Origin of the sequence: Rhodococcus sp. ARC_M12, from assembly GCF_022810385.1 — a bacterium.
GTDB lineage: Bacteria > Actinomycetota > Actinomycetes > Mycobacteriales > Mycobacteriaceae > Rhodococcoides > Rhodococcoides navarretei.
On the sequence record NZ_JALGQI010000001.1, the window covers coordinates 173,015 to 230,685 of the forward strand.

At 65.7% G+C, this 57,671-nt stretch carries 52 protein-coding genes and 4 tRNA genes (2 of these 56 running past the window's edge); 15 read left to right on the top strand and 41 right to left on the bottom strand.

From position 1 onward, the window contains the following. Nucleotides 1–1,023: the 5' portion of a Xaa-Pro peptidase family protein gene (locus MTX35_RS00765; RefSeq protein WP_243593134.1), read on the bottom strand. It extends 81 nt beyond the left edge of the window; the window shows 1,023 of its 1,104 coding nt (coding positions 1–1,023); it begins with the start codon at nucleotides 1,021–1,023; the stop codon falls past the left edge of the window. A gap of 105 nt (nucleotides 1,024–1,128) precedes the next feature. Between MTX35_RS00765 and MTX35_RS00770 the strand changes: the two genes are divergently transcribed. Continuing rightward, the gene (locus MTX35_RS00770; protein WP_243593135.1) at nucleotides 1,129–1,800 is read left to right on the top strand and encodes a B-4DMT family transporter; all 672 of its coding nucleotides are present in this window, start codon (nucleotides 1,129–1,131) and stop codon (nucleotides 1,798–1,800) included. Nucleotides 1,801–1,891: 91 nt separating this feature from the next. Here MTX35_RS00770 and aroB read toward each other — a convergent pair whose 3' ends face one another. The 13 genes from aroB to MTX35_RS00835 all read right to left on the bottom strand — a co-directional run bounded on the left by aroB (nucleotide 1,892) and on the right by MTX35_RS00835 (nucleotide 20,794). Beyond that, entirely contained in the window at nucleotides 1,892–3,004 is a 1,113-nt protein-coding gene (gene aroB, locus MTX35_RS00775; protein WP_243593136.1) for a 3-dehydroquinate synthase, read from the bottom strand. A gap of 10 nt (nucleotides 3,005–3,014) precedes the next feature. Beyond that, nucleotides 3,015–3,569 carry a shikimate kinase gene (locus tag MTX35_RS00780; RefSeq protein ID WP_243593137.1) on the bottom strand — a complete coding sequence of 185 codons (555 nt, stop codon included), beginning with the start codon at nucleotides 3,567–3,569 and terminating at the stop codon, nucleotides 3,015–3,017. Next, a complete protein-coding gene (aroC, locus tag MTX35_RS00785; protein ID WP_243593138.1) occupies nucleotides 3,566–4,753 on the bottom strand; it encodes a chorismate synthase in 1,188 nt (395 codons plus the stop codon). The genes MTX35_RS00780 and aroC overlap by 4 nt, the downstream gene beginning before the upstream one ends. Nucleotides 4,754–4,765: 12 nt before the next feature. Continuing rightward, entirely contained in the window at nucleotides 4,766–5,338 is a 573-nt protein-coding gene (locus MTX35_RS00790) for an A24 family peptidase (protein ID WP_243593139.1), read from the bottom strand. A gap of 121 nt (nucleotides 5,339–5,459) precedes the next feature. Then, nucleotides 5,460–6,272, bottom strand: coding sequence for a shikimate dehydrogenase (locus MTX35_RS00795; protein ID WP_243593140.1), 813 nt, complete (start codon nucleotides 6,270–6,272; stop codon nucleotides 5,460–5,462). A 1-nt stretch (nucleotide 6,273) separates the two neighbouring features. Then, entirely contained in the window at nucleotides 6,274–7,686 is a 1,413-nt protein-coding gene (mltG, locus tag MTX35_RS00800; RefSeq protein ID WP_243593141.1) for an endolytic transglycosylase MltG, read from the bottom strand. Beyond that, nucleotides 7,683–8,213, bottom strand: a complete 531-nt coding sequence (gene ruvX, locus MTX35_RS00805; protein ID WP_374230208.1) for a Holliday junction resolvase RuvX — start codon at nucleotides 8,211–8,213, stop codon at nucleotides 7,683–7,685. The genes mltG and ruvX overlap by 4 nt, the downstream gene beginning before the upstream one ends. A 5-nt stretch (nucleotides 8,214–8,218) precedes the next feature. Beyond that, nucleotides 8,219–10,888: an alanine--tRNA ligase gene (gene alaS / locus MTX35_RS00810; RefSeq protein ID WP_243593142.1), complete on the bottom strand. Its 2,670-nt coding sequence runs from the start codon at nucleotides 10,886–10,888 to the stop codon at nucleotides 8,219–8,221. A 42-nt stretch (nucleotides 10,889–10,930) separates the two neighbouring features. Further along, complete coding sequence (locus MTX35_RS00815; RefSeq protein ID WP_243593143.1) at nucleotides 10,931–12,340, bottom strand: replication-associated recombination protein A; 1,410 nt, start codon at nucleotides 12,338–12,340, stop codon at nucleotides 10,931–10,933. 49 nt (nucleotides 12,341–12,389) lie between these two features. After that, the gene (locus MTX35_RS00820; protein ID WP_243593144.1) at nucleotides 12,390–13,559 is read right to left on the bottom strand and encodes a kinase; all 1,170 of its coding nucleotides are present in this window, start codon (nucleotides 13,557–13,559) and stop codon (nucleotides 12,390–12,392) included. A 155-nt stretch (nucleotides 13,560–13,714) separates the two neighbouring features. Next, complete coding sequence (locus MTX35_RS00825; protein ID WP_243593145.1) at nucleotides 13,715–14,614, bottom strand: transglutaminase family protein; 900 nt, start codon at nucleotides 14,612–14,614, stop codon at nucleotides 13,715–13,717. After that, nucleotides 14,614–17,277, bottom strand: a complete 2,664-nt coding sequence (locus tag MTX35_RS00830; RefSeq protein ID WP_243593146.1) for a circularly permuted type 2 ATP-grasp protein — start codon at nucleotides 17,275–17,277, stop codon at nucleotides 14,614–14,616. The genes MTX35_RS00825 and MTX35_RS00830 overlap by 1 nt, the downstream gene beginning before the upstream one ends. Nucleotides 17,278–17,404: 127 nt before the next feature. Further along, nucleotides 17,405–20,794 (bottom strand): DUF2126 domain-containing protein, encoded by a 3,390-nt coding sequence (locus tag MTX35_RS00835; protein ID WP_243593147.1) that lies wholly within the window; start codon nucleotides 20,792–20,794, stop codon nucleotides 17,405–17,407. Nucleotides 20,795–21,000: 206 nt separating this feature from the next. Here MTX35_RS00835 and MTX35_RS00840 point away from each other — a divergent pair, with 206 nt between their 5' ends. Together MTX35_RS00840 and MTX35_RS00845 are read left to right on the top strand one after the other, a co-directional pair. Further along, on the top strand, nucleotides 21,001–21,621 hold the full coding sequence (locus MTX35_RS00840) for an RDD family protein (protein ID WP_243593148.1): 621 nt from the start codon (nucleotides 21,001–21,003) through the stop codon (nucleotides 21,619–21,621). Between the two features lie 125 nt (nucleotides 21,622–21,746). Beyond that, nucleotides 21,747–22,856, top strand: coding sequence for a hypothetical protein (locus MTX35_RS00845; protein WP_243593149.1), 1,110 nt, complete (start codon nucleotides 21,747–21,749; stop codon nucleotides 22,854–22,856). Between the two features lie 67 nt (nucleotides 22,857–22,923). Here the strand turns inward: MTX35_RS00845 and aspS are convergent, their stop codons facing one another. Next, a complete protein-coding gene (gene aspS, locus MTX35_RS00850) occupies nucleotides 22,924–24,708 on the bottom strand; it encodes an aspartate--tRNA ligase (protein ID WP_243593150.1) in 1,785 nt (594 codons plus the stop codon). Nucleotides 24,709–24,877: 169 nt separating this feature from the next. Here aspS and MTX35_RS00855 point away from each other — a divergent pair, with 169 nt between their 5' ends. Beyond that, complete coding sequence (locus MTX35_RS00855) at nucleotides 24,878–25,801, top strand: neutral zinc metallopeptidase (protein ID WP_243593151.1); 924 nt, start codon at nucleotides 24,878–24,880, stop codon at nucleotides 25,799–25,801. An 11-nt stretch (nucleotides 25,802–25,812) separates the two neighbouring features. Here the strand turns inward: MTX35_RS00855 and MTX35_RS00860 are convergent, their stop codons facing one another. Continuing rightward, entirely contained in the window at nucleotides 25,813–26,841 is a 1,029-nt protein-coding gene (locus MTX35_RS00860; RefSeq protein WP_243593152.1) for an Rv2578c family radical SAM protein, read from the bottom strand. 124 nt (nucleotides 26,842–26,965) lie between these two features. Between MTX35_RS00860 and MTX35_RS00865 the strand changes: the two genes are divergently transcribed. Beyond that, the gene (locus MTX35_RS00865; protein ID WP_243593153.1) at nucleotides 26,966–27,436 is read left to right on the top strand and encodes a DUF3237 domain-containing protein; all 471 of its coding nucleotides are present in this window, start codon (nucleotides 26,966–26,968) and stop codon (nucleotides 27,434–27,436) included. Between the two features lie 7 nt (nucleotides 27,437–27,443). Here the strand turns inward: MTX35_RS00865 and MTX35_RS00870 are convergent, their stop codons facing one another. Genes MTX35_RS00870 through MTX35_RS00880 form a run of 3 tightly spaced genes read right to left on the bottom strand, consistent with a single transcriptional unit; the run spans nucleotide 27,444 to nucleotide 30,053 of the window. Continuing rightward, on the bottom strand, nucleotides 27,444–28,097 hold the full coding sequence (locus tag MTX35_RS00870; protein ID WP_243593154.1) for a hypothetical protein: 654 nt from the start codon (nucleotides 28,095–28,097) through the stop codon (nucleotides 27,444–27,446). Beyond that, nucleotides 28,087–29,358: a histidine--tRNA ligase gene (hisS, locus tag MTX35_RS00875; protein ID WP_243593155.1), complete on the bottom strand. Its 1,272-nt coding sequence runs from the start codon at nucleotides 29,356–29,358 to the stop codon at nucleotides 28,087–28,089. The genes MTX35_RS00870 and hisS overlap by 11 nt, the downstream gene beginning before the upstream one ends. Nucleotides 29,359–29,360: 2 nt before the next feature. After that, entirely contained in the window at nucleotides 29,361–30,053 is a 693-nt protein-coding gene (locus MTX35_RS00880; RefSeq protein WP_243593156.1) for an MBL fold metallo-hydrolase, read from the bottom strand. Between the two features lie 191 nt (nucleotides 30,054–30,244). On the opposite strand from MTX35_RS00880, the gene MTX35_RS00885 reads away from it, so the two are divergent. Beyond that, nucleotides 30,245–31,108, top strand: coding sequence for a peptidylprolyl isomerase (locus tag MTX35_RS00885; protein WP_243593157.1), 864 nt, complete (start codon nucleotides 30,245–30,247; stop codon nucleotides 31,106–31,108). Further along, nucleotides 31,105–31,899: a peptidylprolyl isomerase gene (locus MTX35_RS00890; protein ID WP_243593158.1), complete on the top strand. Its 795-nt coding sequence runs from the start codon at nucleotides 31,105–31,107 to the stop codon at nucleotides 31,897–31,899. Before MTX35_RS00885 ends, MTX35_RS00890 begins: the two co-directional genes overlap by 4 nt. Before the next feature lie 67 nt (nucleotides 31,900–31,966). Here MTX35_RS00890 and MTX35_RS00895 read toward each other — a convergent pair whose 3' ends face one another. From MTX35_RS00895 to MTX35_RS00950, 12 genes are all read right to left on the bottom strand, one after another. Then, nucleotides 31,967–34,441 (bottom strand): bifunctional (p)ppGpp synthetase/guanosine-3',5'-bis(diphosphate) 3'-pyrophosphohydrolase, encoded by a 2,475-nt coding sequence (locus tag MTX35_RS00895; protein WP_243593159.1) that lies wholly within the window; start codon nucleotides 34,439–34,441, stop codon nucleotides 31,967–31,969. A gap of 72 nt (nucleotides 34,442–34,513) precedes the next feature. Next, nucleotides 34,514–35,053 (bottom strand): adenine phosphoribosyltransferase, encoded by a 540-nt coding sequence (locus tag MTX35_RS00900; RefSeq protein ID WP_243593160.1) that lies wholly within the window; start codon nucleotides 35,051–35,053, stop codon nucleotides 34,514–34,516. Beyond that, nucleotides 35,050–36,753, bottom strand: a complete 1,704-nt coding sequence (locus MTX35_RS00905; protein WP_243593161.1) for an ABC transporter substrate-binding protein — start codon at nucleotides 36,751–36,753, stop codon at nucleotides 35,050–35,052. Before MTX35_RS00905 ends, MTX35_RS00900 begins: the two co-directional genes overlap by 4 nt. Nucleotides 36,754–36,777: 24 nt before the next feature. Beyond that, nucleotides 36,778–37,959, bottom strand: a complete 1,182-nt coding sequence (gene secF / locus MTX35_RS00910; protein WP_243593162.1) for a protein translocase subunit SecF — start codon at nucleotides 37,957–37,959, stop codon at nucleotides 36,778–36,780. A 1-nt stretch (nucleotide 37,960) separates the two neighbouring features. Then, entirely contained in the window at nucleotides 37,961–39,751 is a 1,791-nt protein-coding gene (gene secD / locus MTX35_RS00915) for a protein translocase subunit SecD (protein WP_243593163.1), read from the bottom strand. Nucleotides 39,752–39,913: 162 nt separating this feature from the next. Then, nucleotides 39,914–40,324 carry a preprotein translocase subunit YajC gene (gene yajC / locus MTX35_RS00920; protein WP_243593164.1) on the bottom strand — a complete coding sequence of 137 codons (411 nt, stop codon included), beginning with the start codon at nucleotides 40,322–40,324 and terminating at the stop codon, nucleotides 39,914–39,916. Nucleotides 40,325–40,462: 138 nt separating this feature from the next. Beyond that, nucleotides 40,463–41,491, bottom strand: coding sequence for a Holliday junction branch migration DNA helicase RuvB (gene ruvB / locus MTX35_RS00925; protein ID WP_243593599.1), 1,029 nt, complete (start codon nucleotides 41,489–41,491; stop codon nucleotides 40,463–40,465). A 54-nt stretch (nucleotides 41,492–41,545) separates the two neighbouring features. Then, nucleotides 41,546–42,151 (bottom strand): Holliday junction branch migration protein RuvA, encoded by a 606-nt coding sequence (gene ruvA, locus MTX35_RS00930; RefSeq protein ID WP_243593165.1) that lies wholly within the window; start codon nucleotides 42,149–42,151, stop codon nucleotides 41,546–41,548. Further along, complete coding sequence (ruvC, locus tag MTX35_RS00935) at nucleotides 42,148–42,765, bottom strand: crossover junction endodeoxyribonuclease RuvC (RefSeq protein WP_243593166.1); 618 nt, start codon at nucleotides 42,763–42,765, stop codon at nucleotides 42,148–42,150. The genes ruvA and ruvC overlap by 4 nt, the downstream gene beginning before the upstream one ends. Nucleotides 42,766–42,871: 106 nt before the next feature. Next, nucleotides 42,872–43,630: a YebC/PmpR family DNA-binding transcriptional regulator gene (locus MTX35_RS00940; RefSeq protein WP_094615221.1), complete on the bottom strand. Its 759-nt coding sequence runs from the start codon at nucleotides 43,628–43,630 to the stop codon at nucleotides 42,872–42,874. A gap of 87 nt (nucleotides 43,631–43,717) precedes the next feature. Continuing rightward, nucleotides 43,718–44,320 (bottom strand): pyridoxal 5'-phosphate synthase glutaminase subunit PdxT, encoded by a 603-nt coding sequence (gene pdxT, locus MTX35_RS00945; RefSeq protein ID WP_243593167.1) that lies wholly within the window; start codon nucleotides 44,318–44,320, stop codon nucleotides 43,718–43,720. After that, nucleotides 44,317–45,168, bottom strand: coding sequence for an acyl-CoA thioesterase II (locus MTX35_RS00950; RefSeq protein WP_243593168.1), 852 nt, complete (start codon nucleotides 45,166–45,168; stop codon nucleotides 44,317–44,319). Before MTX35_RS00950 ends, pdxT begins: the two co-directional genes overlap by 4 nt. Before the next feature lie 41 nt (nucleotides 45,169–45,209). On the opposite strand from MTX35_RS00950, the gene MTX35_RS00955 reads away from it, so the two are divergent. After that, nucleotides 45,210–45,869, top strand: a complete 660-nt coding sequence (locus tag MTX35_RS00955) for a hypothetical protein (RefSeq protein ID WP_243593169.1) — start codon at nucleotides 45,210–45,212, stop codon at nucleotides 45,867–45,869. A 10-nt stretch (nucleotides 45,870–45,879) separates the two neighbouring features. Here the strand turns inward: MTX35_RS00955 and pdxS are convergent, their stop codons facing one another. The 9 genes from pdxS to MTX35_RS01000 form a co-directional block, all read right to left on the bottom strand. Continuing rightward, complete coding sequence (gene pdxS / locus MTX35_RS00960) at nucleotides 45,880–46,821, bottom strand: pyridoxal 5'-phosphate synthase lyase subunit PdxS (RefSeq protein ID WP_279393149.1); 942 nt, start codon at nucleotides 46,819–46,821, stop codon at nucleotides 45,880–45,882. A gap of 156 nt (nucleotides 46,822–46,977) precedes the next feature. After that, nucleotides 46,978–48,003 (bottom strand): NUDIX domain-containing protein, encoded by a 1,026-nt coding sequence (locus MTX35_RS00965; RefSeq protein WP_243593170.1) that lies wholly within the window; start codon nucleotides 48,001–48,003, stop codon nucleotides 46,978–46,980. After that, complete coding sequence (locus MTX35_RS00970; protein ID WP_243593171.1) at nucleotides 48,003–49,127, bottom strand: glycosyltransferase family 4 protein; 1,125 nt, start codon at nucleotides 49,125–49,127, stop codon at nucleotides 48,003–48,005. The genes MTX35_RS00965 and MTX35_RS00970 overlap by 1 nt, the downstream gene beginning before the upstream one ends. Beyond that, nucleotides 49,124–50,029, bottom strand: coding sequence for a phosphatidylinositol mannoside acyltransferase (locus tag MTX35_RS00975; protein WP_243593172.1), 906 nt, complete (start codon nucleotides 50,027–50,029; stop codon nucleotides 49,124–49,126). Before MTX35_RS00975 ends, MTX35_RS00970 begins: the two co-directional genes overlap by 4 nt. Then, nucleotides 50,026–50,709: a phosphatidylinositol phosphate synthase gene (gene pgsA / locus MTX35_RS00980; protein WP_243593173.1), complete on the bottom strand. Its 684-nt coding sequence runs from the start codon at nucleotides 50,707–50,709 to the stop codon at nucleotides 50,026–50,028. Before pgsA ends, MTX35_RS00975 begins: the two co-directional genes overlap by 4 nt. A 25-nt stretch (nucleotides 50,710–50,734) precedes the next feature. Continuing rightward, nucleotides 50,735–51,277 carry an HIT domain-containing protein gene (locus tag MTX35_RS00985; RefSeq protein WP_243593174.1) on the bottom strand — a complete coding sequence of 181 codons (543 nt, stop codon included), beginning with the start codon at nucleotides 51,275–51,277 and terminating at the stop codon, nucleotides 50,735–50,737. Between the two features lie 2 nt (nucleotides 51,278–51,279). Further along, a complete protein-coding gene (thrS, locus tag MTX35_RS00990) occupies nucleotides 51,280–53,340 on the bottom strand; it encodes a threonine--tRNA ligase (protein ID WP_243593600.1) in 2,061 nt (686 codons plus the stop codon). Between the two features lie 101 nt (nucleotides 53,341–53,441). Beyond that, nucleotides 53,442–53,843 (bottom strand): TIGR02611 family protein, encoded by a 402-nt coding sequence (locus tag MTX35_RS00995; RefSeq protein WP_243593601.1) that lies wholly within the window; start codon nucleotides 53,841–53,843, stop codon nucleotides 53,442–53,444. A gap of 117 nt (nucleotides 53,844–53,960) precedes the next feature. After that, nucleotides 53,961–54,032 (bottom strand) — tRNA-Val (locus MTX35_RS01000). A gap of 243 nt (nucleotides 54,033–54,275) precedes the next feature. Between MTX35_RS01000 and MTX35_RS01005 the strand changes: the two genes are divergently transcribed. The 3 genes from MTX35_RS01005 (at nucleotide 54,276) to MTX35_RS01015 (ending at nucleotide 54,547) form a co-directional block, all read left to right on the top strand. Then, a tRNA-Gly gene (locus MTX35_RS01005) sits at nucleotides 54,276–54,347 on the top strand. Between the two features lie 17 nt (nucleotides 54,348–54,364). Next, a tRNA-Cys gene (locus MTX35_RS01010) sits at nucleotides 54,365–54,435 on the top strand. Between the two features lie 37 nt (nucleotides 54,436–54,472). Next, a tRNA-Val gene (locus tag MTX35_RS01015) sits at nucleotides 54,473–54,547 on the top strand. 81 nt (nucleotides 54,548–54,628) lie between these two features. Here the strand turns inward: MTX35_RS01015 and MTX35_RS01020 are convergent. Then, entirely contained in the window at nucleotides 54,629–55,498 is an 870-nt protein-coding gene (locus MTX35_RS01020; RefSeq protein WP_243593175.1) for a bile acid:sodium symporter family protein, read from the bottom strand. 224 nt (nucleotides 55,499–55,722) lie between these two features. On the opposite strand from MTX35_RS01020, the gene MTX35_RS01025 reads away from it, so the two are divergent. The 4 genes in view from MTX35_RS01025 to MTX35_RS01040 are tightly spaced (at most 16 nt apart) and all read left to right on the top strand, a layout consistent with a single transcriptional unit that may run on beyond the window. Next, on the top strand, nucleotides 55,723–56,007 hold the full coding sequence (locus MTX35_RS01025; protein ID WP_243593176.1) for a hypothetical protein: 285 nt from the start codon (nucleotides 55,723–55,725) through the stop codon (nucleotides 56,005–56,007). Further along, entirely contained in the window at nucleotides 56,000–56,707 is a 708-nt protein-coding gene (locus MTX35_RS01030; RefSeq protein WP_243593177.1) for an alpha/beta fold hydrolase, read from the top strand. Before MTX35_RS01025 ends, MTX35_RS01030 begins: the two co-directional genes overlap by 8 nt. A 16-nt stretch (nucleotides 56,708–56,723) precedes the next feature. Then, on the top strand, nucleotides 56,724–57,176 hold the full coding sequence (locus MTX35_RS01035; protein ID WP_243593178.1) for a hypothetical protein: 453 nt from the start codon (nucleotides 56,724–56,726) through the stop codon (nucleotides 57,174–57,176). Then, nucleotides 57,173–57,671, top strand: partial view of an N-acetyltransferase family protein gene (locus MTX35_RS01040; RefSeq protein ID WP_374230209.1) — the 5' portion only. The gene runs 29 nt beyond the window's last position; only the first 499 of its 528 coding nucleotides appear in the window; the start codon lies at nucleotides 57,173–57,175; its stop codon lies beyond the right edge, outside the window. The genes MTX35_RS01035 and MTX35_RS01040 overlap by 4 nt, the downstream gene beginning before the upstream one ends.

A 57,671-nucleotide genomic window follows, 5' to 3' on the forward strand; every position in this document is an offset into this window, starting at 1 on the left:
AACGCCGCCGCGACCGGAGAAGTAGACACCCGGCTCGACGGTGACCGCTGCACCGCTCAGCAGTGTACCGGTGCTCGTCTTCGCGATTCCCGGCGCTTCGTGGATTTCCAGGCCCACCCCATGGCCGAGCCCGTGGAGGAAGTACTCCCCGTACCCTGCATCCTCGATCACCGAGCGCGACGCGGCGTCGACCGAGGCAGTGGTCACACCGGGTGCCAGAGCCTCTCGACCGGCCGTCTGCGACCTTTGCACCAGCTCGTACAGATCGCGCTGCCACTGCGCGGGAGTCCCGATGACGAAGGTCCGAGTCATGTCCGAGTGATACCCGCCGACGAGTGCACCGAAGTCGAGCTTGACGAAGTCGCCGTCGGCCAGCACCGCATCGGTGGGCCGGTGATGCGGGACCGCCGAATTGGCCCCGGCAGCGACGATGGTCTCGAACGAGATGGCATCGGCACCGTGATCGAGCATCGACGACTCCAGCTCGCGGGCGACCTCACGCTCGGTCCGGCCGGCACGGATGCCGCCCCCACCGATCAAGTGGGCCAGGGCGTCGTCGGCGGCGCGGCAGGCGTCCCTGAGCAACCCCACCTCGAACTCGTCCTTGACCATGCGCAACGACTCCACCACGCCCGGTGCGCGCACCAACTCCACAGCGCCGCCCAGCTCGGACCACGCTCGATGAGCGTCGACGGTCACCACGTGACTCTCGAATCCCACTCGACCACCGCTGCCCGCGGCACCCGAACGAAGCAGGTGGATCGCCGACGCCCGGTCGATCTCGGCGCGCAGATCCGGCACCTGCTCGGCCACCTGCGTGACGTACCGACCGTCGGTGCAGATGACCGTCCGATCCTCGGCACCGACCGAATCGGCCGTCGAGAGCAGCAACGCAGCGTTGGAACCGGTGAAACCCGTCAGATATCGGACGTTGAGAAGATCGGTGATCAACATCGAATCGAGTCCGTCGGTGGCCATCAGTTCTCGCAGGGCACCACGACGGGCACCGAAATCGGCAGGCATGCAGTCGACATTACCGGTCGCTCCACAGGCCTCTTCTCACTCGACCGGGTGTCGATTTTGTGGGCCCCGACACACGAACTTCGACGTGCGGATATGCTGTGCCGCATGACTGGGTGGGCAGTGCGTGGCATAAGTATGGGATTGTTCAACGTCGTCGTTCGACTGCTGCTGGGGGCAGCAGTGTCGATGTGGCCGTTGAGTGGATCGGCACTGCGCTGGGTGGCATACGCCCTCGTGCTGCTCGTCATCATCGTGTGGGCCGGCATCGACGGAATCCGCGACCGACGCAGGCATCCCGACCCCGACGACGGCGAGGACCTGACCATGGTCTGGCTCAAGGCCGCGGTGGTCGGTGGACTCCTCGGCGGTCTCCTCAGCTGGATCGTCGACTTCTTCGTCGACTTCAGCCTGGGCCAGAACGGTCTGGTCTTCGAGCTCACCTCCGGAGCCGCGTTCACGATTCTCACCATCTTCATCGCCGCCAGCCTCGCGGTGTTCGTGGGACGGCAGATCGTCAACCGCGAGGCCAAGAAGAAGCTGGCCACATCGGACGCCGAACGCGCGCACGACCGCGAGCTGGTCAATGCCGGGAACGCCGAACGCACCGAATCCGTTCGAGACGACCGCGGGCGGCAAGCAGAACCCACGAGGTCCGAACAGCAGTGGGCCCCGGAGCACGGCGAAGCAGACACCGAGGTGTTCTCGGCAGTGGACGCCGACGGCAAGCCGCGGCTGGACAAGCGCGGCAACCGCCACGGCACCGCCGACGGTTCCTGACTCCCCCACCTCGACCTACGGGCGGTGATCGACGCTGTGCGCGTCGATCACCGCCCGTTCTTCGTTCGGACCCGAGTCGATTCTCGCGAGGTCACAACATAATGGCCGACCCACCCGAGGTCGGGGCCTCGCGGCCGACCGCGGAGAATGCTGCAACGAGCAGTGCCGGGTCCGGGCCCTCCAACCGTCCGGGCTTGGCCAGACCGTCCAGAACGACGAACCGCAGCAACCCGGCCCGGTTCTTCTTGTCCGTCTGCATGCCCTTGAGCAGATCCGAGAACGCGTCCTCGTCGTAGGTGACCGGCAGGCCGACCGATTCGAGAATCGACCGGTGGCGGTCGGCAGTCGCGTCGTCCAGCCGTCCGGCCAAGCGTCCCAGCTCGGCCGCGAACACCAGACCGACCGACACCGCGGCACCGTGACGCCAGCGGTACTGCTCCCGCCGCTCGATGGCGTGCGCCAGTGTGTGCCCGTAGTTGAGGATTTCGCGCAGGTTCGACTCGCGTAGATCGGCGGCCACCACCTTCGCCTTGACCTCGACCGAGCGCCTGATCAACTCCGGCAGAACGTCGCCGGTGGGATCCAGCGCCGCGGCAGGATCGGCCTCGATGATGTCCAGAATCTTCGGATCGGCGATGAACCCGGTCTTGATCACCTCGGCCAGGCCCGAGACGATCTCGTTCTTCGGCACGGTCTCGAGCGTCGCCAGATCGATCAACACGGCGGCCGGTTCGTGGAAGGAACCGACGAGGTTCTTGCCCGCGTCGGTGTTGATGCCGGTCTTGCCGCCCACGGCCGCGTCGACCATGGCCAGCAGCGTCGTCGGAACGTGGACGATGCGGACTCCGCGCATCCAGGTCGCTGCGACGAATCCGGCCAGGTCCGTTGCCGCTCCGCCGCCCAGACTCACGATGGCGTCGCTTCGGGTGAGACCGATTCGGCCGAGGACTTCCCAGCAGAACCCCGCCACTGCCAGGTCCTTGCCGTCCTCGGCATCCGGGATCTCGATGCGGTGGGCATCGATGCCCTTGTCCGCCAACGCGGCCCGCACTGCCTCCGCGGTCTCGGCCAGCGGAGGCTGGTGGAAGATCGCCACGGTGGCCGTTCCGGCGAGCTCGTCGACCAGGTCCGTCAACAGACCTCGGCCGATGATCACCGGGTACGGGTTGGCAGTCTCGACCTGGACGCGCACTGGCTCTGTCATCGAATCACCTTCATCTGTTGGGGTTTTTCTCGTTCGCATCGCGCTTGGGAACAGGGGCGATCGCCGTCAGCTTCGCCACCAACTGGCCCACGACCCGAGCCGGGCTGCGACTGTCGGTGCGCACTCGCACCGTGGCAACCGAACGATAGAGAGGTCGCCGATGACGCATCAGTTCCTGGTACTTCGCACGCGGGTCAGGACCGGCGAGCAACGGCCGAACGGTGTTCGCACCGGTACGCCGAAGCCCTTCGGCCACACTGATTTCCAGGTACACCACGGTGTGCCCGGACAGCAGGGCGCGGGTCGCGGGCGACAACACGGCACCACCACCGAGGGAGACGATCCCGTCGTGCGAGGCCAGAGCACCGGCGACTATCCGCTCCTCGATCTCCCGAAAGGCCGGTTCGCCGTCGTGCGAGAAGATATCGGCGATCGTACGACCGGTGTCTCGCTCGATGGCCACATCGGTGTCGAACAGGTCCAGGTCGAGAGCCTGTGCCAGCCGTCGACCGATCGTCGACTTCCCTGCTCCCGGCGGTCCGACGAGGACCGCGTACGGGGTCATCGTGGAGGTCGGGCGGCGGTGCCCTTCACGTAGTGGTCGACGTTGCTCGTCGTCTCCGCCAGCGAGTCCCCACCGAACTTCTCCAACGCTGCCTGCGCGACCACCAGGGCGACCATGGTCTCGGCCACGACACCGGCGGCCGGAACAGCACAGACGTCCGAGCGCTGATGAATGGCCACTGCCTCGTCGCCGGTCGTCATGTCGACCGTTGCCAGCGCGCGCGGCACGGTGGATATGGGCTTCATCGCCGCCCGCACCCGCAGTGCTTCGCCGTTGGTCATACCGCCCTCGATTCCGCCTGCACGGTTGGTCGAACGCAGCACCCCATCGGGTCCCGGCTTGATCTCGTCGTGGGCGACGCTTCCGCGTCGACGCGCGGTCTCAAAGCCGTCCCCGATCTCGACCCCCTTGATCGCCTGGATGCCCATCAGAGCCGCAGCCAACCTGGCGTCGAGCTTGCGTTCCCCGGAGACGAACGATCCGAGCCCGACGGGCAGGCCGTGCACGACGACCTCGACGACGCCGCCGAGGGTGTCACCGTCCTTCTTCGCTGCCTCGATCTCGGCGATCATCGATTCTTCGGCGGCCTTGTCGAAGGCGCGAACCGGAGAGGCGTCGATCGCGTCGAGGTCGCCACCTGCGGGCGGCGGTCCGACATAGGGGTCGGATGCCCCGATGGAGATCACGTGGGACACGACGTCGACTCCGAACGCCTGCTTCAGGAACAGCCGGGCGACAGTGCCGATGGCCACCCGGGCGGCGGTCTCCCGCGCGCTGGCGCGTTCGAGCACCGGACGAGCGTCGTCGAAGCCGTACTTGAGCATCCCGGAGAAGTCGGCGTGGCCGGGCCGTGGCCGGGTCAAGGGAGAATTGCGCGCGAGATCCGCGAGCACTGCGTCGTCGACGGGGTCGGCCGACATCACCTGCTCCCACTTGGGCCACTCGGTGTTGCCGACCTCGATCGCGACCGGTCCGCCCATGGTGCGGCCGTGTCGGACACCGCCGGTGAGGGTCACTTTGTCGGCCTCGAACTTCATGCGGGCACCACGGCCGTAACCGAGGCGACGGCGAGCGAGTTGAGAGGCAATGTCGTCCGAGGTCACCTCTACTCCCGCGACCATTCCTTCGAGGATGGCGACGAGAGCGGGTCCGTGGGATTCTCCGGCAGTTATCCAGCGCAGCACTCGAACATCTTTTCACGCCAACGAAGCCGCGGATGCCAGCAGGGTGGCCGCGCACATGGACGGGCCGTGCGGGATGCGGGCTCGCCGGTGCCCGAACGCCGCGGCGATCGACCCCACCACGGCAGTTGTCACCGGTGCCGACAGTGCGGCGAGCACCCATCCGTCCCCGCCACCCACGCAGGCGATCGATCCCACCGACCAGGCGAGTTTGACGTCCCCCGCACCGAACGCCGCGGGCGAGAGAAGATGAACGACGAGGTAGATCGCGAACAGCAGAGCGCCGCCGAGCAGTGCCCCCGCCGAGCCGACGAGCACGAGCGCGATCGTCACCACGATCGCACCGGGGACGGTCAAGGCGTTCGGCAACCGGCGTCGCTGCAGGTCGACGGCGCTGAGCGCGGCGAACCACCACGTCGCCGCGCACAACGGAACCGCGTACTCGGAACCGCCGAACCGCCACCAGACCCATCCGGTCCCGATCGCGGACAGCAACGGCAGGAGCCGAGGCCTCCACCGGACCAGACAGCGGCGCATCGCCATCCCCACAACGGCACCGACCACGACCGCAACACCCAGACTCACCATGATCGAAGGGTTGCATCGCGGCAGCGACCGGTGGTGACGCACGCCCAGGTGGAACATTGCCCTGTGGACAACTCACCACCTGTGGACAACTCGCCGCCTGCGGGTTGCCGCCGGGCCGAGCTCAGAGCATGGTGGTGAGCGCGTCCCGCATGATCGCTCGCGGTGCCGGTCTGCCGGTGAACTGCTCGACCTGCCCGTACGCCTGATTGAGCAGCATCGACAATCCGCCGATGACGGTTCCACCGGCCGCCTCCACGGCAGTGGCCAGGGGTGTCGGCCAGGGATCGTAGATGGCGTCGAGCACCAACGGCGCATGGGCGAGATCCGACGCGATGTCGGCGGCTCCGGCCGCGGGAACGGTGCTGACCAAGACAGCAGACTTCGCTGCAACAGCCGCGAGACGAGGGTCGGTCATGTTCGCGAACTCCGCGCGCATCCCCGCGGCGACGGCGCAGTCCAGTGTGTCCCGGGCGCGGTCGGCCGACCGCGCGATCACGGTGACCGCAGCCGCCCCGAGCCCGGCCAGCGCGACGATCGCCGGCCTCGACGTTCCCCCTGCACCTACCACCGTCACGGTGCTACCGGACAGGTCCTCGACTCCGGCGTCGCGCAGTGCACCCACGACGCCGTCGACGTCTGTGCAATCTGCGCGCCAGCCCGACGCGGTGCGCACCAGGGTGTTCGCCGAGCCCGCCAGAACTGCCCGCGCGGTGCGTTCGGTCGCGTACGCCAGAGCTGCGACCTTGCCCGGCATGGTCACCGACACGCCGACCCATTCGGGACCGAAACCGTCGAGCAGGTCGGGCAACTGCTCACCGGTGCAGTCGATACGCTCGTAGCTCCAGTCGTCGAGTCCGAGCGCGCGGTACGCAGCGCAGTGCAGCACCGGTGACTTCGAGTGTTCGACAGGGCTACCCAGTACAGCGGCACGCACGTCAGCGACCGCTGTCGAGGAAGCCACCCTCGACCCTGGTGATGTTCGCCAGGTGTTCCTCGTAGCTGCGGGTGAACAGGGTTTCGCCCGCCTGGTTGATGGTCACGAAGTACAACCAGTCACCGTCGGCCGGCATCTCGACCGCCTGCACCGCACCGATACTCGGCGAGGAGATCGGGGTTGCCGGCAGCCCCTCGCTGGCATAGGTGTTCCACGGGGTGACGCGGGCCCGGTCGGCGTCGGTGGTGGCCACCTCGGTCGTGTCGAGCGAGTAGTTGACGGTCGAGTCGAACTCGAGCCGCTGCGGCACCGCGAGGCGATTGAGAATCACCCGGGCCACCTTGCTGAAGTCCTGGGGCAGGGACTCACGCTCGACGAGCGATGCGGCGACGAGGGTGTCGTACGGGGTCAGCCCGGAGTTGGTGCCCGCGGTCAGGATTCCGGTGTCCTCGTAGCGGGTCGCACTCTCGGACACCAACTGCTTCAGAATGTCGGTCGGAGACGCGCTGGGATCGAAATCCCAGGTTCCCGCAGCGATCAGACCTTCGAGCTGCCGGTCGCGGTCCGGAACACCTTCGACGCGATCGCTGGCCCAGTCCGGGACGCCCAAAGCAGCCGGATCGTCCACGGCTCCTGCCGCGTTGAGATCGTCGTAGCTCACGCAGGTGGGGGTTCCACTGCCGGTTCGGTCCACACAGCTGGCCTCGGAAATCAGGGTGTAGATGCCCTTCTTGACGGCATCGGTGTTCACGTCGCGCGCGTCGTGGAGCTGTCGGCCCTCCGAGATCACCATGTTGCCCACTCGGGACGCGGGGTCGACGAGTTCACTCACGGCCTGCGAGGCAGGCACGTTGCTGGCGAGCAGATAGAAGCCGGGTTGAACCGAGGTGATGGCGTTGTTCAGGAGGGCCGCTTCGAGGAACGCACCCGAGCTGGCCACGACCCCCTTGTCGGCTGCCTCGGTACCGATCTGCTGCGCGGTGTCGTTGGGATGAACCTGAATCACCACGCCGTCCCCCGGTGAGCCTGCGGCGAAGTCCGCGTTCGGGGTCGTGCGATTGCCGAATTTGTTCACGGCGAAAAACCCTCCGCCCGCCACTGCCACGATCAGCACGACCCCGAGCACCAGAGCCACCAGCCGGCCGCGACGCTTGCGGCTGGACGCGGCTCGGTCCTTGCGGCCCGCGGCGCGGCTGCGGCCGACTTGCTGTGGCGCCGCCCCGCCGCCGGCCTCGTGACCGGGCTCGCGATCTGCGCTGCGAGAGGGCCGGGGGTGCGGCTCCTGACGCTGCGGATGGTCGTGCAGGCGGCGTTGGAAGTCGCTGCCCTCGTCCACGGAAAAGCCGATCGGGTCGGTGTGCGCCTCGTCCGAGCGCGCATCTCGCCGGTCCCGATCGGAACCCTGGTAGTTCACTCGTCGACCTCCGTCGATCCTGGATTGTTCGCTGCACGATCCGATACTGCACGGCGCTCGTCGAGCCAGCCCTGCAGTATCGCCACCGCCGCAGCCTGATCTATCACCGATCGTTGGTTCTTGGCTCGCACACCACTGTCCCGTAAAGCACGCGTTGCGGTCACGGTAGTCAGTCGTTCGTCGGCCATCCGAATCGGTACGTCACTGATCCGCCGATGAAGGGAGCGCCCGAATTTCTCGGCCGCGTCCACGGCGCTGCCACGCTCACCGCGCAGAGTTCTGGGTAGCCCGATCACGACCTCGACGGCCTCGTACTCGGCCACGATCTCCGCCACCCGCACCACGTCCGGGGCGTCGGGCCCCTTGATCTTCGATCGCGGCACGGTTTCGACCGGTGTGGCGAGTACACCGTCGGGATCGCTGGAGGCGATACCGATCCGGACGCTGCCGACGTCGATGCCGATACGACGGCCGCGACCAGGATCGTCGACTGCGGGCCGATCGGGGCCGCGCCCCTGAGTTGTCACGAGCGTCAGTGGGTCGTGAGTTCGGTCAGTCGAGCCCGGGCGGCATCGATACCGGCTGCGATTCCGGCGACGTCCGACCCCGACCCCTGAGCAAGTTCGGGCTTACCACCGCCTCGGCCCCCGATGCTCGGGCCGAACGACGCCACCAGCTCGCCTGCGGCGATGCCGGCCTCCTGGGCGGCCTTGTTCGCCGAGACGACGAACGGAACCTTCCCGCCGACCGTGCCGAACAGGACCACCACGGCCGGATCGGTGCCGAGCCGTCCCCGGATATCGGTGACCAGCGTGCGCAGGTCGTTGCCGCCGACCCCGTCCGGTGCCTGCGAGATCACCGCACGCACGTCACCGAATCGCTCGGCTTTGCCGGCGAACTCACCGGCGGAGGCCAGCACAGCAGCGGCCTTGACCGAGTCGAGTTCCTTCTCTGCGACGCGCAGGCGCTCGACCAGGGTCTCGATGCGAGCCGGGACCTCCTCGGAAGGCACTTTCAGCGTGGACGCGATGCCGGCCAGCAGCGCGCGTTCCTTGGCCAGGTAGCGGTAGGAATCGAGGCCGACGAATGCTTCGACGCGGCGCACTCCCGAGCCGACCGACGATTCACCGAGGATGGTGACCGGGCCGATCTGCGACGAGTGCTGCACGTGCGTACCACCGCACAGTTCCATCGAGAACGGTCCGCCGATCTCGACCACGCGCACTTCGTCGCCGTAGTTCTCACCGAACAGGGCCATCGCGCCCATCTTCTTGGCACTGTCGAGGTCGGTGACGAGGGTGTTGACCGCGAAGTCCGAGCCCACCGCATCGTTGGCGACGTTCTCGATGTCGTCGCGCTGCGCCTCCGAGAGCGCGCCCTGCCACGAGAAGTCGAACCGGAGGTAGCCGGGCTTGTTCAACGAACCCGCCTGCGTCGCGTTCGGCCCGAGGACCTGTCGTAGTGCCGCATGCACCATGTGGGTGCCGGAGTGGCCCTGGGTCGCGCCCTTGCGCCAGGCGTGGTCGACGTCGACGTGGACGGTGTCGCCCTCGGTGATCTGACCCGACTCGACCACGGACTTGTGCGTCCAGAGCTTCTTGGCGATCTTCTGCACGTCGTTGACCTTGACGCCGAGGCCGGGCGCGGTGATCGTGCCGATGTCGGCGATCTGGCCACCGGACTCGGCGTAGAGCGGGCTGCGGTCGAGAATGATCTCCACCGAGTCTCCCGCAACCGCGGTCGGAACGCGGACGCCGTTTGAGATCAAGGCCAACACCGTTGCGTCCGAACCGAGTTCGTCGAATCCGGTGAACTCGGTCGGCGCACCGTCGACGAAATCCCTGTAGACCGTGAGGTCCGCGTGTGCGTGCTTGCGAGCGCGGGCGTCGTCCTTGGCGCGGTTGCGCTGCTCGGCCATCAACGACCGGAACCCGTCCTCGTCCACCGACAGACCCGCCTCGGCAGCCATTTCGAGCGTCAGGTCGATCGGGAAGCCGTAGGTGTCGTGCAGCGCGAACGCTTCGGCACCGCCGATCTTCTTCGCGCCCGACGCCTTGACCGCCTCGGCAGCACCCTCGAACAGTCGTGAACCCGAGGTGAGGGTCTTGAGAAACGCCGTCTCCTCCCCCACCGCAACGGTGAGGATGCGGTCGAAGTCGGTGACCAGGTTCGGGTACGACTCGGCCATCGTGTCGCGCACGACGGTGACGAACTGCGCCATCGTCTCGTCGGGTGCCCCAAGCAGCCGGGCCGATCGCACGATGCGGCGCAGCAGCCGGCGCAGGACGTACCCGCGACCGTCGTTGCCGGGATTGACTCCGTCGGAGATCAGCAAGGCTGCGGTGCGTGCATGGTCGGCGATCACGCGGAAGCGAACGTCGTCGTCGTGGTTGCTGCCGTAGGTGCGACCCGAGAGCTCCTCGGCCTTGGCGATGACCGGCCGCACGAGATCGGTCTCGTAGACGTTGTCCACGCCCTGCAGCAGGAACGCGACGCGCTCGACGCCCATGCCGGTGTCGATGTTCTGCTTCGGCAGCGGACCGAGGATCTCGAAGTCGTCCTTGCTGATCCCCTTGCCGCGCTCGTTCTGCATGAACACGAGGTTCCAGATCTCGATGTACCGATCCTCGTCGGCCTCGGGACCGCCCTCCGCGCCGAACTCGGGTCCGCGGTCGTAGTAGATCTCCGAGCACGGGCCACACGGTCCAGGAATGCCCATGGACCAGTAGTTGTCGGCCATTCCACGGCGTTGAATGCGCTCGTCGGGCAGACCAGCGATTTCCTTCCAGAGTTCGATCGCCTCGTCGTCGTCGAGATACGCGGTGGCCCAGATGCGCTCGGGGTCGAACCCGTACCCACCGTCCTCCACGCTGTCGGTCAACAACGACCAGGCGTGCCGAATCGCGTCCCGCTTGAAGTAGTCACCGAAGGAGAAGTTGCCTGCCATCTGGAAGAACGTGTTGTGGCGGGTGGTGATACCGACGTTCTCGATGTCGAGGGTGCGCACGCACTTCTGAACACTCGTCGCCGTCTTGTACGGCGGCGTCTGCTGACCGAGGAAGAAAGGAACGAAAGGAACCATGCCCGCATTGACGAACAGCAAGTTCGGGTCGTCGAGGATCAACGACGCACTGGGTACTTCGGTGTGCCCCGCCTTCACGAAATGGTCGAGGAAACGCCTGCGGATCTCATGGGTCTGCACGGATACAGGTTAGCGTCCGAGACCCTGTGCCGACTCGAGGGCCTATCGGCCTCGGATGATGCGCCGCAGTTTGCCCACCCTGGTCGCGATTTCGCGCTCGGCACCGTGTTCGGTGGGCTCGTAGTAGTTCACGCCCACCAGCTCGTCCGGCGGATACTGCTGCCCCAGCACGCCGCCGGGACTGCTGTGCGGATACCGATACCCGACGGCGTTTCCCAGTCCCTGCGCTCCCTTGTAGTGGCCGTCGCGCAGATGCGGCGGCACCGATCCCGACTTGCCTGCCGCTACGTCGGCCATCGCCGCACCGAGAGCGCCGATCACGGCACCGGACTTGGGCGCAGTCGCCAGGTGAATCGTGGCCTGCGCCAGGGCCAGCCTCGCCTCGGGCATCCCGATCATCTGCACCGCGCTGGCAGCGGCCGTCGCGATCTGCAGCGCCGTGGGATCGGCCATCCCGATGTCTTCGCTGGCATGCACCACGAGACGCCGAGCGATGAAGCGCGCGTCCTCGCCTGCCGTGATCATCCGCGCCAGATAGTGCAGGGCGGCGTCGACATCGGACCCTCGGATCGATTTGATGAACGCACTGATGACGTCGTAGTGCTGATCCCCGTCGCGGTCGTATCGCACGGCGGCCTTGTCGACGCTGGCCTCGACCGTCGCGAGGTCCAGCATCCCGTCGGTCGCGGCACCCGCTGCTGCCTCGAGAGCCGTCAGCGCTCGGCGGGCATCGCCGGCCGCGAGGCGCACCAGATGGTCCATCGCGTCCTCGGCGATGGTCACCGCACCGTCCAGGCCGCGCGGATCGTTGGCGGCTCGCGTGAGCAACAACTCGATGTCCTCGGACCCCAGCGGCTGCAACTGCAGAACCAACGATCGAGACAGCAGTGGTGACACCACCGAGAAGGACGGGTTCTCGGTGGTCGCAGCCACCAACAGCACGATCCGATTCTCGACGGCGGCGAGCAGTGCGTCCTGCTGCGTCTTGGAGAACCGGTGCACCTCGTCGATGAACAACACCGTCTGCTCGCCCGAGAGCAGTCGACGACGCGCCAGTTCGATGACGTTGCGCACCTCTTTGACTCCGGCGGAGAGGGCCGACAGCGCCTCGAACTTGCGTCCGGTTGCCCCCGAGATCAACGAGGCGAGCGTCGTTTTTCCGGTTCCCGGCGGACCGTAGAGCATCACCGACGACGCACCGGAGCCCTCGACGAGCCGGCGCAGCGGCGCACCGGGAGCCAGCAGATGAGATTGTCCGACCACCTCGTCGAGGGTCGTGGGACGCATTCTCACCGCCAGCGGCGCGTCGGGTCTGACGTAGGTCGACGTCGGACGGGATTCGGCGATCGTCGTGTCCGGCTCGGCAGGCGTGTCGAAGAGTCCGTCGTCGCCGAACTCGTCGCTCCCCGAGATGTCCCCGCCCGAGATGTCACTACCGATGCCGCCGCTCACCGATTTCACGCTACCGATCGAACCGCCGGAAACGCGAACGATGTCGGTCTCAGTGTTCCCACTTGCTGCGCAGAGCAGTCACGACCGACGCCGCGTACTCGGCGATTCCGGTCTCGCCCCCGCGCGCAGCACTGTCGGCCAGCACCGACCACCGAGAGATCAGCGCCTGCGACCTCGGAACCGACAGGTGGTGCGCCCGCGCCGCCGCGATACGGGTGTGGTCGTCGGGCAGGAACCAGTAGGTGCTCAGCCATACCCAGATCAGACGCGCATCGAGAATCTTGCTCGCCAGCGTGGTGTCGTCCCCCAACGCGGGCCAGATGCCCACCACTTCCGAACGCCACGCATCGATCATCGCCTGTTCGCGGTCGTGCGAGAGCTCGAAGCTGCAGAGGCAACCGGGGAACGACGCCAACGCGTAGGTGATGTCGAGGGTGGCGTCGCGGAAACCGCCCCACTCGTAGTCGAGGAATCGCACGCCCTCGTCGTTGACGATGATGTTGTCGGGGCACAGATCGGACGGGCTGAACGCACGGAACGCTCCGTGCGCGAACAACCGTCCACTGCGGGACACGCGATCGAGAATGGCATCCGGGGTCGTTCCGACGCCCAGGTGATCGGTGAGCAGGCCAGGGACCTCGGCCAGCGCGTCGGGTATCTGGGCGGAGATCCCGTCGGTGGAGTCGGGCTGCCCCACCCGGCGCAACAGAGCGGCGAAGTCGTCCTCGCGGCCGACGGTGGCGGCGTGCATGCGGCCCAGCGCCTGCGCCATGGCCATCAACGAATTGGTGACCGCGGCCTCGTCCGAGTTGCGCAGCAGAGTGGTGATCGGACTGGCGTCGCCGAGATCACTGAGCACGAGCAGCCGCGCGTCGAGATCGTAGGCGTGCAACTCGGGTCCGGGCCTGCTGTCGGTGGCCAGAGCGTTGGCGAATTGGTACGACGCTGCCTCACGCAGGAAGGCGCTGGAGCCTGAGATGTCGGCGAGTTCGGCGTGCAGTTCGGATTCGGCGGGTAGCTCACGAACCTGCTTGATCACCAGGGTGCGGGGCAACTGAAACGGGTTCTCGGAGACTCGGACTCGCAACACGACGGCTTGGCCGCTACCCCCCAGATTCACGGGGTCGATCAACGTCACCGGAGCTCCGGTGCGTCTGGTGAGGAGTCGCTGAGCTGCTGCTACTACCTCTGATACAGGGTCTGCAAGTGTTGCGGTCATCGATGTCCAAGCTACCCGTTCGGTGCGTTCTGCTGTGCTGTGTCGGTGACTACGAATGAGACACGATTGACCGTTTTGCGGCATTCTTCGGTCCACATCCCCAGATTCGACCAGGTGGTCGGTTACCCCCGAGCCACAGAAGTATGCCGGGTTCGCTACTGCGGTGCAACGTCCACCGACACGGCGATGGTGCTTTCCTCCGCTTCGGTGTAGATCACCCCTCGCAGGGGTGGTACGTCCGCGTAGTCGCGCCCCCATGCCACGGTCGCGTACCGCTCGTCGACCAGCTGGTCGTTGGTTGGATCGAAGGCGAGCCACCGATCGTTGGGCATCCACACCGCAGCCCAGGCGTGGGTCGCGTCGACCCCGATCATCCGCTCCTTGCCCGGCGGAGGTTCCGTTGCCAGATATCCCGACACGTACCGCGCCGCCAGACCCTGGGACCGCAAGCAGGCGATGGCCAGGCGCGCGAAGTCCTGACACACTCCCGATCGGGCGGCGAGCACGTCGACCACGGTGGTCGAGACCGTCGTCGATCCGGAGAGGTACCGAAAATCGGTGAAGATCCGATGCGTCAGATCGACGACGACGTCCGCGAGGGGACGACCGGGCCAGAAGCTGGGCGCCGCGTAGGCGCGCACCTCGTCGGTGATCTCCGGAGTCGGCAGATCCAGGGCGAACTCCACAGCCGACGCGCGAGCCGGGTCCGCAGGCAGGCTCGAATCGAACATCGCCATCCGAGCGGACTCCCAGGACTCGGTCGCCGGCCACGACGTAGTCTCGTCCACCGGACGCGGATACACCTCTACGAGCGAATCTGCCGTGACCACCAACTTCTCGTGGTCGTGCGTCACGTGGAAGTACACGTCCTCGTTGCCGTAGACGTCCACGCCGAACGATTGATCGGTGGGTGCAGGCTCCACGGTGACCGACTTCTCCACACAGTGCTGCCCGTCCATGTCGCGCGGCGCGAGAAATCCCCGCCCGTAGGACGAGGTCACGCGATCGGAATACGTGTAGGTGGTGATGTGCTTGATTCGATAGCGACGACTCATCACCGCACTCCGTTCGCAGTTCGGACGTTCGAGCTGCCCCACAGCGGCTGCGTGCCACCGGGCAACGACATGTGCGTCGCGAGAACCACGCGAGAGAGCTCCTCGAGCGAATCGTGGATGCCGTCCACCAGCTCGAGCATCTCCACCCGTCGGCCGTTCGCGTCGACCGATTCCAGGTCGCCCGGGTCGACCCTGCGAAGCCGCACCCGCATCTGTTCGACGAGTTGCTCCGGCCGCGAGGTACCCGAGGCATCGGGCAACGAACCGAGGTCGTCCCGAAGCCGATCGAGCTGGTAGACCAAGGCGCGGGGGTTGCCCTCGTCGAACAACAACAGCTGCGCCACGGCCGCCGGGCGCGCACGCCCGCTGTTGCGCCTGCGGTAGATCACCGAGGACTCGGCGGCGGACAACACCGAATCGATGACCGCCTGCTCGGTGGACGGCGTGAGAGCGTGACTGAGCGTTGCCGAGAGCAGCGCTGTCAGCTGCAGACCGCGCTCGATCCGCTTACCGGCGTCCATCAAGTACCAGCCCGCGTCTCGCACCATCGATTCCGACGCCAAACCGGCCAGTGCGAGCAGACCCCGCAGCACACTCGACTGCGACGACGCCAGCTGGGCACCGTTGTGAATCGGTGATTCCGCCAGCTCCTCCAGCGCGGTGTCGATGCGGTTCAATACCGCCCAGGTGTCGTTCGAGAGCTGGTCGCGTACCGCACGGGCAGCTTGCTGCATCCGGTCGACCGATTGCGCCAGCGAACCCATCCGCGCCGTCGAGAGCATCAGTGAGCGCATCTCGACGGTCGCATCGTCGCGGTTCTTCTCGTCGAGGAATCCCGGCCACGTGCGCGAGACCTTCGTGACCGCTTCCAGAAGAATCGGCAGACTCTCGCTGCCTTCGAGCCATGGCATCGAGCGGTAGTCCTGATTGCGTTCGCGCGCCGCGATCAACAATCGAGTCATGTCCTCGGCACGTTCGCTGTAGCGGCCGAACCAGAACAGGTCGCCGAGCACGCGCGGGGAACTGACGACATCGATATTCGACGCGGCGTAATGCGGCAGCTCCTCCACCGTGGCGGGCGGTGTGTGCGGCGCCGAGTCCGCCGGGGTGACGCGCTCCACCGACTTGACCCAGACGTCCTTCGACGCCACCGTGATGAGCGGATCGGTGACCGGTGCGGTGAGCACCACCTGCCCCAGACCGCCGCGCATCGGCGTGTACCCGCCCCGCTGTGCAACCGTGAACAGCCGCATCCCCACCTGCGCCGGGGCAACCGACAACTGTGCCCCTGTCCCGCCTGCGATCGACGACCCGACCGGAGCCAACGAGAACTCGGGAACCTCCTGGCCGGTCCACTTCCACGGCTCGGCGGCGATTCGATCCCACAGCTCCCTGGCTGCGACGTCGGTGAGATCGTGCCCCACCACCGTGCGGCGCGAGGTGGTCGACCGCAGCACCAACGAACGCAGCCGATTCTTCATGTGCGAGAGCTGAATCGGGTCGCCGCCCCAGTACGTGTGGACCGAACCGAGGATCAGATCCTCGTCCAGCAGGGCCCGGGTCAACGCCGGCAGCAACGGAAGCAGAGCCGGGTTCTCCAGCACGCCACTACCCAGAGTGTTGACAACGCTCACAGCCCCGCGCCGCAGCACCTCGACCAAACCGACGACACCCAGATGCGAATCCGGACGCAGATCGAGTGGGTCGGCGAACTCGGCGTCGACGCGGCGTAGCACCACATCCACCCGGCGCAGCGTGCCGAGCGACCGCATCCACAAGCAGCCGTCACGAACCACGAGATCGGCATTCTCCACGAGAGGAAAACCGAGAACCGTTGCGAGATAGGACTGATCGAAGGCCGTTTCGGAGTGCGAACCGGGACTGAGCACCACCACGACCGGATTCTCGGCCGACGCGGGCGCGGCATCGCGAAGCGCCAACCGCACCGCGCGAGCGAACGTCGAGAGCGGCCTTGGATTACTCGCCTGGAACAACTCCGGCATGGCGCGTGACATCACTCGCCGGTCTGCCAGCGCGTAGCCCACACCGGACGGTGCCTGCGTACGGTCGGCGATCACTCGGAACTGGCCGTCGGACTCGCGGGCGACATCGGCGGCATGCATGAACAACTGATGCGGCCCGGGAATGGTGATCGCGTGCGCCGTCCGCAGATAACCCGGGTTGCCGAAGACCAACTCCGGCGGGATCAATCCGCGACGAATGGTTTCCTGGGCACCGTAGATGTCGGTGAGCACGGCATCGAGCAACATCGACCGCTGGACCACACCGGCTTCCAGACGATCCCACTCGTCGGCCGCGACGAGCAACGGAACACTGTCCAACCCCCACCGAACAGCACTGGGCAACGCCTCGCTGCCACCCGACGGAATCGGGTTGTATGTGATGCCATGATCGTCGACCAGGCGACTGACACGGGACTGCAGAGTCTGCATCGCCCCCGGACCGGCCTCCCGCATACCGTCGACCAACTCCGCCCAATGCGGACGGACGGCGTCGTCGGCGTCGAGCATCTCGTCGAACCGATCGCCGCGACCGGTCACGGCCTCGCGCCGACCGCGATACGCGAGCCACGGCGACCCGGCTCCACTCGAGACATCGTCGTTCCTGCCGGCTCCACTCAGGGTGGTATCCACGGGCACCATCGAGCCGTTGTTCCTTCCGTCGGTCGATATCGCTCCGCCGCCGAACGTTCCGCTGTCAACGGAACCATCCGATAGGCGTCGGACCGAGATCGCTACCGGTCGACTCGTTCTCCTGTGCAGTCGCGCGTCAGGACGTGATGACTCCGGTCCGGCGCAGGTCGAGCATGCCGGGCGCGGACACATCGATCGCCTGGCGAGCGTGCATCTCGAGCAATCTTGCTACGTCCACCTTCCCCGAGGTGAACCCGCCCTCCTCGAAGCGGCCGTTGCGGCGTGCCTCGGCTTCCACCGAATTGACCGGGGGCCCCTCGTACGAGCGCCCTCCCGGGTGCACGACGTGATACGAGCACCCACCGACCGCACGTCCGGTCTGCATTTCCACCAGATCGAAACGCAGTGGACTCTGCACCTCGATCGTCGGATGCAGAGCGCTCGGCGGTTGCCAGGCGCGGTAGCGCACACCGGCCACCTGAACGTCCTGCCGCTCGGTGCGCAACATCGGCACCGGCACCCCGTTGCACGTCACCATGTAGCGACCGGCATCGGCTCCGGCCACCTGAACCTGAATCCTCTCCACCGACGAGTCCACGTACCGTGCGGTGCCCGAGGACGTCGATTCCTCGCCGAGGGTGTTCCAGGGTTCGATTGCGCCGCGCAGTTCGATCTCGGCGTCACCGACCACCGTGGTCCCGATCCTGGGAAATCTGAACTCGGTGAACGGGTCGAGCCAACTGGTGTCGAAGTCGATTCCGTGCTCGCGCAGGTCCTCGACAACGCGGCCGATGTCGTTGATGACGAAGTGCGGAAGCATGTAGCGACCGTGCAGGTTGGCACCGTGCCGGATGAGAGGTGCCTTCAACGGGGTGTCCCAGAACCGCGAGACCATCGATCGCACGAGCAGCGACTGCACCATGGCCATCTGATGATGCGGCGGCATCTCGAATCCGCGCAGCTCGAGCAGTCCCAATCGGCCGCGGGTGGAGTCAGGGCTGTAGAGCTTGTCGATGCAGAACTCGGCCCGGTGCGTGTTGCCGGTGATGTCGGTGAGCAAGTGCCGCAGCGCTCTGTCGACGACCCAGGGCGATGCCGATCGGTCGGCCCCGGTGAGTCGCTCGATCTCGCTGAACGCCACTTCGAGTTCGTAGAGCGATTCCTCTCGCCCCTCGTCGGCGCGTGGAGCCTGCGACGTTGTTCCGATGAATCGGCCCGAGAACAGATACGACAACGACGGGTGCCGTTGCCAATGCGTCAGCAACGACACCAGCAGGTCGGGTCGACGCAGCACCGGCGAATCCACCGGCGTCACGCCACCGAGAGTGATGTGGTTGCCGCCACCCGTTCCCCGCGTCGTGCCGTCGTTGTCGAATCCCTCCGTACTCAACCGGGACCTGCGAGCCTCCAGGTACAGACGCTCCATCAACTCGTTCTGTTCGGCCCACGAAGACGTCGGTTGAACATTGACCTCGATCACACCTGGGTCCGGTGTGACGGTCAGTGTCTGGATTCGAGGGTCCGACGGCGGACCGTAGCCCTCGATGACGACAGGTGTATCGATGCTCGACGCCGCCTGCTCGACGCGCGAGACGAGGTCGACGAAATCGTCCAATCGATCCATCGGCGGCATGAACACGTGCAGGACGCCGTCGCGGACTTCGGCAACCAGGGCCGTGACGGCGGTGCCGCCGACCCCGGACGTCTCGTTCACCAACTGCGCGTATCGCGACTCGGCCGGATTCACCGCACGCGGCGGTTGCTGCGTCAATTGCGGAGTGGGTAGTGGGGGTTTGGGCGCGGTGGGGTCGGCCGGATTCTCGACCGGCCCGCCGTCCCAAGAGATCGCCCGAAGCGGCAACCGTAGGCCCGCGGGAGAATCGCCCTCCAACAACACTATTCGACCGCGTCGCAACTTCCAGTCCGAGCTCTCCCAGCCGGCACCGTCCTCGGTACGCGAGATCGGTAACACGAATGCCGCCGGCTCGTCGGTACTGGCGTCGAGCCGTTCGAGGAGAAGTTTTCTCGCGTCCGCGGAATCTGCTCCAGGTTCGAGATCGTCGGCGTCGGCCGGTGGGTCACCGTAAGGCTGGCGCACCAGATCCAACAGCTTGACGAGCGGGTCCTCGTAGGCCGGACGCGCTTGCGAGGCAGGCAGACCCAAGCCCTCGACCAATCGGTCGATCAGTTGTTGCGACGCCGAGTTGCCCACCGGCTCCGGGCGAAGGTCCTCCGCCAACCAGGGATCTGCGATCAGATCGGAATCGTGCCACAGGGCCTGGCCGTCGGTCCGCCAGAACAATCCCACCTGCCACCGCGGTAGCGGCTCACCGGGGTACCACTTGCCCTGGCTGCGCTGCACCAGCCCGTCCGGCGCGTAGATGGTTCGAAGCTTCTCGGCGAGAACACTTGCCCGCTCGCGCTTGTGCGGTCCATCGGCAGTGGTGTTCCACTCGGGCGCTTCCTGATTCTCGATGGCAACGAACGTCGGCTCACCGCCGACCGTCAACCGAATGTCCTGATCGAGCATGCGCTGGTCGATCTTCTCGGCCGTGGCCTCGATCGACTCCCACTGCCCTGCCGTGTACGGCAACGTCGTTCGCGGATCCTCGTGCACGCGGACGACGGTGTTGGAGAAGTCGAGTTCTGCCTTGCACTTGCTCGTCGCACCGGAGATGGCGGCGGCGGTCGACGGATGCGGCGTCGCCGACAGTGGGATGTGGCCTTCGCCGGCGAACAGCCCCGAGGTCGGATCCATCCCGACCCAGCCCGCGCCCGGTAGATAGACCTCGGTCCACGCGTGGAGATCGGTGAAGTCCTCCATCGGTCCGGAGGGGCCGTCGAGCGACTTGACGTCCGAGGACAACTGGACCAGGTAACCCGAGACGAAGCGTGCTGCCAGACCCATCTGACGCAGTACCGACACCAGCAACCACGCCGAATCGCGGCACGACCCGACGGCGGACGTCAGAGTCAGGTCAGGGGTCTGCACTCCGGGTTCCATCCGCACGGAGTACCCGACGTCCCCCATGACGGCCTGGTTTGCCATCACGAGAAAGTCGATGGTGCGCAACAACTCTCCGCGTTCGACGACGGCGGCCTGAAGTTTCTCCACCCATGCCGACACCACCGGACCCGGTCCGGTTCCGGCCTTGCCCTCGTCCACCGGGCGCAGGTACGGCTCCAGATCGGGCAGGTCGTGGTCTTCGTAGGCGAAACCGAAGTGCTCGGCCCATTCCTCGACGAAGAAGTCGAGGGGGTTGATCGACGCCATGTCCGCGACGAGTCCCACGGTGATCGACAGGTGGTCGGTGCGCTCGGGGAAGACGACCCGAGCGAGGAAGTTCCCGAACACGTCCTGCTGCCAGTTGACGAAATGCTCCGCCGGTTCGATCTTCAGCGAGTACGCCTCGATGGGCGTACGCGAGTGCGGTGCAGGCCGCAAGCGAATTTCGTGCGGAAAGATCTTGACGGTGCGGTCGAATTGGTAACTGGTGCGGTGTTCGAGTGCAACCTTGATGCCCACGGCGAGCCCCTCGTGATAGTCCCGGTATGGGTAGAACACCCAACCCTAGTAGGACGGGGCCCGGTGCGCTCGGCGAGGAATCGTGTCCGAAACGTGCACCCCGATGACGTGTGTAGTGCTTGACACGCACTTCGTGCTGCGGTTCGCTCAGCGGGAATCGAGTCTTCGTTCGACGCACGCCACACTTTGCAACCAAAGGGAATCTCGTGAGCGACAATCCACCCAACGGACCGCAGTACGGCTCCGATCCGAACCAACCCCAGTACCCCACCGATCCAGCCTCCGGATACCCGCCGCCCGGCAACTACCCACCACCCGGTAGCTATCCACCCCCTGGCAACTATCCACCACCGCCGGTCGGCGGTAACGCAGCGTTCGGAATGGGCTCGCAGCTGCCCGGCGGCGCGCAGCCCGGCAGCCTCGGGTCTCGTTTCGCGGCGCGCTTCGTGGACGGACTGATTCTGGCGGTCGTCCAGGTCATCCTGTACGTGATTCTCCCGAGCGGGTTCATCGGGTCATTCTTGTTCGGTCTCGCGTCCGCGCTCCTCGGGTTCGCCTACTTCACGCTGCTCGAGTCCTCCCGCGGCCAGACATTCGGTAAGCAGGCTCTCGGCCTGCGCACCGTCGGCGCAGGAGGCGGACTGCCCACTCAGGCCGAGGCGGCCAAGCGCAACGCCTTCCTGCTGCTGAACATCGTGCCGCTGCTCGGCACCGTCCTGCTCATCGTGGCGTACATCGGCATTGCCGTGACCATCAATTCGAGCCCCACCAAGCAGGGCAAGCACGACGAGCTCGCCGGCGGAACCCAGGTCATCAGCGTCTCGTAACACCCCGTCCACGCACGAGCGGACCTCCTGAATTCAGGAGGCCCGCTCGTCTGCGTTCGGGTGTTCCATGGCCTCGGCGCCCTGAAGTACCCACACTGCTCCCGACGACAGACCAGGAGAACGACGTGAGCGACAATCCGAACGACGGACCGCGGCCCGGCGAGGGATCCGATCCCGACCGCCCCGAGACGCCGAACACTCCCCCGGCGAACACCTCGCCACCCTCGGGTGGTCATTACCCACCCCCGCCCGGAAATTACCCGCCACCCGGTAGCTACCCGCCTCCCGGCGGGAACTATCCACCACAGGGCAACTACCCACCGCAGGGCGGCTATCCACCACAGGGCAACTACCCACCGCAGGGCGGCTATCCACCTTCCGGTGGTTACCCACCACCTGGTGGCTACCCACCCCCGCCCGGTAACTACCCACAGCAGGGCGGCGCACCCGGCGGCTATCCACCGCCTCCCGGGGCGTACCCGCCGCCGCCCGGCAACTACGGTAACTACGGCAACCAGGGCTACGGGCACGTGCCACTCGGGCACAATCCCGGACGTCTCGACGTCGGTGCAGCGCTGAGCTACAGCTTCGACAAATTCAAGGCCAACGCAGGCCCGTGGGTCGGCATCACGGCCATCGTGTGGGCGGTCAGCGTCATCGGTCTCGTCCTGATCTTCGCGTCGACGTTCACCGCAGCAATGGTGGCAGCCGACAGCGGTGACACGACGTTCACGACCACGACATCCGGGGTGGCCATCGTCATGACGGCCATCGCCACGTTCGCATCGTATTTCGTCAACGCCGCCTACGTTCGAGGAGCACTGGACGAGACCGGCGCTCCGCAGAAGCCATCGTTCGGTAGGTTCTTTCAACTCACCAATGTCGGGCAGATCGCCGTCCTGGCGTTGATCTGGACCGTCGTCAGCGTGGTGTTGAGTTTCGTCCCGTTCCTCGGAACGGTCCTTCTGATCGTGATCGGCTTCCTGGCCAACTTCGCGCTGACGTTCCTGATCGATCGCAACCAGACGGCGATCGAATCCATCAAGTCCAGTGTCGACCTCACGGTGAAGAATTTCGGCCCGATGTTGCTGCTTCTGCTTCTGTTGGCCGCAATCAACATCGTCGGTGTTCTGCTGTGCGGACTCGGTCTGCTCGTCACCATCCCGATCTCGGTGATCGCCACCAACTACGCCTACCGCGTGCTCACCGGTGGGCCGCTGTCCCCCGCGCGCTGATCTGCTCCGAACAAGCGAATGTCCCCGTTACGCACAGCGTTACGGGGACATTCGCTTTCGAACCTGCTCAGGCCTCGGCCGGTTCTTCCTTCTTCTCCGGCTTGAAGTCGACGCCCGATTCCTTACGCTGCTGCGGCGTGATCGGTGCGGGCGCGTCGGTCAACGGGTCGATTCCACCGCCGGACTTGGGGAACGCGATGACCTCACGGATGGAATCGACTCCGGCGAGCAGCGCAGTGATGCGATCCCAGCCGAACGCGATGCCGCCGTGCGGCGGTGCGCCGTAGGAGAAGGCGTCGAGGAGGAAGCCGAACTTCTCCTGAGCTTCTTCCTTGCCGATACCCATGATCGCGAAGACCCGTTCCTGAATGTCCTTGCGGTGGATACGAATACTGCCGCCGCCGATCTCGTTGCCATTGCAGACGATGTCGTAGGCGTAGGCCAGAGCAGATCCGGGGTCGGTGTCGAAGGTTTCCATCGACTCCGGCTTCGGCGATGTGAAGGCATGGTGCACTGCAGTCCACGCTCCGGATCCGACGGCTACGTCACCACTGGCCGTGGCGTCGGACGTGGGCTCGAACAGCGGAGCGTCGACGACCCACACGAACGCCCAAGCCTTCGGGTCGATCAGGTCGAGCTTGCGGGCGATCTCGCCGCGCACGGCACCGAGCAATCCACGTGATGCCTTGATCGGGCCCGCGGAGAAGAAGATCGCATCGCCGTTGTTCGCACCGACGTGGGCGGCGAGGCCGTCGCGCTCGGCGTCGGTCAGGTTCTTGGCAACCGGGCCACCCAACGTGCCGTCCTCACCGACGAGAACGTACGCGAGACCCTTGTGGCCGCGCTGCTTGGCGAACTCCTGCCACCGGTCCAACTGCTTGCGGGGCTGCGATGCACCACCGGGCATCACGACCGCACCGACGTACGGGGCCTGGAACACACGGAACGTGGTCTCGGAGAAGAAGTCCGTGCATTCGACCAATTCGATGTCGAAGCGGAGATCGGGCTTGTCGGAACCGTAGCGACGCATCGCCTCGGCGTAGGTGATCCGTGGGATCGGCGCCGTGAAGTGGTGGCCGACGAGCTTCCACAGCGACGCCAGAATCTCCTCGGCCAGCAGGATGACGTCGTCCTGGGTGACGAAGCTCATCTCGACGTCGAGCTGGGTGAACTCCGGCTGACGGTCGGCGCGGAAATCCTCGTCTCGGTAGCACCGGGCAATCTGGTAGTAGCGCTCGATACCGCCGACCATCAGCAGCTGCTTGAACAGCTGCGGGCTCTGCGGCAGAGCGTAGAAGCTACCGGGCTGCAACCTGGCCGGTACCAGGAAGTCGCGGGCTCCCTCGGGGGTGGATCGCGTCAGGGTCGGAGTCTCGACCTCGACGAATTCGTGGTGCGCGAGCACCGACCGGGCGGCCGCGTTGACGTGCGAGCGCAGGCGAATGGCCTGCCCCGGGCCCTCGCGACGAAGATCGAGGTAGCGGTACTTCAGACGCGCTTCCTCGCCCGGCTGGTCGTCGAGCTGGAACGGCAGGGGCGCGGCCTCGGACAGGACCTCGATCTCGGAGGCCTCGACCTCGATCGCACCGGTCGGAATCTCGTAGTTGGCGTTGCCCTCGGGGCGCCCCTCGACCTTGCCGGTCACCTTCACGACGTATTCAGCGCGCAGGCGATGAGCCTGCTCGAGAGCAGCGCCCTCGCGGAAGACGACCTGGGACACACCGGACGCGTCCCGCAGATCGATGAAGATGACGCCGCCGTGATCGCGTCGACGGGCCACCCATCCCGTCAGCGTCACGGTTCGGTCGACGTGCTCGGGGCGTAATGAGCCGGCGAGGTGGGTGCGCAGCACGGGTGTCCTTTCGAGAAAAATCCGCTGATCGTGTTCTTCGCTCACCGATCCTACGGAGCACATGACCGTAGAAGGAAACGAGATCGCGACGCGGCATGCGAAGCTATGGCCGACAACAGCGATGTGCGTTCTCGCCACAGGTGGGAGCTCGGCGGAGAGGAACTCGGGCATGACCTTCAGAGAAGGTTCGCGGATGGAGCGGGGCCGAGTCTCCGTCGGCGGCAGCGGGGGCGGCGGACGCGGTGGCAAACTGGCCATCGGCGGTGGTGCAGGCGGCCTGATCATCATCGTCATCGCACTGCTCTTCGGCGGAGATCCCGGCTCGATTCTCAATCAGATCAGTGGCGGCGACAGCTCTGCAGGGCAGGTCGACTCCGGCACCTCGGGGACCCTCGAGGGCTGCGAGACCGAGGCGGAGGCGAACAGCCAGATCGACTGCCGTATCGGATTCACGGTGTCGAGTCTGGACACCGTCTGGGAAGCTCAGCTGCAAGCGCAGACCGGCGTCGCCTACGTTCAGCCTGAAGTGCGGTTGTTCTCGGGAGCAACGAACACCGGCTGCGGCAACGCCACCAGCGCCGTCGGGCCCTTCTACTGCCCGGCCGATTCCACCGCGTATTTCGACACGAGCTTCTTCCAGGTTCTCGTCGACCAGTTCGGCTCCAGCAGCGGCCCATTGGCGCAGGAGTACGTAGTAGCGCACGAGTTCGGCCACCACCTGCAGAACCAGCTGGGTGACATCGGCCGCGCGCAGGCCGATCCGCAGGGACCCGAGTCCGGTGGCGTCAAGGTGGAGCTGCAGGCCGACTGCTACGCGGGAATCTGGGCGCATTACGCAGCCGACACGATCGATCCGGACACCGGGGTTCCGTTCCTCGAGCCGCTGACCGCGACCGACATCGACGACGCCCTGTCGGCGGCGTCGTCGGTGGGCGACGATCGCATTCAGCAGGCATCCACGGGCAGCGTCAACCCGGAGGGCTGGACGCACGGCTCGTCTGCGCAGCGACAGGCCTGGTTCACCGCGGGCTACGAGACCGGACAGGTGGCGGCCTGCGACACGTTCTCGGCACGCGACCTCGACAATCCCTGAACCGATACCGGTCAGAACAAGGTGAGAGCCGGACCCGAGGTCACCAGTTCTCGGGGTTCGGCGGGCTCGTTCGCGGGCAGCGAGCGGGTCTGCTCTGCGGCGAACCCGTAGGTGTCGAGCAACGGGTCGATTCTCGCTTTCAGCCACTGCTTGTATTCCGGTGTCACGTACGCGCCGTGCCCGTAGAGCTGTCGATATCTACGTACCAACGCAGGGTGTTCTTTCACCAGCCAACTCATGTACCAGTCCTTGGTGCTCGAACGCAGATGCATCGGCAGCGCCGTCACGGTGGTCGCACCGGCCTCGGCCAGGGCACCGATGAGGCCGTCCAGTTGCTTGGCCCCGTCGGTGAGAAACGGGATGACCGGTGCCACCAGAACGCCGCACTCGAGGCCCGCGTCGCGGACAGCTCGAACGAGATCCAATCTCGCTCGCGGACTCGGTGTTCCGGGCTCTAGCTGCTTCTGCAGGTCGGCGTCATGAATCGCGAGGCTGATGCTCACATGCACGTCCACCTGCTGCGCGGCCAATGTCAGCAACGGTAGATCGCGCCGCAGCAGTGTGCCCTTGGTGAGAATCGAGAACGGCGTCCCGGATTCGGTCAATGCGCGAATGATGCCGGGCATCAACCGATATCGACCCTCGGCGCGCTGATAGGGGTCGGTGTTGGTGCCGAGCGCCACCGGCTCCCGCTTCCACGAACGACGCGCAAGCTCCTTACGTAACACTGCCGCGACATTCGTCTTGACGACAATCTGCGAATCGAAATCGTTGCCGGAGTCCAGATCCAGATATTCGTGCGTCGGGCGCGCGAAGCAGTATCGACACGCATGCGAGCACCCCCGCATCGGGTTGACGGTCCACGAGAACGGAACCTGCGACTCGCCCGGAACCTCGTTCAAGGCACTTTTGCACAGCACCTCGTGGAAGGTGATGCCCTCGAACTCGGGCGTCTGTACGCTGCGGACCAGCCCCGACCGCTCCAGCCCCGGTAACGCCCCGTCGTCCGCGGCGTCGAGAGTCTGACCGGCCCATCGCATGCACACAGTCGAACATTTGTTCTATGTCGTGTCAAGGCCGACTCACCCCATACGATCCCAGCTCGGGTGAGGCCGTCGGAACGCGATAGCGTAGGCCCCCAGTCGATCCTAGGAGTGCAGCGCCGTGACCGCCCCGAACACACCGACCCTCGAACCCATTCTGCGTCTCGGCCTCACACTCGGACCGGCGCTCGGCATCGGCTCGGTGCCCGAGGGCGAGCGGGTGGTCACCACAGTGCTCGGCGGTGCAGCTCCCGGTCCCGACATCGAGGGAACCCTCGCAGCCGGGTCGACCGTCGTCAGCGTGACGCGGTCCGACGGATGCACCGAATTCAGTAGCGACCTCGTTCTCGAACTGGCAACCGGCGGTTACCTTTCGCTCGACTACCGCGGAGTTCAGTTCGGCCCGGCCGAGGTCATCGACGCTCTGAACGATCCCGAGCGTGAAGTGGATCCCGCCACGTACTACTTCCGCGGCACCCTGCGCGTGTCGACCGCGGTGCCGAAGTTCACCTATCTCAACCGCGCACTCGTCGTCACGTCCGGCTCCCGCTCGGCCGAGGCCGTCGTGCTCGACGCATTTCTGGTCACCTGACCGCGGCTCAGTCGAGGAGCTGGGCGACCTCACGGTCGGTCAGCGTCGCCTGCGGAGTTCGTCCTTTACTACGGACGAGTTCGACAGCCCGATACAGCGGCCGTTGGTCGAGTCCGGCATCGCGTGCCTCGGCGCGCAGCTGATCCACCAGCACCGATGCGATCGCCGCGGCGGGCACCAACTCGGTGGTCCACAGCGAGTCGGCGAGGGTGCGTAGCGCGAGAATCGGCAGTTCGCGGCCACCATCCCTTGTGTAGAGGGCAAGTGGAACGACGATGTGTGTTCGTCCGTCGTAGAGCCGCAGCGAGATCTGATCGATTCCGGCCGTCCGAATCGTCAGTTCGGCCGTCACCACCTCCGGCATCTTCAGCCGGCGCGTGCGCATCCCTCGGGCACAGAGTTGCGGGCCGTCGAGCCACACTCGTCGGCGCAGACCCAGCCACCCCGACAGTGCACCGGGTCCGCCGACGATGACCCCGACGAGAACCGCAACCCACACCGGTACGAACAGCGCCATGACGACGGCGAGAACGATCCCGATCGCAGCCGACCCGACCATGATCTTGCGCAGGCGCGGTGCCAGGAACTCCATCGAGACAAGGTCGAGCGCTACCGGCCCCGCGTTGGACCGAGAGTCACCGGGCCGAGGGTCACCGGCCAAGGCGCGCTCCGAGGGCGTCGACCACGTCGGCCATCGGAACGGTGTCCTGCTCGCCGTTCGAAAGGTCTTTCATCAGCACCGATTCCGCAGCCAGTTCCTGATCACCGAGCACCAACGCGAACCGCGCTCCGGATCGGTCGGCGGCCTTCATGGCACCCTTGATTCCGCGATTTCCGTAGGCCATGTCCACGGCTATTCCGCGTTCGCGCAGCTGAGCCGCGATGTCGACGATCGCCAGCTTGGCACCGGCACCCATCGGAACGCCGAAGACCTGGCACCGTGCCGTCGCGCCCGCGGTCTTGCCTTCGGCGGCGAGCGCCAACACGGTGCGATCGACGCCGAGGCCGAACCCGATTCCCGAGAGCGCCTGCCCGCCGAGCTGTTCCATCAATCCGTCGTAGCGTCCACCGCCGCCGATGCCCGATTGCGCGCCGAGCCCGTCGTGCACGAATTCGAACGTCGTCTTGGTGTAGTAGTCCAGCCCGCGCACCATCCGCGGGTTGACCAGGTACGGCACATTCATCACGTCCAGGTATGCCAGCACCTCGTCGAAGTGCTCCTTCGCCGAAACGGAGAGGTGATCGAGCATCAGCGGCGCATCAGCGGTCATCGCGCGCACTTCCGGCCGCTTGTCGTCGAGGACCCGCAGCGGGTTGATCTCGGCACGCCGACGGGTGTCCTCGTCGAGGGGAAGCGCGAAGAGGAACTGCTGCAACAGCTCTCGGTACTGCGGGCGGCACGTGTCGTCACCGAGCGAGGTGATCTCGAGCCGGAACCCGGTGAGCCCGAGTGCCCGGAAACCGGCGTCGGCCACGGCGATCACCTCGGCGTCCAACGCCGGGTCGTCGACGCCGATCGCCTCGACTCCCACCTGCTGAAGCTGCCGGTACCGGCCGGCCTGCGGGCGCTCGTAGCGGAAGAACGGCCCGGCGTAGGCCAGCTTGACCGGCAGCGCTCCCCTATCCAATCCGTGCTCGATCACCGCGCGCATGACGCCCGCCGTGCCTTCGGGTCGCAACGTCACCGACCGGTCTCCACGATCGGAGAAGGTGTACATCTCCTTGCTCACCACATCGGTCGACTCCCCGACCCCGCGGGCGAACAGGCCCGTGTCCTCGAAGATCGGCAGTTCGATATGGCCGTAGCCGGCGTTGCGGGCCGCGTCGAGCAGCCCTTCGCGTACGGCGACGAACTCGGCCGAGTTGGGTGGGAAGTAATCGGGAATGCCCTTGGGCGCGGAAAATGCGGTCGGCTTGCTCACGCTCACAGCCTTCCTTGCTCGGGGTCGGTGAGTCCAACGAGGAACGGGTTGGTCCCGCGCTCCTGGCCGATCGAACTCTGTCCGCCGTGCCCCGGGAGCACAACAGTGTCGTCGCTCAGAGGTAGCAGCCGAGTAGCGATGGACCGCAGCAGTTGCTCGTGATCACCGCCGGGCAGATCGGTGCGCCCGATCGATCCAGCGAAGAGGGTGTCACCGGTCAGTGCCAGCGGAACCGAGCCGTCGGGCCCGTCGGCGTGGGCGAGGAACACCACCGATCCCTGGGTGTGCCCGGGAGTGTGCACCACCGTGATCTCGATTCCGGCGAGTTCGAGCCGTTGGCCGTCGGTGAACTCGATCACCTCGGCCGGTTCGTGGAACTCGAGGTCGCCGAGCACGGCGGCCAACGTCGGGCCCGTTCCCTTGACCGGATCGGCCAGCATGTAGCGGTCCTCGGGTGCGATGTACGCCGGAATGCCGTATTTTGCGCAGATCGGCTCCACCGACCACGTGTGGTCAAGATGTCCGTGCGTGAGCAGAACTGCGGTGGGGGTGAGCGAGGACTGCGTCAGAAAGTCGATGAGCGGATCCGCTGCGTCCTGACCGGGATCGACGACGACACAGTCGGACGCGTCGTCCTGGGCCAGGATGTAACAGTTCGTCTGAAACATGCCTGCGGGGAATCCGGTGACGAGCAAGACAAACGCTCCTAAAGGCTGAGGCCGAAGTACCGAGCAAGCTTAGTAGGGGCGCTCCCGGCGGGTCCCCCCAGCATGCTCTCAGGCGGTGATGGCAAACTCGCGTTGGCCGATTCTCGGCCGGATACCACACGATCGGTCCGTGCAGCGAGCGGGCGAGGTCGCTTTTCGACAAGCGGGAGGAACACGAATTGCCCAGCAACGAGCAACGGCGCGAGGCTGCCAAACGAAAGCTCGAACGCCAACTCGTACGCCGCGCCGAGCGAGCGCGACGTCGTAAGCAATTGACGATCGCCGGTTCCATTCTCGGCGTCGTCGCGGTCGTGGCCGTCGTCTCGGTCGTGTTCGTGGTGACCCGAGGTGACGACGACGCGAGTACCGCGCAGGAATCGACCACGTCGGCGCCCGCCGATTCCCTCATCGCAGCGGGACGCACCGAGCCCTTGCCCGAGACCGTGAACTGCTCCTATCCCGCCGCGACACAGCCGGCGGCCAAGGAGAACACTCCCCCGCGCACCGACAACGTGCCCACCAGCGACGAGCCGCTGAGCTACAGCATGGAAACCACCGCGGGCAATATCGGGTTGACGCTGAACAACCCCGAGTCTCCGTGCACGGTCAACAGCTTCGTCTCGCTCGCCAACCAGGGCTACTTCGACGTCACCACCTGCCACCGCCTCACCACGGGTGCGGGCCTGCAGGTTCTCCAATGTGGCGATCCCACGGGCACCGGCTCCGGTGGGCCGGGGTACCAGTTCGCCGACGAATTCCCCACCGATACGTTCGCCGAGGGCGACCCAGCTGCCCAGTCCCCGATCGCCTACCCACGCGGAACGTTGGCCATGGCCAACGCCGGCCCGGGTACCAACGGCAGCCAGTTCTTCCTCGTCTACGGCGATTCCGAACTGCCGCCCGCTTACACCGCGTTCGGCACCATCGACGAGACCGGACTCGCCACCCTCGACGCCATCGCAGCCAAGGGTGTGGAGGGCGGCGTATCGGATGGAGCCCCCGCCGAACCGGTCGACATCACGACCATGCTGAGCGACCTGTGAACCGGACCTCCGCCCTGACCATCGCTGTGTCTGCCACTGCGCTGGTGCTGGCAGGTTGTTCCGGTTCGGCCGAGCCTGCCGCGGTGCCGGCCACCACGACGTCGGCATCGACGACCACGACCGCGGCCCCCACGCCGCGGCCTGCGCTCGACCTGTCCCGCTTCGGCACCTTGCCGCCCGTGCCGCAGCCGACGACCGATACGGTGTCCTGCGCATATCCGGAGGAGTCTCCGGCCGCCAAGGAAGTCGACGCTCCTGCGGCCGAGAACATCGACGTGTACGGAATCGTCGATGTGACGTTGTCCACCAATCAAGGTCCGATCGCCATCTCGCTCGACCGGACCCAGGCACCGTGCACGGTGAACAGCGTCGTCGGCCTCGTCCAACAGGGGTATTTCGACGGCTCTCCCTGCCACCGATTGACGACCTCACCGGGCCTGGAGGTTCTGCAGTGCGGCGATCCGTCCGGCTCCGGTCGCGGTGGACCGGGATACACGTTCGCCAACGAGTACCCCACCACGGCGTACGCCGATGATCCGGCGCAGGCCCAGAATCCGGTGGTCTACCCCCGCGGAACGCTCGCCATGGCCAATGCCGGCCCGGACACCAATGGCAGCCAGTTCTTCCTGGTGTACGCCGATTCGGTGCTGCCGCCCCAGTACACGGTGTTCGGAACCATCTCGGACGCCGGACTGCAAACCCTCGACGCGATCGCGGCGGGCGGGGTCACCGGTGGTTCGGAGGACGGCGCGCCGGCAAATCCGGTGATCGTGGAATCGGCAACGGTGTAGCTCGATTCGACCGACGAGAGGGTGAGCAGAGTTTCTCTGCTCACCCTCTGGTCGTTGTCGGGGCCGCTCAGGCGGCCGATGTCAGCCGATAGACGTCGTACACGCCCTCGACATTGCGTACCACGTTCAGCACATGCCCGAGATGCTTGGGATCGCCCATCTCGAACGTGAACTTGCTGATCGCAACCCGATCCCCCGAGGTGGCCACGGACGCCGAGAGAATGTTGACCTTCTCGTCGGCGAGTGCCTTGGTGACGTCGGAGAGGAGCCGGTGACGGTCCAGTGCCTCGATCTGTATCGCGACCAGGAACACCGACGACGCCGACGGTGCCCACTGAACCTCGATGAACCGCTCGGACTGCTCTTCGAGCGAGCGAGCGTTCGTGCAGTCGGTGCGGTGCACGCTGACCGATCCACCACGGGTGACGAATCCGAGGATCTCGTCTCCCGGCACCGGAGTACAGCATTTCGCCAGCTTGGCCACGACGCCTTCCGCACCGGTGACCAGAACTCCTGCGTCACCGACCTGGCGGGGTCGGGTCGGGATGGTCGACGGTGTCGACCGCTCCGCGAGCTCTTCCTCGACATCGCCGACGCCACCGAGATGAGCGACCAGCCGCTGCACCACGTGGCGGGCGGACACGTGGTTCTCTCCGACCGCGGTGTACAGGGCGGAGACGTCGACGTACCGCAGCTCGTGCGCGATCGCCGACATGGACTCGGCATTCATCAAGCGCTGCAACGGAAGTCCGCCTCGCCGAACCTCCTTGGCGATGCCGTCCTTGCCTGCCTCCAGAGCTTCTTCGCGGCGCTCCTTGGCAAACCACTGGCGAATCTTGGTCTTGGCTCGAGGTGAGGCGACGAAACCCTGCCAGTCCCGACTCGGGCCAGCGGTCGCAGCTTTCGAGGTGAATACCTCGACCACTTCACCGTTGTCGAGCGTGCGCTCCAGTGCGACGAGTCTGCCGTTGACCCGAGCGCCGATGCAGCGATGCCCCACCTCGGTGTGCACCGCGTAGGCGAAGTCGACCGGACACGATCCGGCAGGCAGGGTGACGACGTCCCCCTTGGGAGTGAAGACGAAGATCTCCTTGACCGCAAGGTCGTAGCGCAGCGATTCGAGGAACTCCCCCGGATCGGCGGCTTCCCGTTGCCAGTCGAGCAGCTGGCGCATCCACGCCATGTCGTCGACCTCGGCGTTGTCCTGCGAATGCTTGCCCTTGGTCTCTTTGTACCGCCAGTGCGCAGCGATGCCGAATTCGGCTGTGCGGTGCATGTCCCGCGTACGAATCTGCACCTCGAGGGGCTTGCCCTCGGGTCCGATCACCGTCGTGTGCAGCGACTGGTAGACGCCGTAGCGAGGCTGCGCGATGTAGTCCTTGAAGCGGCCCGCCATCGGCTGCCACAGCGAATGCACCACGCCCACAGCGGCGTAGCAGTCGCGAACCTCGTCGCACAGAATGCGGACACCTACGAGGTCGTGAATGTCGTCGAAGTCGCGTCCCTTGACGATCATCTTCTGGTAGATCGACCAGTAGTGCTTCGGGCGACCCTCGACGACCGCGCTGATACGCGACGCGGAAAGGGTCGCATTGATCTCGGCCCGCACCTTCTCGAGGTAGGTGTCTCGGGACGGTGCACGATCGGCGACCAGACGCACGATCTCGTCGTACTTCTTGGGATGGAGTATGGCGAACGCGAGGTCTTCGAGTTCCCACTTGACCGTCGCCATGCCGAGCCGATGAGCAAGCGGCGCAATGACTTCCAGTGTTTCCTTGGCCTTGCGCGCCTGCTTCTCCGGGGGCAGGAAGCGCATCGTGCGCATGTTGTGCAGCCGGTCGGCGACCTTGATGACCAGTACCCGTGGGTCTCGGGCCATCGCAATGATCATCTTGCGGATGGTCTCGCCCTCGGCTGCAGTACCGAGTACCACCTTGTCGAGTTTGGTCACCCCATCCACCAGATGAGACACCTCGTCGCCGAACTCCTCGGTCAACTTCGCGAGCGAATACCCCGTGTCCTCGACGGTGTCGTGCAGGAGTGCCGCGACCAGAGTGGTCGTGTCCATCCCCAGCTCGGCCAGAATGTTGGCCACGGCGAGCGGATGCGTGATGTACGGGTCGCCGGACTTGCGCATCTGCGAGGCGTGCAGTTCGTCCGCGACGTCGTAGGCCCGCTGCAGCAGCGTCAGGTCGGCTTTGGGATAGAGCTCGCGGTGCAGGCTGACCAATGGCTCGAGCACCGGCTTCACTGCTGCGCTGCGGCCGGCGGTGATGCGGCGCGCCAGACGGGCTCGGACCCGCCGCGATGCCGACGTGGGCACGGGTGCCGAATTGCGTGTTCCCGACGGAGCCTGCGAATCGGTCGACGCCGGGTCCTGAGAAACCGGAGGTTCGACGGCCGCGCGGGAATCAGCGGAGCCTTCGTCGGTCGTGACGACGTCGACACCGGTCCGATCGGTAACTGCGGTCGGATCGACAACTGCGGGCCGCTCGGGGGCGGCGGGCCGATCCGGCATGGGCTGATCGATGTAGCGGGTCACTCTCATCACCTCCTGCCACGCGTTCCGCGTTGTCGCCGGAACGTCAACGCATTGTGAAAGAGACTTTAGTCCTCATACTCGCACCAGGCAGTCGAGCGGGTAGCCACTGCACCGGTCTCGCCCGCCCAGAACGGCAATTTCGAGAACGACGGCAGCACCGGCGATCACCGCACCCTGCTCGGCCAACAACCGAGCCGCCGCGTCGACGGTACCGCCGGTCGCCAGAACGTCGTCGACCACGAGAACTCGTTTTCCGGCCACATCGATCGCCGTCGGGATCTGCAACTCGGCCGTTCCGTACTCGAGGTCGTACGACCGTGAATGCACAGGAGGCGGCAATTTACCCGCCTTGCGCACCGCGAGCACACCGCACCCGAGTTCGAGGGCGACTCCTGCCCCCAGCAGAAATCCCCGCGCATCGATACCCGCCACCAGGTCGACGTCCTCGAAGCCCAGAGCCAGTTCCGACACGACGCTCCGTAGCGCAAGGCCGTCGGCGAACACCGGTGTCAGATCCCCGAACCGAACGCCGGGGACGGGAAAATCGTCGACCCACCGCGTCAGCCTGGTCACGGCTGCGGCGGCACCCACTCGATCGCCTGCATCGTTCATCGAAGAAGCACCCACCGATCCATGTTCCATCCGGCACCAGCGGCCGTCGGGTTGGGCACCACGTCCTGCATTCCGTCACTGACGACGGTGGTACGCGGCTCGTTGTACAGGGGAAGCGACGGCATGTCGTTCCACAGAATGTTCTCGCCCTCGGTGGCCAGTGCCAGTACCCGCTCGGGGTCATCGGTCACCGCCAACTGATCGACGATGGAATCGATCCTGCCGTTGCTGTAACCACCTACGTTCAGACCGATCCCCGTCCGCAACGAATACCGCGCAGTGACCGCGGCAGCCGAACCCGACGGTCCCGGTAGTGACCCGCTGCTACCGAGAACGGCATCCACCGCTCCCGCGCGCAGGGCAGACGGGGTGAAATCCGGTGAGCTCACGTCCTGCACGGTGATCCCCGCGGCGGCGCAATCGGCAGCCATCCGGCTCACCACCTGGGCCCGGCGTGCGTCCGGTCCCCGGTAGCCGACTCGGACGGTCAGGGCACTCTCGCCTGCGGCATCCAGTTCTCGGCTCGCCTGGTCGAGGTCCGAGCGCTGGTATCGATCTCCCACCGCTGTTGCGACCGACGGATACTCGAGCGTGTCGGGCTGGACGAGACGGGAGTCGACGACGCCCGAGCCCAGACCGGCCGATGCCGCCTCGAAGCCGGGATGACCCAGCGTGTCGAACAGGTCGGATCTCGGAATGCATGCGGCCACTGCCCGACGTGCGCTCGCCTCTGCCAGCACCCCCTGAGTTGCGAACGTCAGCTGCTCGACGCCTCGCGACGGTTCCTCGGTGGTCGTGAATCCCTCGGCGGCACCGAGATCGACGGCCCCGGCACCGTGGTCGACCACGTCCAGGGAGCCGTCCGTCGACTTCGCCGCCAGGTCGGCCCCCTTCGGCCAGACGACGACCCGCTCGGTCTCGGGTGGGATTCCCCACCAGGCGTCGTTGGCAACGAGGACGAGACCGTCCTCGGCGGTGTAGGAATCGATGCGGTACGGACCGGCCGACGGCAGCAACGCGAGGTCGATCGAACCCGGCGTCAAGGTCCATCCGGTGTTCCAGAACTCGGCGATGCGGCTCACCACGTCGTCGTCCTCGGCCAGGACGGGATCGACGACGTTCGGCACGCCCGCAGCCCGAGCCGCGACATGGGCCGGGAGCAGGTCGGTGACACCGAACAGAGCACGCCAGTTCTGGTAGCTGCGTCCAGGGGCGAAGACGACCGTGGCTTCCTTGGCTCCCGGGACGCAGTCGATGCGTTGGATGTCGGAGTAACCGGCCGTGGACGCCGCGTCGAACAGGGGGCCATCGGTGGCGAATCTGCCGCTGTTCGCCGCCCAGGCCAGCACCAGATCGTCACAGGCCATCGGCGTGCCGTCCGAGTACGTCGCGGCGGGGGCGATGGAGTACTGCACGGTCAAGACGTCGCCGGGTACCACCGACACGGTGCCGATGTCGTTGTCCGACAATGCGTCTCCCTCGGGTCCGAGGTAGCTGAACCCCACCTGCACCCGAGTGAACGCCTGCCGGGCTCCCGACGCCGCGCCGTCGACGGTTCTCGCGTTGTAGGTGTTCACCACGTTGTCGAACGAATAGCCGATCGAGGGCACTTTGTCCTCGGCCGAGGAACACGCGGTGACGGATACTGCAGCGAGACCCGCCACCGCGAGTGCGGCGCTCCACCTGCGTTTCACGTGCACTCTCCGTCTCTGTCGAGGGTCGTCTTACCGGCGCTTCTTGTTCCGCTTTCCGGTGGGGCGATTGCCCGGCTGCGGAGTCGACGCCTTCGGAGCGGCGACGCCGACGGCCACCGGCTCCGGGGCGAGACCGGCCGCGCGAGCAGCCGCTTCGGCCCGTTTGGAGTGGACCTTCCGCGTGTGAACGGCGACAGGGCCCCACTTCTCCTTGAGCGTCACCAACAGCGGTGTGGCGAAGAAGATGGACGAGTAGGCACCGACGATCATGCCCACGAGCTGCACCAGGGCCAGATCCTTCAGCGTGCCGACTCCGAGCAGCCAGACCGCCACGACCATCAACGCCAACACCGGCAGCACGCCGATCACGGTCGTGTTGATCGAGCGCATCAGAGTCTGGTTGACGGCCAGGTTGGCCTGCTCCGCGAACGTCTTGCGGTGCAGATTGAGGATGCCGCGGGTGTTCTCTTCGACCTTGTCGAACACCACCACCGAGTCGTACAGGGAGAAACCGAGAATGGTGAGCAAGCCGATGACCGTCGCCGGAGTCACCTCGAAGCCCACGAGCGAGTACACGCCTGCGGTGACGACGAGGTCGAACGCCAGGGCAGCCAGAGACGCGAAGGCCATGTCCCGTTCGTATCGAACGGCGATGTAGATGCTGACTACGACCAGGAAGACCGCAAGCGCAATCAGGGCCTTCTGGGTGATCTGACTCCCCCAGGTCTCACTGACGTCGGACACACTGATGGCGTTGGGTGTGGCGGTACCCGAGTTGTCCTGCGGCTGGAATGCCTCGAACAACGCCTGACGCAGGCTGTCCACCTCGGCGGGGTCGAGTGCCTCGGAGCGGATCTGTACCGTTGCCGCCGCCCCGGACCCGACCGTCTGCACCGATACCGGCGGCATACCGAGAGAGTCGTTGTAGACGGTCTCGACCTGCTCGGTGGAGATGTTGTCGGCGGCGGGCAGAGCGATACGAGTTCCACCCTCGAAATCGATACCGAGGGTGAAGCCACGCACCAGGAAGCTCAGCAAGCACACCAGCACGATGACGCCGGTGAGGATGTAGTAGAACCGGCGACGACCGATGATGTCGAAGGCACCGGTGCCGGTGTACAGCCGGGACAGCCAGCTGTGCTTGGGCTGGGTGGACTGATCGACTCCCGAATCGTCGAGGGGCGATGGGGTCGACGTCGTCGTGTCCGACATGTCATGCCTCCTTCGACGGCGCAGTGCCGGTCTTCACGGCGAGAGCCTTGTTGGCCGCGCGCTTGCGCTCCGCAGCGATCTGCTGAACGGCACCGAGACCGTTGACGGACGGCTTGGACCAGAATTTGGACTTCGACGCCAGGTACACCAGCGGCCAGGTCACCAGCACCACGACGATGATGTCCAGGATCGTCGTCAATCCGAGGGTGAACGCGAACCCGCGGACCTGGCCCACGGCCAGCACGTAGAGCACCGCGGCCGCGATGAAGCTGACCGCGTTGCCCGACAGGATCGTCTTGCGTGCGCGCGCCCAACCACGAGGAACCGCAGATCGGAAACTGCGCCCCTCACGGATCTCGTCCTTGATGCGCTCGAAGAACACGACGAACGAGTCCGCGGTCATACCGATACCGATGATCAGTCCGGCGATGCCGGCGAGGTCGAGAGTGAAGCTGATCCATCTACCCAACAGAACGATGATTCCGTAGACGACGAGACCGGCCAGCACCAGCGACATCGCCGTGAGCACGCCGAGGGCGCGGTAGTAGAGCAGGCAGTACACCAACACGAGCGCGAGACCGATGGCACCGGCGATCAGGCCGGCCTCGAGCGAGGCCAATCCCAGCGTTGCCGAGACCGTTTCGGCCTCCGAGGACACGAAGGACAGCGGCAGGGAGCCGTACTTGAGGGTGTTGGCGAGCTCGGACGCGGTCTGGTTGTTGAAGTTGCCGGTGATCGAGGTGGCGCTGCCGGCGGGGGTGGCACCCTGGATGACCGGCGCGCTGATGACCTTCGAGTCCAGCACGAACGCGGCCTGCTTCTGCAGATTGGCCGCGGTGAACTGAGCCCAGGTGTTCGAGCCGTCCGTGTCGAACGTCAGGCTCACCTGGAACTGGGCCTGCTGACTGTCGAATCCTGAGGTCGCGTCGGAGATCTGCTGTCCGTCGATGATCGTGGGACCGAGTAGGTAGACGGCCGTTCCGTCGGTCGAGCACGCCACGAGGGGAAGCGCCGGATCGTCGTTTCCGGCGAGTGGATCGGCGGCGTTGCAGTCGAGGGACTGCATGGCCAACTGTTGAATCTGCGGGTCCTCGCTCTGCCGGAGGGCTTTGGCGTCGGCGATCTCCTGGGCAGCACGCTCTGCATCGGACAGGTTCGCATCGGTGGCGGGATCGTCGGCCGCCGGTGCGTCGGTGGCCGGCTCACCGGTGGCGGGCGCATCCGTGGCGGGAGCGGGACTCGGGTCGACCGTGGTGGGATCCTGAGCCGGGAACACCCGATTCTGCGGAGTGGCCGGATCTGCAGGCGCGGCCGGATCCGCCGAAGCAGCAGGGTCTGCCGGTGCAGCAGGATCGACCGGCGCGGACGGGTCGACCGGGGTCTGCTGTGTGCCTGCTCCTTGGCCCGCCGACGGAGCGACGGAGCTCACGACCGGCCGGATGAACAGACGCGCGGTCTGCCCGAGTGTGCGCGCCTGGGAGCTGTCGTCGCCGGGCACCGTGATGACGAGGTTGTCGCCGTCGATGACCACCTCGGAGCCCGAGACACCCAGCCCGTTGACGCGGGTCTCGATGATCTGCTGAGCCTGCTGCAGGCTGTCCTGCGTCGGCGCGTTGCCGTCGGGGGTCCGCGCGGTGAGTGTCACGCGCGTGCCGCCCTGCAGGTCGATTCCCAACTTCGGCGAGGGGTCTTTGTCTCCGGTGAAGAAGACCATGGCATACACCGCTGCCATCAGCACCGCGAAAACGGCGAGATAGCGGGCGGGTTGCACCGGTCCGCTGGAAGGTGCCACGGTGTGTGTTTCTCCTCTGAGGCGATGGAAAGTATCGGTTCCTGCAAGGCCTTGCGGCCCGATGTGTCAGCGGTGAGCCGTGCGATTGTGCACCACATCGGTCACTACAGAGAAAACCGCTGCCGGATACTGTCTCCGACAGCGGTTTCGGTCACATCGTGCTCACTCTTTTTCGAGCCTCTTCGACGTCTGCTCGATGGTCTCGTCCGGCCGACTCGCGTCTGTCTTGCTCAAGGACGGTCCCGCGGTGTCGTTCGAGCCCAGGGCCGCGATCTCCGCCTGGGTGGTGGCGTCGAGGTCGGTGTCGTCGAACTCGGAGTCGTCGGGGAGCACCTCACGTACGACTGCACGCGACCAGGTGGTGATGACGCCGTCGGCGATCTCCAGGTCGATCGTGTCGTCCTCGACGAGGACCACGCGGGCGTAGAGGCCGGCGGTGGTGACGACCTCGTCACCGATCTTCAGCGAGTCCTGCATTTCCGTTGTCTTGGCCAACACCTTCTTCTGTCGACGCGCATTGAGAAAGAGCGGAACCAGAAGGGCCACGATCAGCAGCGGAAACAGCAAATCCATCGGAAGGTCAGTCCTCGAAGTCGGGTTCGAAATACGTCATTGTCTCGTGCGAGAACACCGCAGGTGCGGGCCTCGCAGCTACCCAGTGTGCCATTACCTGGAACCGGTCCGGTCCGTTCGTGCCCTGTTGTGCCCGATTCACTCGAATAATCCCTGCTGAACCTCCGATGATCGGACCGAGATTCCGCCCACGGCGAGATCCGGCGGCGGCGTCAGTCCGAGGTGCTGCCAGGCGGCAGCGGTCGCGACGCGCCCGCGGGGGGTACGGGCGACCATTCCGGCACGCACCAGGAACGGCTCGCACACTTCCTCGACCGTCGACGGTTCCTCGCCGACGGCAACGGCCAGGGTCGACACACCCACCGGCCCTCCGCCGAAGCTCCGGATGAGCGCGCTCAGTACGGCGCGGTCGAGTCGGTCGAGACCGAGCTTGTCCACGTCGTAGACCACCAGGGCGGCCTTCGCGGTGTCCTGGGTGACGGTGCCGTCGCCGCGCACGTCCGCGTAGTCACGGACTCGCCGGAGCAGCCGGTTCGCGATACGAGGGGTGCCGCGTGAACGCCCGGCGATCTCGGCGCAGCCGTCCCGGTCGATCGGTACGCCGAGGATGCCGGCCGACCGCATGAGAATCCGCTCGAGTTCGCTCGGCTCGTAGAAATCCATGTGAGCCACGAATCCGAACCGGTCTCGCAGCGGTCCGGTGAGTGCGCCCGACCTGGTGGTGGCACCGACGAGCGTGAACGGTGCGACCTCGAGTGGAATCGAGGTCGCCCCCGGCCCCTTGCCGACGATGACGTCGACACGGAAATCTTCCATCGCCAGGTACAGCATCTCTTCGGCCGGGCGCGCGATGCGATGGATCTCGTCGATGAACAGCACATCGCCCTCGACCAGGTTGCTGAGCATCGCCGCGAGGTCGCCTGCTCGCTCGAGCGCTGGGCCCGATGTGAGCCGTAGCGAGGTGCCCAGCTCGGCGGCGATGATCATCGCCATACTGGTCTTGCCGAGGCCCGGCGGCCCGGACATGAGGATGTGATCGGGGGTGCCGCCGCGCATCTTGGCACCCGACAACACGAGCTGAAGTTGCTCCCGCACCCGAGGTTGCCCGATGAAATCGGTGAGGTTCTTCGGACGCAGACTCGTCTCGACATCCAGATCGTCGGACATCGCGTCCGCGCCGACCTGAGATTCGGCGAACTGGTCGTCCTCGGTCACGCTGCCCTACCTGGACTTACCGAGATATGCGAGCGCCGACCTCAACGCGATCGACGTCGTGGCCTCGGGCTGCTGGGCGAGTACCGCGTCGGTCGCTTCCTCGGCCTGCTTGGTGGGGAATCCGAGACCGATCAGCGCCTCGACGATCTGGTCTCGCATCGAATTGCCCGCACCGGATCCCGGCACGGCGGCACTCCCGGCGCGTCCGACCACGGCGTCGACCTTGTCGCGCAGTTCGACGACCATCCTCTCCGCGCCGCGCTTGCCGATGCCGGGCACTCTGGTCAATGCCCCGATGTCGCTGTCCGCCAGAGCTGTTCGCAGCGCGTCGGGCTCGTGCACGGCGAGCGTTGCCATGGCGATTCTCGGCCCGACGCCGGTCACGGTGAGGAGCAATTCGAAGAGTTCACGCGACTCCTTGTCGGGAAACCCGTACAGGGTCTGCGAATCCTCGCGCACGATCATCGTCGTCACGAGGGTCGCTTCGCTCCCCCGGTGCAGCGTCGCCAACGTCGCCGGGGTGGCGTTGACGCGATACCCCACACCCGCGGCCTCGAGCACAGCATGATCGAGCGCGATGTCGACCACCGATCCTCTGATCGACGCGATCATCGTGCGCCCGCCTCCTTCTTCGCCATTTTCTCGATCCTGCGTGCCACGGCGGCGCGAGCCTTGCGCTCCTCGGCCAGACGCACGTCGTACTTGCGTTTCTGTTCGGCGGCCATGGCTTCGGCCTTCGCCATCCGGGCGATCATGGGCGCTCGCCAGCAATGACAGATGCCGAGAGCCAGTGCGTCGGCCGCGTCGGCGGGAGTCGGCGCAGTCTGCAGACCGAGAATGCGCATGACCATTGCGGTCACCTGCGCTTTGTCGGCCGAGCCGTTGCCCGTGACGGCGGCCTTGACCTCACTGGGAGTGTGGAAGCAGACGTCCACGCCCCGCCTGGCCGCCGCGAGGGCGATGACACCACCGGCCTGAGCGGTGCCCATGGCCGTGCGCACATTGTGTTGGGCGAAGACGCGCTCGATGGCCACCACCGAAGGCTTGTGGGTATCGAGCCAGTACTCCGCAGCCTCGGAGATCCGCAGCAAACGCTGCGCGAGATCCATGTCCGCGGGCGTTCGCACCACATCGACATCGAGCGCGACCACCGTTCGGCCGACGCCACCCTCGATCAGACTGAGCCCACACCTGGTGAGACCGGGGTCGACACCCATCACCCGCACGCCACCACACCTTCCGCTTACGAACTGTTGTTCGATAGCGTAGCGGAGCGCACCGTCGGATCAGGGATACGACACCCGGTCGATCACGTCGTGGGACGCGAGGGGGTCAGTCCTCCTCGTCCAGCTCCGCCATGACCTCGTCCGAGAGGTCGACGTTGGACCACACGTTCTGCACGTCGTCACTGTCTTCGAGTGCATCGATGAGCTTGAACACCTTGCGTGCACCGTCCGCGTCGACCGGGACGTTGACCGATGCCTGGAAGCTGGCCTCGGCCGAGTCGTAGTCGATTCCGGCCTCCTGGAGGGCGGTGCGCACGGCGACCAGGTCGGTCGGCTCGCTGACGACCTCGAACGTGTCACCGTTGTCGTTGACTTCCTCGGCACCGGCTTCGAGGACGGCCATCAGGACATCGTCCTCGCTCTGACCGTTCTTCTCGAGAGTCACCACGCCCTTGCGGGAGAACAGGTACGACACCGAACCCGGATCGGCCATGTTTCCACCGTTGCGCGTCATCGCCACCCGTACCTCGCCTGCGGCGCGGTTGCGGTTGTCGGTGAGGCATTCGATCAGAATGGCGACGCCGTTGGGGCCGTACCCCTCGTACATGATGGTCTGCCAGTCGGCACCACCGGTTTCCTCACCGGCACCTCGCTTGCGCGCCCGCTCGATGTTGTCGATGGGCACCGAGGTCTTCTTCGCCTTCTGGATGGCGTCGAAGAGCGTCGGGTTACCGGTGGGGTCACCGCCACCCGTGCGGGCCGCCACCTCGATATTCTTGATGAGCTTGGCGAAAGACTTGCCGCGTCGGGCGTCGATCACCGCCTTCTTGTGCTTGGTGGTGGCCCATTTTGAGTGGCCGCTCATGCGATAGGGCCCCTTCCTGCTCGAAATCAGTGTTGTCGACTTTACTCGCCCGGTACCGAGCTCGGCACCGACCGACCAACGAAGGTTCTAGCGGCCTCGCACCATGTCCACGAAGAGTCGGTGCACTCGGTCGTCCCCGGTGACCTCGGGATGAAAGCTCGTCGCGAGAACGGAGTTCTGGCGAACGGCCACCACGCGGCCGGCGGCCGGTCCGTGCGGCACGGTGGCGAGCACCTCGACGTTCTCGCCCACCCGCTCGACCCAGGGTGCCCGGATGAACACCGCACGGACGGGCCCACCGTCGACGCCGGTGACGTCGAGATCGGTCTCGAAAGAGTCGACCTGACGACCGAAAGCGTTGCGCCGCACGGTGATGTCGAGGGAGTCGAGATGCCGGGCGTCGGGGCGCGTGTCGAGAATCTCGGACGCCAGCAGAATCATCCCCGCGCACGAACCGTAGGCGGGCAGCCCCTCGGCCAAACGAGCCCGCAGTGGATCGAGAAGATCGAACACGCCGAGCAAGTTGCTCATGGTCGTCGATTCCCCGCCGGGGATGATCAGTCCGTCGATCTGCGCGAGCTCGGCGGGCCTACGCACCGTGACGCCACGCGCACCGCTCGACTCCAGTGCCGCCAGATGCTCGCGAACGTCTCCCTGCAAAGCGAGAACTCCGACGGTCGGAGCGCTCACTTGCGTCCGAAGGGATCGATGTTGGACTTGTGCGGGTCGCGCTCGAACCGCATGAGCCCTTCCTGCACCACCGCGGCGACCATGCGACCGGAGGTGTCGAATATCCGCCCCTGAGTCAGCGCCCGCCCGAAATCGGCCGAGGGCGACGTCTGGTCGTACAGCAACCATTCGTCTGCCCGGAACGGCCGCAGGAACCACAGCGCGTGATCGAGCGAGGCCGTCTGCGTGACGGCGTCGGGGTGCGGAACCTTGGCCGATCCGAGCAGCGTCATGTCGCTCATGTAGGCGAGTGCGCAGACGTGGAACACCTGATCGTCGGGCAACGTGTCTCGGTAGCGGAACCATACACGTTGCTGCGCAGCGAAACTCGGATGCTTGACGGTCTGGTCCTCGGGAATGACACGAATGTCCCACTCGGACCACTCCCGGTAGAACGAGTGGTCGTACTCGGCCAGGGTCGTGGGATCGGGCAGACTGTCCGGTCCCAGGACCTCGGGCATGGTGTCCTGGTGCGAGATGCCGGAGTCGTCGCCGTGGAAGGAGGCAGACATCGTGAATATCGCTTTCCCGTCCTGTATGCCGGTGACCCGGCGAGTGCAGAACGACCGCCCGTCGCGAATCCTGTCGACCATGAACACGGCCGGTTCGTTCGGATTGCCCGGACGGAGGAAGTAACCGTGCAGCGAATGCACACGAAATTCGGGAGCCACTGTGCGCACCGCAGCGACGAGCGCCTGGCCCGCCACCTGCCCGCCGAACGTACGGGGCAGCCGAGAAGGGAAAGTTCGTCCCCGATAGACGTCGTTCTCGATCCGTTCCAATTCGAGAATGTCCTCGATGCTGGCCATGGCTGGTGTCCACCTTTCTGTGACAACGGCTCAGGCTAACAATGGACGGACCAGGCAAGATGGTCGGTGTGGTTCAACCGGTGCCGATATTTCCCGATCTTCTCGTGGAGTCGATCGTCGATTCGTGCCCGGACGGGGCCCGATCGATCGTCGTGATCGACGGCGCGGATGCCGCGCGTCCGGTCGACTTCGCAACGCGCACAGCCGAACACGCCCGCTCGCGGGGCCGCCCGGCTGACGTCGTCGACCTGCACGACTACGTGCGACCTGCGTCGATTCGATTCGAGTACTCGCGCACCGACGAATTGAGCTATCGCACACTATGGTTCGACTACGACGCCCTCGTTCGAGAGGTCATCGGCCCACTGCGGCCCGGTGGCAGAGGTCACTTTCTACCGAGACTGTGGGATGAGGCCACCGACCGTTCGGCTCGGTCCCGAACCGTCCCGGCGGCAGCGAATCAGATCGTCCTGATCGCAGGACCCATGCTGCTCGGACGGGGATTGAACGTCGATCTGTCGGTGCAGCTACGCCTGTCGGCGAGCGCATTACGTCGCAGAACCAGCGACGCAGATCAGTGGACCTGCGCGCCTCTGCTCGCGTACTACGACGGCCTCGACTACTCGGACGGTTCCGCCGAGCGGCCGGATCTTCTGGTCCGTTGGGACCATCCGGACCGCCCGGCGCTCGAACGGAACTGACGGAGGACCGTCACCAACCGCGCTCGGCCAACCGGTGCCCCACGGGAAGGTCGTCGACATTGATGCCGACCATCGCTTCGCCGAGGCCACGCGACACCTTGGCCAGCACGTCGGGGTCGTCGAAGAACGTGGTGGCCTTGACGATCGCCTCGGCGCGTTCCTTGGGGTTGCCGGACTTGAAGATTCCCGATCCGACGAATACACCCTCGGCACCGAGCTGCATCATCATCGCTGCGTCTGCGGGTGTGGCGATGCCGCCCGCGGTGAACAGTGTGACGGGCAGCTTGCCGGCCCGGGCGACCTCGACGACCAGGTCGTACGGGGCCTGCAGTTCTTTCGCCGCCACGTACAGCTCGTCCTCGGGGAGCGAGGTGAGGCGACGGATCTCGTCGCGAATCTTGCGCATGTGCGTCGTCGCGTTCGAGACGTCGCCGGTGCCGGCCTCTCCCTTGGAGCGAATCATGGCCGCGCCCTCGGTGATTCGGCGCATTGCCTCACCCAGGTTGGTGGCACCACAGACAAAGGGAACGGTGAAGTTCCACTTGTCGATGTGGTTGGCGTAGTCGGCCGGGGTGAGCACCTCGGACTCGTCGATGTAGTCGACGCCGAGGCTCTGCAGGATCTGCGCTTCGACGAAGTGGCCGATGCGGGCCTTCGCCATCACCGGGATGCTGACCGAGGAGATGATGCTGTCGATCATGTCGGGGTCGCTCATGCGCGACACCCCACCCTGGGCACGAATGTCGGCGGGGACGCGCTCGAGTGCCATGACGGCCACTGCTCCGGCGTCCTCGGCGATCTTGGCCTGATCGGCGGTGACCACGTCCATGATGACGCCGCCCTTGAGCATCTCGGCCATACCCCGCTTGACGCGTGCGGTGCCGACTCCGTTCTCGCCGGATCCACCGTCGACCGATGAGGCGGGCGTGTTCGAGGCGTGTGGGGTAGTCAAGGGAAACTCCTGTGTTCTTCGACGCTGTTACGGCGCTCCGGACTGATAGGTGCGATCGCGCGCGGCGCGATGTCGCGCCCAGAACAGTAGGCCTTCTCCCCTGTGAATCCCATAACCACTTCACGATTGCTGGACTGCTCGAAAGGGTCCAGCTGGTTACCGAATGGCGCGCACGTCCGGGTCGCCGCGTCGAGCGAGAGCCACGTTCACTTCGTCGAGCAGTTCCGCCAAGTCCTGGGGATAGACGTTCTCGCCGACGGCGCTGAGCGCACGTATGTCCGCCTCGGTGCACCACTGGTGGCCGGTCACGGTGCGGCGCTCGAAGTCCGTGAATCCCGCACTGTGCGGCTCGAACTCCTGCGTTCGGATCGCGAAGAACAATTCCTCGGAGCGGATCAGGGTTCCGTTGAACGGGAACGTCGCAACTCGGCGCCACAACGGACCGCGCAGATCGGCAGGAGCGACGGTCAGTCCGGTCTCCTCGTGTACTTCGCGCACCGCTGCCTCGCGAAGCGACTCGCCCTTCTCCACTGCCCCACCGATGGTGAACCAGAAGAAGGTGTCGGGAACCGTCGGATCGTGTCCGCGCAGCAGCAGCACACGGCCGCGCTCGTCGAGCAGCACCACCCGCGCGGACGTTCTCGGGGTCGCGCGGTTCTCGCTACCGAACGCCGCGGCAGCAGATCGTTCTGCTATCTCGAAGTACGACGGCAAGGCCGCAGTTCCGCCGAGGTGCAACCAGCGGACCGGACGTCTGACTCGCAGGGCGAGGGTGTCGCGAACGGCATCGTTGTGGAACCGGCGAGCGATGAGCACGCGAGCCTCCGCATCGGCCAGTTCGGCAACCAGTTGCGGGGGCAAGGAGTTCGGTTCGACGACGGCCAGCGCCATGGACACCGCGTTCTCCGCCTCTTCGCGCTGCGACCGGTCGACGCGTTCGGCCCGATCGGCAAGTGCGGCAAGTTCTCTGCTCGACGAGGCCGAGTCGCGGGTGGCAGCGGACACCGCTCGCGCGACGACGGCACGGCGGGCGAGCGCTGCATCGAGCGCCTGCCAGGCGAGGTCGGTGCGGACGTGCAGGCGGTCGAGTCGGTTGGCCGTTCCGTACGCCCACAGGCCGACGACGAGAATCAGTACCGCGATCAGTCCGAGTACCAGGATCGTGAGCGCTGAGAGCGTCATCAGTTCGCCGCCCGCACTTTCTGGCCCCCGAGCGTGACGGTTTCGTAGACACGCAGGATCTGCTCGGCGACGACGGGCCAGTCGTAGGTGGTCACGGCGAGGGAGGCGGCGTCGACCAGACGTGCACGCACGGCATCGTCGGACAGGATCGAGGTGATTGCGGCGGCGATGGCGTCGGAATCGTCGATCGGGACCAGCAATCCGCAGGAGCCGTCCCGCAGGACCCGCCGGAATGCGTCGAGTTCGCTTGCCACCACGGGTGTTCCAGCGGCCATGGCCTCGACGAGGACGATGCCGAAGCTCTCACCGCCGAGGTTGGGTGCGCAGTAGACGTCGGCGCTGCGCATTGCGGATGCCTTGGTCGCGTCGTCCACCTGCCCCAGGAATGTCAGGTGCGATGCGAGTGCACCGGCATCCTTGCGGAGCTTGTCCTCGTCGCCGCGGCCGACGATGAGGATCTCGATGTCGGGATGGGATTCGACGAGGGTGGGCAGAGCGCCGAGCAGGACGGCCATTCCTTTGCGCGGTTCGTCGAACCGGCCGAGGAAGAGCACGGTGCGACCGGCGCGTGGATAACCCTCCAGCACAGGGGCATCGGCGAATGCGGGCACGTCGACTCCGTTGGGGATCTCGACGGCGTCGGATCCCAGGGCCTCGACCTGCCAGCGCCGGGCGAGCTCGGACACCGCGATACGGCCGCTGATCTTCTCGTGGTACGGACGCAACACCCCCTGAAAGGTGCTGAGCACCAAGGACTTCGTCGTCGAGGTGTGGAAGGTGGCCACGATCGGGCCGTCCGCGGCCTTGAGCGCCAACATCGACAGGCTGGGCGCGTTCGGTTCGTGGATGTGCAACACGTCGAAGTCGTTGTCGGAGATCCATTTACGGATTCGCGAATAGGTGACCGGCCCGAATCGCAGCCGCGCGACGGATCCGTTGTACGGAATGGCGAGCGCCTCGCCGGCCGACACCACGAAATCCGGTAACTCGACGTCGTCGGACGCCGGTGCCAGGACACTGACGCGATGTCCCCGTTCGATGAACACCTCGGCCAACTGCTGAACGTGTGCCTGCACTCCACCGGGAACGTCGAACGAGTACGGGCACACCATGCCGATCCTCACGCGCCCTCGATTCGGGCGCGTCGCTCGGCCGACCAGTCGCTCATCCACAGCGGTTGGAGCATGTGCCAGTCGGCCGGGTGAGCTCGGATTCCGGCAGCGAAATGATCGGCCAACGCCTGTGTGGCGGGGCCGATTCCGGCCGAGACGTCCACTGCGGGCGAGATGTCGAAGCCCCAGCCGTCGCCGTCGAAGTAACCGTGCACCGGCAGCAGCGTCGCTCCGGTGTCGATCGCCAGCTTCGCAGCACCCGCGGGCATCCGGGTCGGTTCACCGAAGAAGGTGACCGGCACCCCGTGCTTGGCGAGATCTCGCTCACCGAGCAGACACACGACCTTGTTCTCGCGCAACCTCTCGGACAATGCGAGCAGCGGCGGTTGCTCACCGCCGCTGAGCGGAAAGATCTCGAATCCCAAGCTCTCCCGATAGGCGACGAATCGCTGATACAGAGATTCGGGCTTCAGACGTTCGGCCACGGTCGAGAGCCCACCGTGCGTGCGCACCAGCCACATTCCGGCCATGTCCCAATTGCCACTGTGCGGCAGCGCCAGCACTACTCCCCTACCTGCGGCGAGCGCACCCTCCAGATGTTCCTTGCCGTTCACGCACCGATCGATGACGGCGGCCTGCGCAGCGAGATCCATCGACGGCAACCGAAACGCCTCGCGCCAGTAGCGAGCGTAGGAGCGAACGCTGTCGCGAATCAGCTCGTCGGGCACCTCGGCGGGAGTGGTCCCGAGAACACGAGCGAGATTGCGACGCAGTTGATCAGGGCCACCGTTGCGTGTCGCCGCGAGGTCGGCCCCGCGATCGAACAGGCGTCGTGCCACCGGTTCGGGCAGAGCCCGGACCAGTCGCCAGCCGGCGGCGTAGCCCGCGTCGCTCGCTCTCTCGGAGAGATTCACGACGCGGCCACGTCGCCGTCGTCGGATGCGGGTGCCACCGGAGGCACGATGATGTCGCGAGCGCCCTCGGATCCACGGACTGCGAGAACCCGTTGGAACACCGTCACGATGCTCAGGGCGGCGAGAATCCACATCGCCGGGTAGATCACACTGTCCAGCCACGGAATGTCGAAATGCCGTCCGACGCCGGTGAATCCGGCACCGACGAGAACGATGACCAGGCGATCGGGGCGTTCTATCCAACCCCCGTCGGCCGAGAGCCCGCTGGCCTCGGCGCGCGCCTTGGCGTAGGAGATCACCTGGGAGGTGACCAGGCAGATCAGGGTGGCAACGAGCAGCAGCTTGTCCTGCTCGGAGTACACCGCCCACCAGGCCAGGCCACCGAAGATCGCACCGTCGGCCACTCGATCGCACGTCGCATCGAGGACGGCACCGTACTTGGTGCCACCGCCCCGAGCCCGCGCCATGGCACCGTCGAGCATGTCGAACAACACGAACAGGGTGATGACGACCGAACCCCACCACAGGTAGCCGGCCGGGTACATGGTGACCGCGGCTGTGACGGTGACGACGGTGCCGATGATCGTCACCGAATTGGGGGTGAGTCCGGTGCTGTTGAGGGCGCGCCCGAGCGGGGCGGTCACCTTCGAGACCGGCGCACGGCCGAAAATGCTCAGCACGGCGCGTGCTCCTCTCGCCTGTGGTTCATTCGTTCCAGGCCGACGCGAGCAGGGCCCGAGTGTCACGAAGCAACTGCGGCATGACTTTTGCGCCGCTGATCACGGTGATGAAGTTCGCGTCGCCGCCCCACCGGGGCACGATGTGCTGGTGCAGGTGTTCGGCAAGCGATCCACCTGCTGCAGCACCGAGGTTCAGGCCGACGTTGAAGCCGTGCGGACTGGACACCCGCTTGATGACGCGAATCAACTGCTGCGTGAACGCCATCAGCTCGGCGCTCTCGGCGGGCGTGAGGTCTTCGAGCGCCGCGACGCGGCGATACGGCACGATCATCGTGTGGCCGGGGTTGTACGGGTACAGGTTCAAGACCGCGTAGACCGACTCGCCTCGCGCGACGACGAGACCGTCCTCGTCGCTCATCTTGGGGATGTCGGAGAACGGCTCGTTCGACTTCGCCGACCCCCGCGGGGCCTCGGCGATGTAGGACATCCGGTGCGGCGTCCACAGTCGCTGCAGCCGATCGGGCTCACCGGCCCCGGTGACGACGATCGATTCGTCCTGTTCCGACATGGTCAGCTCGCTCCTGCGGGTTCGGTCTGCATGAGTTCGGCGGTCGGTGATGCGTTGTTGCGCTGGGAGATCCAGTCGGTGACGACAGTGATGGCATCGGCGACGGGGACGCCGTTGACCTGCGTGCCGTCCCGGAATCGGAAGCTCACCGCACCCGCTTCGACGTCGCGTTCGCCGGCGAGAAGCATGAAGGGGACCTTCTGGGCGGTCTGGTTGAAGATCTTCTTCTGCATCCGGTCGTCACTGGCGTCGACCTCTGCGCGCACTCCCCGCTTCTTCAGCTCGTTCACGACCGCGAACAGGTGGTCCTGGTAGACCTCGGCAACCGGGATGCCGACCACCTGGACCGGTGCGAGCCAGGCCGGGAAGGCACCGGCGTAGTGCTCGGTGAGCACCCCGAAGAATCGTTCGATGGAACCGAACAACGCGCGGTGGATCATCACCGGGCGTTCCTTGGTTCCGCCCGAGCCGGTGTATTCGAGTTCGAAGCGTTCGGGCAGGTTGAAGTCGAGCTGAATGGTCGACATCTGCCAGGTGCGCCCCAGCGCATCCTTGGCCTGCACCGAGATCTTCGGTCCGTAGAACGCGGCACCACCCGGATCGGGCACGAGGTTCAGACCCGACGCCGCCGCGACCTCGGCGAGGGTGTTGGTCGCTTCTTCCCAGACCTCGTCGCTGCCGACCGACTTCTCCGGGTTGCGAGTGGAGAGTTCGAGATAGAAATCATCGAGTCCGTAGTCCTTGAGCAGTCCGAGGACGAATTCGAGGGTGCTGGTGAGTTCGCCGCGCATCTGCTCGCGCGTGCAGAAGATGTGCGCGTCGTCCTGGGTCATGCCGCGCACCCGGGTCAGACCGTGGATGACGCCGGACTTCTCGTAGCGGTACACCGAGCCGAACTCGAACAGGCGCAACGGCAGCTCACGGTACGAGCGGCCGCGGGAACGGAAGATGAGGTTGTGCATCGGGCAGTTCATCGGCTTGAGGTAGTAGTCCTGGCCGGGCTTGCGCACGTCACCGTTCTCGTCGAGTTCGGCATCCAGGTGCATCGCCGGGAACATGCCGTCCCGGTACCAATCGAGGTGACCCGAGACCTCGTAGAGATGGCCCTTGGTGATGTGCGGGGTGTTGACGAACTCGTATCCCTCTTCGATGTGCCGCTGGCGCGAGTAGTTCTCCAGCTCGTTGCGGATCACTCCACCCTTGGGATGGAACACCGGCAGACCTGAGCCCAGTTCGTCGGGGAAGCTGAACAGGTCCAGCTCGGATCCCAGCTTGCGATGATCACGACGTTCCGCCTCGGCCAACAGCTCCAGATGCGCATCGAGCGCCTCGACGGACTCCCATGCGGTTCCGTAGATGCGCTGCAGGCCGGCGTTGTCCTGATTGCCGCGCCAGTACGCAGCCGAACTGCGGGTGAGCTTGAACGCGGGTACGTACTTGGTGGTGGGGATGTGCGGTCCGCGGCACAGATCGCCCCAGATGCGGTCGCCGGTCCGGGGATTGAGGTTGTCGTACGCGGTCAGCTCTCCCCCGCCGACCTCCATGACCTCGGGATCGTCGATGCCGGACTTGTCGTCGATCAGCTCGAGCTTGTACGGCTCGTTCGCCAACTCCTCGCGGGCCTGCTCCACCGACTCGTACACCCGACGCGAAAACCGCTGTCCGGCTTTGACGATCTGCTTCATCTTCTTTTCGAGAGCCGTCAGATCCTCGGGGGTGAACGGCTGCTTCACGTCGAAGTCGTAGTAGAAACCGTCCTTGATGAACGGTCCGATGCCCAGCTTCGCGTCGGGGAAGAGTTCTTGAACGGCCTGCGCCAGCACGTGAGCAGCCGAGTGCCTGATGACGCTTCGTCCGTCCTCGGTGTTCGCCGGAACGGGCTCGACCTCGGTGTCGCCCTCCGGTGCCCACGACAGATCACGGAGCTTGCCGTCGGGATCGCGCACGACGACGATGGCGTCGGGTCCCTTGTTCGGCAGGCCGGTCTCGCGGAGCGCCGTACCTGCCGTCGTTCCGGCCGGCACCATGATGCGGGCGGGCGAAACAGCGGCGACAACGGGCATGCTCACAGCGAAGTACTCCTCGATCGATTCTTCTGGCCAGGAAGGCCTCCGACAGCCTATCGGCAACGGTCCACTCGATTGGCCTCAGCGCAACGCGTTCGTCAGATCGGACTGTCGAGCCATGCCCAGTCCAGACCGATCCAACCCCCGACCAGCGCGAACGTGCCCAGCAGCCACAGCGTCGCCAGCACGACGACCGTGGTGAACAGCACGCCGAGTCCCTTGACGAACATCGACTGCGCCGAGAACCACGCCATGAACGCGTCGTATCTCTTACGGACGAATCGCAGCGCACTCTTGGCCCACGCGAATTCCGAGGCCAGGATGCCCAGTCCCGCGAACACGATCAACCAACCGGGCCCCGGGTAGGGAATGGCCAGTACACCCAGCACCAACACAACGGTGCCGACGACACCGACCGTGATTCGGTACGTGAGGTCGAGGGACCTGTTCTCGGCGATGCGTGCCCGGAAGCGCCGGTGCTTCACCTTGGCGGTGTCCATCGGACCCTGGTCGGCAACGGCCTGAGGCTTCGACTGTTCGGTGCTCACCGGCTCAGGTTACCGGCCTCGAACGCAGAGAAGGCCCACACCGGCAAGCGGTGCGGGCCTTCTCTCCTGTGGTCCCGGCTGGGATCGAACCAGCGACCTTCCGCGTGTGAAGCGGACGCTCTCCCACTGAGCCACGGGACCGAACGAGGCAAAACATTAACACGAGGTGCCGCGGCGAACCGAATCGCCTGCCCGATCGGCGAAGACGTCGTCGCACTGCCTCGGCAAGTCCCGTCACGTCTCTGCTTTCACATCGTTCACATGCGTGAATCGACCGAATTCCGCAGCTGACCACGAGATTTGTGAGTTTCACTCCCGTTGGGTTAATGTTTTCCCCGCACCACGGAGACAACAACTGCCCAGCAGTGAGCGCCTCCGGGGTATGCGGATGTGGCGCAGTGGTAGCGCATCACCTTGCCAAGGTGAGGGTCGCGGGTTCGAATCCCGTCATCCGCTCGAGGGTCTCGACCCATGGTGGAGTGGCCGAGTGGTGAGGCAACGGCCTGCAAAGCCGTGCACACGGGTTCGATTCCCGTCTCCACCTCGCTAGTGCATCGGTCGCAAGACCGATGCGAGGACACGCGCGATTAGCTCAGCGGGAGAGCGCTTCCCTGACACGGAAGAGGTCACTGGTTCAATCCCAGTATCGCGCACCAGAGTTCGACCAGGTCCGGCCCCCTACCACGGGGGCCGGACCTTTTTGTGCCGGCGTCGCCTTCGATCCGTACTGCCCGACCTCATGACGAGACCTGTGTGCGGGTCCGTCCGGAAACCAGATAACCGAATGCTGTGGCCAATACGTACATGAGGAACGAGTAGACAGCGGCCGGTATCGCCACCTCAGTGCTTCCGAGCACGCTCAATGCGACTGTGAGGGCAACGGTGGTGTTGTGGATTCCGATTTCCATCGAGATCGCGATCGACTGCGGCTCACCCATCTTCAGCAGTCGCGCAGCACCGTAGCCGATGGCGAGGCTTGCGAAGCAGAACAACCCCGTCACCAGTCCGACCTGTTCGAGGTAACCGACAACGTTGGATCGCTCGCCGATGAGAGCGCCGACCGCCACCGACACCAAGATGACGATCGAGAAGATCCGGACCGGTCGATCCGCGCGTTCGGCGAACGCCAGAGAGCGATTGCGCACCAGCATTCCGAGTGCGACCGGAATCAATACGAGAGCTATGACCTGCACGATCTTGCCGAACTGCAGGCCCAATTCACCGTCTGCATCGAAGTAAGCGATGGCGAAGTTGGTGATGACGGGAATGGTCACGGCCGCCAGAACCGAATTGACCGCAGTCAACGTGACGTTGAGTGCCACGTCCCCACGGAACAGGTGTGAGAACAGGTTCGCGGTGGTCCCGCCCGGCGAGGCGGCCAGCAGCATCACTCCGACAGCCAGCAACGGCGGTAGGTCGAACAGAAGAATCAGTCCGAATGCGAGAACCGGAAGAACCAGGATTTGAAGAGCCAGGGCCATCACAACGGCCCGCGGCGTGCGTGCGGTGCGTCGGAAATCCTCGACGGTCAGCGACAAGCCGAGTCCGAACATGACGATCGCGAGTGCGATGGGCAGAAACGTCGAAATCACTACCGAGTCGTCCATGAATTCCTTCTGGTGCGGGAAACGTGAGATGAGTGTGCGGCATTCGTCCGTTTCTGGCGAGAGTTCGCTGTGCAGAATGAAAATGAGCCGATCGGGTTGCCTGCCCGGTCGAGTCGACATTTTCGACGGATCGACGGCCCGCATCCCGAAGTCAGGTGTGGTGATTCACGCCATAGACGTGCACAGTGGAGACGACGCACACACTTCGATGGAAGGACACTCACGTGTCGGACGATGCTCAGAGCGAACCCACAGTCGACGACGCCACGCTGGAGGAAGCGAAGAAGTCCGTCGAGGGCCTCGACGACCGTTATCGACCCGGCGCCCGCCCCACCGTGGCCCTTCCTGGAACCAACGGCACCGTTGCGGGAACCGCCTTCGCGGATATGGTCGACGACAACGGTGAGATGGTCGACGCCGATGACCAGGACTCCGCCGACACCAACGGCTCTGCCGACACGGATCACGCCGACAACCAGGAAAAGGTAACGTCCTCGAACGATGCCTGAACTCGATGGTCCCGACGCCTCCGCCGACATCGATCTCGGCGGGGGCGTCGCCCATTTGCACACACCGTCGATACCGTCACGGGGCGGCCTCGCTCTGACGCACGGTGCGGGCGGCAACTGCGAGTCGCTGCTACTGCAGCGCATCGCGGCAGTATGGACGGCAGCCGGGTTCACGGTGCTGCGGTTCGATCTTCCTTTTCGTGTACGCAAACCCAAGGGACCACCGCATCCGTCCCGTTCGGACGAGGACCGGCTGGGCATCGCTGCGGCCATCGATCGTCTTCGCGAAGCTACGGACGGATTCATCGCATTCGGTGGGCATTCCTACGGTGGTAGGCAAGGGTCGATGATCGCGGCCGACCGCCCGGGCCTCGTCGACGGACTCGTCCTGACGTCCTATCCCCTGCACCCGCCGGGCAAGCCGGACAAGGCTCGTACACAGCATCTTCCCGACCTGCGAACACCGACGGTGGTGGTACACGGCACGAAGGACCCGTTCGGCACCACTGCCGAACTGACCGCTGCGCTCGCGCTGATCCCGGCCCCCACACTGCTGGTCGACATCGAGGGCGCGGGCCACGACCTGGCCCCTGTCAAGTACGACGCGGCGACAAAAACCCTTGCCGGTGCCGTCTCGCTGTTCGGTGCCCCGACGTCCGATTCGTCTGTTGTCGTCCCGCTCTTCGACCCGTTGCGCTGAAGTGGTCTACTAAGGCATGCCGACCTGGGGATGGTTCATCGTTGCGTTGGTCCTCGTCGACGCCGCGGTGCTAGCGGCGTGGCTGTTGGCCCGCAAGAAGCCCGGCTCGTCCCCGGAGACCGCGAAGAACATCAGGCTCATCGGTCTCGACGAGAGCGCCCGCGCAGACATTCATCGACTGCTGGCCGCGAACAAGAAGATCCAGGCCATCAAGGTATTTCGGGAACGAACAGGTGCCGGGCTCGCCGACGCGAAGAACGCGATCGAGAACGTCGAGCGCGGGGAGCCGTTTCCGTCCTCGGCCACCATCGTCGACGCTGCACAATCCGGTCCGACACCCTGGGACGATCTGATCCCGCGATTGCAGTCGCTGAAATCCGAAGGAAAAGCGATCTCCGCCATCAAACTGTTGCGCGACCGCACCGGCCTGTCGCTGCGGGATGCCAAGAACGCGGTGGATCTGCTGTGACCGTGCGCGTGGCAGCACTCGCCGATGCGCATCGCGTCGCCGAGATGGCCGCGTCGACCTTTCCGCTCGCCTGCCCGCCGGGAACCCGAGCAGAGGACATCGAGCAGTTCATCTCGACGGTGTTGTCCGTACGTCATTTCGAGAACTACATCGCCGACGCGACCAGGACGGTCCTCGTCGACCAGACAGTCGAGGCGGACGTGGTGGGTTACGCGCTTCTCGTGTCCGAGACGCCCACGGACCCGGACATTCGCGCGGCCCTCTCGACCCTGCCGACCATGGAAATCAGCAAACTCTATGTGCGGCCGACCGAGCACGGCAGCGGAGCCGCCGGGCGACTGATGTCGTCATCGTTGAGCCATGCACGTGATTCCGGTTGTGCCGCAGCATGGTTGGGCGTCAACCAACAGAACGTGCGGGCGCAGAAATTCTACGCCAAACACGGGTTCGAGATCGTGGGCACCAAGACGTTCGTCGTCGGAGTCCAGACGCACG

What these genes read in the sequence shown, in the direction of transcription:
- MTX35_RS01030 (WP_243593177.1), top strand. Translation starts at nt 56,000, where the DNA reads ATGCCTGAACTCGATGGTCCCGACGCCTCCGCCGACATCGATCTCGGC.
- MTX35_RS00825 (WP_243593145.1), bottom strand. Translation starts at nt 14,614, where the DNA reads ATGAGTCGTCGCTATCGAATCAAGCACATCACCACCTACACGTATTCC.
- yajC (WP_243593164.1), bottom strand. Translation starts at nt 40,324, where the DNA reads ATGGATTTGCTGTTTCCGCTGCTGATCGTGGCCCTTCTGGTTCCGCTC.
- ruvA (WP_243593165.1), bottom strand. Translation starts at nt 42,151, where the DNA reads ATGATCGCGTCGATCAGAGGATCGGTGGTCGACATCGCGCTCGATCAT.
- thrS (WP_243593600.1), bottom strand. Translation starts at nt 53,340, where the DNA reads ATGCCCGTTGTCGCCGCTGTTTCGCCCGCCCGCATCATGGTGCCGGCC.
- MTX35_RS00855 (WP_243593151.1), top strand. Translation starts at nt 24,878, where the DNA reads ATGACCTTCAGAGAAGGTTCGCGGATGGAGCGGGGCCGAGTCTCCGTC.
- MTX35_RS00985 (WP_243593174.1), bottom strand. Translation starts at nt 51,277, where the DNA reads ATGTCGGAACAGGACGAATCGATCGTCGTCACCGGGGCCGGTGAGCCC.
- MTX35_RS00790 (WP_243593139.1), bottom strand. Translation starts at nt 5,338, where the DNA reads ATGGTGAGTCTGGGTGTTGCGGTCGTGGTCGGTGCCGTTGTGGGGATG.
- ruvB (WP_243593599.1), bottom strand. Translation starts at nt 41,491, where the DNA reads ATGTCCGACGATCTGGATGTCGAGACGAGTCTGCGTCCGAAGAACCTC.
- MTX35_RS01035 (WP_243593178.1), top strand. Translation starts at nt 56,724, where the DNA reads ATGCCGACCTGGGGATGGTTCATCGTTGCGTTGGTCCTCGTCGACGCC.
- MTX35_RS00950 (WP_243593168.1), bottom strand. Translation starts at nt 45,168, where the DNA reads ATGGCCAGCATCGAGGACATTCTCGAATTGGAACGGATCGAGAACGAC.
- MTX35_RS00995 (WP_243593601.1), bottom strand. Translation starts at nt 53,843, where the DNA reads ATGGACACCGCCAAGGTGAAGCACCGGCGCTTCCGGGCACGCATCGCC.
- MTX35_RS00955 (WP_243593169.1), top strand. Translation starts at nt 45,210, where the DNA reads ATGGACGGACCAGGCAAGATGGTCGGTGTGGTTCAACCGGTGCCGATA.
- MTX35_RS00770 (WP_243593135.1), top strand. Translation starts at nt 1,129, where the DNA reads ATGACTGGGTGGGCAGTGCGTGGCATAAGTATGGGATTGTTCAACGTC.
- aroB (WP_243593136.1), bottom strand. Translation starts at nt 3,004, where the DNA reads ATGACAGAGCCAGTGCGCGTCCAGGTCGAGACTGCCAACCCGTACCCG.
- MTX35_RS00830 (WP_243593146.1), bottom strand. Translation starts at nt 17,277, where the DNA reads ATGGTGCCCGTGGATACCACCCTGAGTGGAGCCGGCAGGAACGACGAT.
- MTX35_RS00900 (WP_243593160.1), bottom strand. Translation starts at nt 35,053, where the DNA reads ATGAACGATGCAGGCGATCGAGTGGGTGCCGCCGCAGCCGTGACCAGG.
- MTX35_RS00860 (WP_243593152.1), bottom strand. Translation starts at nt 26,841, where the DNA reads ATGCGATGGGCCGGTCAGACTCTCGACGCCGCGGACGACGGGGCGTTA.
- MTX35_RS00780 (WP_243593137.1), bottom strand. Translation starts at nt 3,569, where the DNA reads ATGACCCCGTACGCGGTCCTCGTCGGACCGCCGGGAGCAGGGAAGTCG.
- MTX35_RS01020 (WP_243593175.1), bottom strand. Translation starts at nt 55,498, where the DNA reads ATGGACGACTCGGTAGTGATTTCGACGTTTCTGCCCATCGCACTCGCG.
- MTX35_RS00940 (WP_094615221.1), bottom strand. Translation starts at nt 43,630, where the DNA reads ATGAGCGGCCACTCAAAATGGGCCACCACCAAGCACAAGAAGGCGGTG.
- MTX35_RS00965 (WP_243593170.1), bottom strand. Translation starts at nt 48,003, where the DNA reads ATGACGCTCTCAGCGCTCACGATCCTGGTACTCGGACTGATCGCGGTA.
- secF (WP_243593162.1), bottom strand. Translation starts at nt 37,959, where the DNA reads ATGTCGGACACGACGACGTCGACCCCATCGCCCCTCGACGATTCGGGA.
- MTX35_RS00820 (WP_243593144.1), bottom strand. Translation starts at nt 13,559, where the DNA reads ATGACCGCAACACTTGCAGACCCTGTATCAGAGGTAGTAGCAGCAGCT.